Origin of the sequence: Pseudomonas sp. NFPP24, from assembly GCF_900112095.1 — a bacterium.
Classification (GTDB): domain Bacteria; phylum Pseudomonadota; class Gammaproteobacteria; order Pseudomonadales; family Pseudomonadaceae; genus Aquipseudomonas; species Aquipseudomonas extremorientalis.
Window position 1 is genome coordinate 1 of the sequence record NZ_FOKD01000005.1, and the last position, 57,250, is coordinate 57,250.

Below are 57,250 nucleotides of genomic sequence, written 5' to 3' on the forward strand. Positions count from 1 at the left end.
GCCTACGGGGAAATCACCCGCCTCGACATCGGAAAAGTCGACAACCCGCTGCGTTTCCAGGGTCAGTATTTCGATCAGGAAAGCGGACTGCACTACAACCGCCATCGCTACTACAATCCGGATGTTGGTCGGTACCTGACGCCGGATCCGGTGAAGCTGGCGGGTGGGATCAATGCCTACCAGTACGTGCCCAATCCTACGGGATGGGTGGATCCTTTAGGACTGAGTGCCTGTCCAGGTGGAGATAAGTGCAAACCAACCACCGAAGTTAAAGAACCAGAAACTAAAGCAAATACCAATGAGGGCGAACCATTCAGCCCCTCGACCTCAAATACCCCACCTAAAATGGGATACCACAAAGAAACCTATGCAAATAAACCAATTAAACCGGAAGAAACCGTCCGGAAGTGGGATGAGTTTCTAGGGCCAGGTCCTCACACGAACATCAATCCACGCACTGGAAAACCCGATCGCGACAGGATTGTTTCCGGTGATGCAAAAAGAAGTATTCGTTATGGCTCTCACGAAATGAGCAGCAAACCAAGCAAGCATCACTACCATGAGGAGACATGGACACTTGAGCTTAAAACCAGCACCATAAATGTAGACAACACCGTTGTTAGAGTCCCACTACCGAAGAAGTGAAATGAAGATAAAAATTATCGAGGCGATGCCTGACGCGGAAACTTTGCTTGTGAGTTTCCACTCACCTGCGGGTAGCGGCACAGCTTTATGGGTGGGCATCGCGCCAAATTTAGGCGATGAGGTGGATGTCGAGTTCGACCTGGATGAAATTTTCTCTTGGGGGAAAAACATTACCCCCTCCTCCAGTAAAGTTCCGAAAATATCCCATACAAACGGCGTCACTCAAATAACAGCTGAGCTGATTCACGCCTCGGACAAAGATTGTGCAGCACTAAAGCTTGGCGGCTCAGTACTCCTGATTGAGCTAGACGGCCCCGTCACTCAAAAATCAGGCTATGTTGACGTGAGAGCAACCAGAGTCCTGTTGTATCCAACAAACATTTAATACCTTCTACCTCAGAGCCAAGAATGGGCAATATTTACATCGAGATGCCTGCAAACTCATCAACCATAAGAAAAGTAATCGACCTAAACATCTTTGCGGTCAAAAGCCGAACAGGCCTCTTTTTTTTATTCTAGCTGATTAGAACCCATCCATTAATCCCTCACCCCCACGCCACCACCAACAACCCCACCCCCAACACCAGACACAACGGCGAATAAAAATACGTATCCCACCTCGCAAACCTCGACCCACCGACCTTCTTGAAGAACCCCACCAACTCCGAATCTCCAATTGCACGGGCAAACATCAGTACGGCAATCGCGCTGATGCCCCACTGCAACGCCCCATGGGATACCGCCGAGAAGTACAACCCGGCGCGCAGGCACACCAGCAGTGCAATGGCCACCAACCCCATCGCGACCAGGAACGTGCCCAGTGCCGAGGGCTTGAATGCAGGTCTGGGTCCGTTGGCAAATTCGCCGGGCAGTTGGGGAATGGCGGCCTGGAAGCCGAGTTTGCCGCCGGCGGCCCAGTACAGGTGGACCATGCTGATGCAGGTAAAAACGCCGACAATCCATCGTGCGACAACGAAGCTCATGGCTGGCTCTCCCTGAAAAGGTGCGAAACAGGATAGTCGCCCTGAGATTTTTTGCAGGCATTTCGTCGGCGGCTGATGGTAAAGTGCCGCCCCATGAAACTTGCCCGTGCCGACCGCTCGCTCATTGCCTGGATGCTCTACTGCTGCGTCCTGTTCAATGTGTTCGCCTGCAGTATCGGGCATGGGCAGATGGTCGGGATGCAGCTCAATGGCATCGGCGGTCAGTTTTGTACGGTGGACCCACGTACCCAGGCGCCCAAGCCGTCCAATTCCACTGAAGAGAATTTGCCGACGCTGTCCAAGGCGTTTGGCTGCCCGCTGTGTTCCACCGGCGGCATGGGCCCGGCGCTGAGTTCCAGCCTGAACGTGGCGGTGTTGCCACAGCCCCATGCTCCACCGCCGGCCATCGTCCTGGCTGCCGATATCCCTGCCCGCTTCACCTGGCCTGCGGCCAATCCGCGCGCGCCGCCTGCCTTCGCCTGATGCCTTCGCTTTCCGATCTGCACTGAGTACCGTTTCCGCAAGGAAGTACGGGCGGCTGTGCATTGTTTTCAAGCCAAGTTTTTCAGGATTCAACCATGAAACATCTACCCCTGTTGGCAGGCCTGTTCGGCTGCCTGCCTGTCTGCGCCTGGTCCCTTGAGTTGGCCCCGACCACCATCGATGGCGAGCAAACCGCCGAACCCGGCCTGGCCCTGGATCAATCCAGCGGCGTGGCGTCGCGGTTGGGCATGAGCGTGCGGGAAACCCCGGCGTCGGTGGCCATCGCCAATCGCAATGACATCGAGCGCCATGGCGCCAAGACCTTCCGCGATGCCGCCAACACCTTGCCCGGCGTCAACGCCAGCGCCCCGCCGGGGTTTGGCGGGTTTGTTTCCTATCGCGGCTTTACCAGCAGCCAGATCACCCAGATGTTCAACGGCATCAATGTCGCCACCGGCCTGGCCCGCCCCGTGGATGCGTGGATCTATGACCGGGTGGAGCTGGTGGGCGGCCCCTCCTCGCTGATCAACGGCGCAGGCTCGGTAGGCGGCTCGCTCAACTACGTGACCAAGCTGGCCACCCGTGAGGAACAGGCCGCCGCAGGCCAGCTCACCTATGGCAGCTACGACACCGCCGGCATGGCCTTCGGCGTCAATCATGCCCTGACCGAACCTGGCGCCGAGGTACAGCATTACGCACGCCTGGATGTGAGCCGCAACACCAACCACAGCTACATCGACCGTGACCAGCGCGACGCCTGGAGCCTGGCGTTTTCCCTGCTCAGCGACCTCACGCCCAACCTGTCCCACACCCTGGCGCTGGAATACCAGGATGAGCATGAAGACAGCCCCTACTGGGGCACACCGGTGCTCAACCCCAAGGCAGGCGAGTTGAAGATCGACAGACACAACCGCTTCAACAACTACAACGTCGCCGACGGGCGCTACGAACAACGCACGATCTGGGCGCGCTCGATCATCGACTACCGGCTCAACGACAGCACCACGCTGAAAAACACCCTTTACCATTTGGACAGCCAACGCGATTACCGCAACCTGGAAACCTATCAGTACAACGCGAACAACACGGCGGTAAACCGCTCGACGGCCTATCAGGTACGTCATCAGGGCGAACAAAACGGCAACCAGTTCGAACTGCGCCACGACGATAGCCTCTTCGGCCTGTCGACTACCTGGTCCGGCGGCTTCGAGTACAAAGTCAACAGCACCACCAACACTCCGTGGAATGTGCCAGGCAACAGCACGGTAGACCCGAACAACTTCGACCCCGGACACTTCTTTGACCTCCCGCGGACCCGGGAACGCTTCGGCAAGGACAAGACCAACGAAGTCACCACCAAGGCACTGTTCGTGGAAAATCGCCTGGGCCTTACCGACACATTGTCGCTGCTGACTGGCCTGCGTTATGACGCTATCGACCTGGATGTGACCAACCACCGTGCGATAACCGCCACCAACCCCCGCCACTTCAAACGCAACTGGGAACCGGTGACCGGCCGTGTGGGCCTGACCTATCAGTTCATCCCAACGGCTAATGTGTATGTGCAATACAGCACCGCCGCCGAGCAACCGAACACCACCACGCAAGTGTTTGATGTCTCGACGGGCAAGCAGTGGGAAGTGGGCAGCAAATTCGACTACCTGGACGGGCGCGGCTCGGCCACCGTTGCCGCATACAAGATCGAGCGCAAGGACTTTGCCGTCACCGACCCGCAGGACCCCACCAACAGCATTCCGGTCGGTGCGCAGTCATCCAAGGGGATCGAACTGGCCAGCTCGCTGCGCATCACGCCAAGACTGCTGGCGGAAGGCAACTTCGCCTGGGTGGATGCCGAGTACGATGACTTCAACGAGAAAATCGCCAGTGGCGCCGTGGTGTCGCGCAAGGGCAACACGCCAACCAACGTGCCCAAGCGCGTGGGGAATCTGTGGCTGACCTATGATTTTGCCGAGGACTGGCAAGGGGGTGTGGACGCGCGATATGTAGCCCAGGTGTATGCAGACAACGCCAACACCCAGACAGTGCCGGCCTACACCCTGTTCGGAACGTTCCTGCGCTATAAGGTGGATTCGCACACCTCGGTGACGGGCCGGGTGCGCAACTTGACGAATGAGGTGTATGCCGAGTTTGCCCATGTGTCGCCGGCGTATTACTTGGGCTCACCACGAACCTTTGAGTTGGCGGTGCAGACCCGGTTCTGATCCTGGAATGCAACTAAATGTGGGAGGGAGCTTGCTCCCGATAGTGTTGGAGCAGTCAACCATGCGGTGACTGACTCGCTGCAATCGGTAACAACCCCCTCCCACACTTGCTTCACATTGAACTTAAAGATCCGTGGTTATTTCAGGCTCACCTCAACCTTCTGCGCCACATCCTCAGTCAACCAGGCCTTCCACACCTCGGGATGCTCCTTGAGAAACGCCTGGGCCACCTCACGTGGCGCCGTGTGGTTCTCACTCATGCTCGCTAATGCCTTGTTCAACGGCTCAATCGGAAACTCGACCTTCTCGAAAAACTGCGCAATCTGCGGATGCTCTTTCTGGAACGGCGTCGAGACCCCGATACTCAACTTCGACGCCAACGACCGGGTCGGCTTCGGATCAGGGTTATCCGCATCCGTCAGGGTTTTCCACGCCTCGGCATCAAACGGCGGCTCTTCCAGCTGGATCAACTTGTAACGCCCCATCAGCGGCGTCGGCGACCAGTAATAGAACAGCACCGGCTTGCCGCGCCGGATCGATGAAGCGATCTCCGCGTCCAGTGCCGCGCCCGAGCCACTGCGGAAGTTCACGTAGCTGTCGTCCAGGTCGTAGGCCTTGAGCTTCTGTTTGTTGACCACTTCCGAGGTCCAGCCGATGGGGCTGTTGAGAAAGCGCCCCTTGCCGGGGGATTCGGGGTCCTTGAACACATCCTTGTAGCGTGCCAGGTCCTTCACGCTCTTGAGGTCCGGCGCCAGGGGCTTGATACCTTTGGCGGGGTCGCCCTTGACTACGTATTCCGGCACCCACCAGCCTTCGGTCGCACCCTTGACCGTGTCACCCAGGCCCACCACTTTGCCTTCGGCCTCGGCCTTGACCCACACCGGGCTGCGGCCGGCCCACTCTTCGGCGATCACCTGGATGTCGTTCTTTGCCAGGGCGGTTTCCAGTGTGATGGTGGTGCCGGGCAAGGTATCGGTGGGCAGGTCGTAGCCCTTCTCGACAATCACCCGCAGCACTTCGGTGATCAGGCTGCCGCTTTCCCAGTTCAGGTCGGCAAAATGTACCGGCGCCTCGGCGGCGCTTACCGGCAACGTGGCCACTGACAGCCCCAGGGTCGTCAGGGACGCAGCCAACAGCGTTTTCAATCCTTTCATGCCTTCGCACCTCGCGATATCGCAGCCAATGGCGGACGGCTTTGCTGCGTATGCGCGAAGCCTCTGAATAGTTAAGTCAACTCAACTGTAGTAGAGGTTCCGGGAGATAACGGGTGTTCGCGTTTTTTTGCTGATTATTCACTGGCCTTGAAGGTGACCAGTTCGCCTTTGCGCCATTTGGCGGCCTTGCCGGTCACAGCCTTCAGGGTTTTGGTCAGGCCTTCCTGCAATTGCTCGTTGGCGGCGAACACCAGCATCACGCTGTGGCCTTCCTTGAACACGATGCCCTGGCCTTCGGCCGACGACACAAAGGCGTAGTCGCCCAGGCCATACACCGTCAACTTGATGTCGCGGAACTTCAATTCGAACTTGCCGCCCTCACGACTGGGCAATACCGCTGCACGAAAATGGTCGCCGACCTTGAGCTCAAGGCGTGGTTTGTCATCCACCACCATCGCCGCCTCGGTATCGATTTCGGCGATGTAAATGCCCTCCGGCGTCTGCTCGGTGATGTAGACAAAACGGGACTGGAACTGTTTGACCAACTTTGCGCGCAAATCACCCAGCACGAACAACGCGTGCATATCCAGATTACTGACTGCCAAGGAAACGCCCCCACATGGAAAAGAGCGCTGTCCGCCAGAGCGGGCAGCACAAAAAACGGCCATCACGGCACGATCACACAACTCATTCTTTGAAAAACTGAAGAAAATCCTGCTGTCGAGCCGAAAGACTAGTACAGACATGCGCGATGGGCCTTGTGCAAGGTCATCAGGCGCCACAGGAGATCACAGGTTCAACGGCCCGAGAATACGGGTCGACCAACTTCAGAGAATAACCCAATTAAAAATGCAGTTTTCCGACATGCATACACAAATAAACACGTTGTCATGGAACCGGACGCTGACTGCTGACGACAATACTAAAACAGCAGCATGGATCAAGACCACTCAAAACGCTGCAATCCAGTCATCCCGCAAGATCGAAAAGGAGCAGGCCATGCAACGATCACCCTACAGCGCTATGTCTTCGCAAACCCGTTCATCCTGTCAGGACGAGGCCCAATACTACCGCTTGAACAGCTTCGAGGGGTACCCGGATTCGGTTCTTTACCAAGTTGTACCTGCCGGCCGGAACTTCTTCCACGTGCGCGAAGTGCTAAGTGGCCGCATCAAAGGCTTCCGCAGCGACCATGTCAAGGCCTGCGAACTGGCCAAAAAACTCGAAGCCGTGTTGCACGCCCAACATGGAGCTATCGTTTCGTCCGCCCGGTAACTTTACCGCGCCGCCGACCCGCAACAACTGCCATACTGGCCCGTCCACTGAAGTTTGCGCCCCACGGGCCAGGTTTCTCCAGTGCAGTTATCTCCAAGGGAAGGCTCTACGTGACGGAATTTGATATCGGCGAATTTTTCATCCATGGCGACGCAAGGGAAGTAGACGGTGAGTTTCAAGCAGTGATCGTGATGCGGGCCAAGCCACCGCTGACCACTGTCACCACGCACCAAGTGGAAAAAGACCGCTGGTTCAAAACCGTCGACGCAGCCGCCGCCGCTGCAAAAGAGGCCGCCAGGGCGTTAAAGACTGCTGTGGATGCCGGGGCCCTTAATTCCTGAACATTCGATAGAACTCCGCCGCGCTACAACCCTCCCATGCATAACGCCCCCCTGCATGGAGAACGAAATGGACGCGCCAATCCCCACCCTTGAAACCCTGTTTGAACAATTGGGCCTGGATTCAACCCCGGACGCCATCGATGCATTTATCGTCGCCCATCCGTTGCCTGAAGACGTGAAACTGATCGATGCGCCATTCTGGTCTGCACAACAAGCCAGCTTTCTCAAGGAAGAACTGCGTGACGACGCCGAATGGGCTATCGCGGTGGATGAGCTGAACCAGCGCCTGCATCAATCGCAATAAACAGCCCTCAATGCAGGCTGTCTGACTGCTCCAGGCGCATCAGAGCCTGCCAGGCAGCCCTGCACTCCTCTGCCTCATCGCGACTGGCGAACGCCGTGCCGCGCTGCTCACCGTTGAGCAATACCACCCAACAGGCCTTTTGACCCAATGCCCGCAAGGCATGCGGTACACCACTGCCAATCATCACGGCGACATCGACTTTGTTTTGCATGGCGCTTCTCCGCAGCATTAGTTAGCTGGCTAACAATGTTGCCCATGCTACGGTTTTACGTCCGCTTGAAAAAGCTATTCCCGGAATAGCTCCCTTGCATAAACGGCAATAATCCTAACGTCAGCCTTTCGCGGCCTCGGGCTTGTAACCCAGGCGCAAACCGCCCCAGTGCCGGCCCTTGACCATGATCGGCACCGACAGATCGTGCATCAGCTCACCCGTGTCGCGGGTATAGGTTTGCAACAACACCGCCTGCTGATGGCTGCCGCAGCGGATTCCGGTACGGTCTTCAAACTTGCGTTTGGTGCGGTTCTGCACGGCGTCCACCTGCGCATCGCCGGTCAGCGCCTGGGAAAAAGCCTTGTTGTGGGTCGGCACATAGCCCTGGGGCGTGCAGGCAATGGCGAACACTAACCCTTCATGACGCGGCAACAGCGCCTCCTGGATCGCTGGCAATACCTGGTCGGTGTAGCCGTCGAAGCGGGTGTGGTACTTGATTGGGCTGGTATTGGCGATCGGCGTATAGCTGCGGTCGAACAGGTCGTCCAGGCTGATGCGGTTCTGTTGCACATCGGCTTCGAATTGCGCGGCAATCCGACTGGCACCTTCGCGGGCCAGGTCATAGATGCGCTGGTGATAGTCATCCAGCCCGACTTCCGCCAGGCGCTCGCTGATGGTTTCGGCCTGGCCTTCCATTTGTACGGCAGCATCCGCCAGCTGGCGGGTTTGCTGATCGCTGACGGCCAGGTCGCTGCGCATCTGCTCAACGGCATGGAACAGGCTGTCGAGCTGGGTGCGGTTGGTGTCGGTACCCTGGGCGATTTCATTGACCTGGCCTTCCACATCCGCCGCCAGGCTGGCGATATTTTGCAGTTGCTCGCCAGCGTGCTCTACCTGCTCGACACCGGTGTGCAGGTCCGCCGAGAGCTGGCGAATCTGCTCTACCACCTGAGTAGTGCGTTGCTGGATGTCGGCCACCATCACACCGACTTCATCGGTGGCCGTGGCAGTACGCCCGGCCAACCCACGCACTTCATCCGCCACCACGGCAAACCCGCGACCATGCTCACCGGCCCGCGCCGCTTCAATCGCCGCGTTCAGTGCCAGCAGGTTGGTCTGGCTGGCGATGGACTGGATCACCAGGGTCACCCGCTGGATTTCCTCGCTGCGCTGGCTCAAGGCCTCAATCAACTCACGGCTGGCATTGGCCCGCTGGCTGAGCTGGTGCATGCGGTTGATCGACTGGGCCAGCACTTCACGGCCTTCGGTGCTGCGCTGATGGGCCTGGCTCGCAGCCCCCAACGCCTCACGGCTGAGCTGGGAGGTGACTTTTTCGGTGCCGATCATCACCTCGGCACTGCTGACGATCTGCCTGGCCGCGCTCAACTGCGACTGCAGGCGCGCCGCCAGTTGCTTGACCGAATAGGCCACGCCGGCGGCGGAAAGTGCGTTGTGGCTGGTGGTATACGACAGATCACGAGTCAACTCGCCAATGGCATCGGCGGCGTCGAAAGCTGCAATCACTGGTGTGCGATTTTTCAGGCGAGGCAGCCAGATCACCAATAGGACCAGTGGCAGGCAAAGGTAGAGCGGCAAGCTGGCGAACGCTAGGCCCAGCAGTACCAGCACCAGAGCGGTGCTCTGCAACAACGGCGTGAGCCAGCCGGGCAGCCCGCGCGCCACCGGTTGCGGTGACACGGCTGCACCCATCAGAGGTCCGTCTCCAGCCATCTTCGTTACCCCACTGCTTGTCATTATTGTCACTGCATTAAACGCCACTATCGGGCCATTATCCATGGGCCTTTAGTGGGGTAGCTTGCAGCAGATCAATAGACAGGGTGTAACGGATCTTGCCCTGGGGAACCGCGTGGCGGCCCCCCAGCTTCAACGCATCAGGCTTGGCGCTGGTGCTTGTCGATCTGCTCGTGGCGCTCTTGCGCTTCGATGCAGTACTTGGTGGTGGGGCTGATCAGCAGGCGCTTGAGGCCGATAGGCTCGCCGCTGTCGTCACACCAGCCAAAGGAATCTTCCTTGATGCGCTCCAACGCGCGCTCAAGCTGCGGCAGCATGCGCTGGTCGCGGTCGATGGCGTTGACCAGCCAGGTACGCTCTTCTTCAACGGAAGCGGCGTCGGCCGGGTCGGCCGGGGTGTCCAGGCTTTCAATGGCGATACGGTTCTGTTCAATGCGCTCGTGGTGTTCCACTTTCATGTCTTGCAGCAACTTCTCGAAAAAAGCGTGCTGTTCGGCATTCATGTAGTCATCCGCCGGCATGGCCAGCAACTTTTCCTTTGTCATTGATTTCTCTATAAAAAATACGTGCATTAAGGCGAATAAGGGAGCGTTCCGGAAGGCCTCTGCAGGTCTCGGAAAGGCGCCGTCCATTTCAAGCGCCACCCGGCACTCAATTTACGAGGGGCGGCAGTCTAAGGCCGACTTGAGGGCGCAGCAACTGAAATGACAGGCATTTTTTCCCGGATAACCCCAAAAGACACCAGGAAGGGCTTGGCGAATGGTTATCGGAGTGCGTTTATAGCAGGAAAGTTCGTGAAGCAGCTATAAGCCGCAAGCGGCAAGCGACAAGCTGCAAACATCAGCATGCTTGCAGCTTGAGGCTTGCCGCTGCGCCTCAGCGCTTGAGCTTGCGCTTGTTGCGGTATTGGTCGATGACCACAGCCACCACAATGATCAGCCCCTTGATGATGTCCTGGATATACGCATCCACCCCGACAAAGGTAAACCCGCTGGCCATCACCCCGAGGATCAGCGCGCCGATCACCGTGCCGGTAATGCGCCCTACCCCGCCCGCCAGGCTGGTACCGCCAATGACCGCTGCGGCAATCGCATCCAGTTCATAGGACATGCCCATGCCCGCCTGCCCGGTCGCAGCGCGTGCCGAAGCCACCACCCCGGCCAGACCTGCCAGCAGACCGGCGATGCTGTACACGATGATCAGGTGGCGCTTGACGTTGATCCCAGAGGTGCGCGCCGCCTGCATGTTGCCGCCGATGGCGTAGGTGTACTTGCCGTACTTGGTGTAGCGCAGGGCGATGTGGAAGATCACCGCCACCACCAGGAAGATGATCACCGGCATCGCGCCGTGGCCAATGGCCGTGTACGAGTCCGAGAGCATGCTCACCGGCTGGCCTTCGGTGTAGTAACGCGCCAGGCCACGGGCCGAGACCATCATGCCCAGGGTGGCAATGAACGGCGGAATGCCGGTGACAGCAATGATGCTGCCGTTGATCGCCCCCGCCAACAGTCCTACGCCCAGCCCCATGGCCACTGGAATCCATACCGGCAAGTCGGTCAGGCTGGGGAACACCGCCCGGGAAAAATCGGACGTCTGCGCCAAACTGGCAGCAATCATCGCCGAAAGTGCCAGCACCGAGCCCGAAGACAGATCGATCCCCGTCGTGATGATCACCTGTGTCACGCCAATTGCCAGCAGGCCGATGATCGACACTTGCAGGATCATCAGCACCAGGCGCTGGGAGTTCATCAGGAAGCTCTGGTCGCGCACGATCCAGCCGAACAATTCAAACACCAGGCCAATGCCGATCAGCACCAGGAAGATGCTCAGCTCGGTGGGCATGCGTCGACGACTTTTGGTTGGCACCGTCGCAGGTTTGTTATCCGTTATTGCGTTCATAGCCCATCACCTTTTTATTCTGTACGTCAGTGGACTGCGGTCATCCCGGAGGCCAACTGCATGACTTTTTCCTGGGTCGCATCGCTGCGGTCCAGGGTGCCCATCAATTCGCCCTCGTGCATCACCATGACCCGGTCGCTCATGCCCAGCACTTCGGGCAACTCGGAAGAAATCATGATCACCGCCATGCCTTCGCTGGCGAGGAACGAGATCAGCCGGTAGATCTCGGCCTTGGCGCCCACGTCGATGCCCCGGGTCGGTTCATCGAGGATCAGCAGGCGCGGGTTGGTCATCAGCCAGCGCGCGAGCAAGGCCTTCTGCTGGTTGCCACCGGACAAGGTGTCGATGCACTGCTCAAGGGACGGGGTTTTCACCCGCAGCTTCTTGCACATGTCTTCGCACAGCGCCCGCAGGGCTTTCTGCTGGATAAAGCCGTTGCCGGTGTAGTGCGGCAGCACCGCCATTTCCATGTTTTCCAGCACCGACAGGCACGGGAACAGGCCACTGAGCTTGCGGTCCTCGGTCAACAGGGCAAAACCTTTCTCGATGGCCATGTGCGGGTCGGTAATGCGCACCGCCTTGCCATCCAGGGTGATCTGGCCGCCGCTGCTGGGGGTGATGCCGAAAATGGTTTCGGCCACGTTGGTACGGCCCGAGCCCATCAACCCGGCGATGCCGAGGATTTCGCCGGCATGCAGATCGAAGGACACGTCCTTGAACACGCCGTCCAGGCTAAGGTCGCGTACCGACAGCAGCAGATCGCCGATGGGCGTCTCGCGCACCGGGAACAATTGGCTCAGCTCACGGCCGACCATCATCGAGATCAGGCTGTCGCTGTTCATGCTGTCGGCGCGCTGCAGTCCGATGTACTGGCCGTCGCGGAACACCGCCACTTCATCGGCGATGGCGAACACTTCGTTCATTTTGTGCGTGATGTAGACGATGCCTTTGCCCTGGGCCTTGAGGTCGGCAATGATCGAAAACAGATGGGCCACTTCCTTCTCGGTAATGGCCGAGGTCGGCTCATCCATGATCAGGATGTCGGAGTCATAGGACACCGCCTTGGCAATCTCGACCATCTGCCGTTCGGCGATGCTCAGGTTGCCCACGTGTTCCTCGGGGTCCAGGTTGATGCGCAGGCGCGCCAGCAACTCGGCGGTGCAGCGATGCATTTCGCGGTGGTTGACCATGTGCAGGCTGTTGAGCTGCTCGCGGCCGATCCAGATGTTCTCGGCGATGCTCATGTGCGGCATCAGGTTGAGTTCCTGGTGGATCATCGCGATCCCGGCCTTCTGGGCCGCCAGGGGGGTTTCAAACACAATCGGCTTGCCGCGCAGGCGAATCTCGCCGGCATCGGGCTGGTAGATGCCAGCGATGATTTTCATCAGCGTCGACTTGCCCGCACCGTTCTCGCCCATCAGCGCCAGCACCGTGCCAGGGCGAACGCGCAACTGCACGTCGGCCAGGGCCACGACGCCGGGAAAGCCTTTGCTGATGTTGACGATTTCCAGCAGGTAGGGTTCGTCCAGCGGCAGCGGCTGGATACCGGGAGGCTGCGAGACAGCGGCTTGAGCGAGCATAGGGAGGTACTCCATCGGCAAGGCGGGCACGACCGCCCTGCCGGCTTATTGTTGTTATGTAGGGACTACTTGAAGTCTTTGACGTTGTCCGGGGTGATCAGCTGGAACGGGATCACCACGTTCTGCTCGATAGGCTCGTTCCGGGCCATCTTGCGCGCGGTCTCCACCGACTTGTCCGCCTGGCCCTTGGCATCCTGGAAGGCCGACACGGTCATGTCCCCCTTGGTGATCGCGTTCAAGCCGTCCGGCGTGCCATCGACACCAGCGATCAACACGCCCTTCTTGCCCGCCGATTTCAGCGCCATGGACGCGCCAATGGCCATTTCATCGTTGTTGGCCAACACCGCGTTGAATTCACGGCCCTGGGTCAGCCAGTCGTTGACCAGGGTCATGCCCTTGTCACGCAACCAGATCCCGGTCTGTTCCTGTTCGATCTTGATGCCCGGGTATTGGGTCAGGACTTCCTTGACCCCCTTGGTGCGGTTAGTGGTGGAGTTGTTCGCCAGATCGCCCAGCAGGATCACGATATTGCCCTTGCCGCCGAGCTTTTCGGCGATGTACTGCATCTGCAGCTTGCCGGCCTCGACGTCGTCGGAGGTCACCGCCGCTACGCCCGGCGCCAGGGTCGGGCTGTCAGGACGGCGGTTGACGAACACCAGGGGGATTTTCGCCGCCGTGGCGGCCTTGATGATGTTGGCTGTCGACGCGGTGTCCACCGGGTTGACGATGATCGCGTCGACTTTCTGGCTGATAAAGTTCTCGACCTGGCTCAACTGCTTGACCACGTCGGCACGGGCATCTTCGAACTGCAACTGCACGCCGTCACCCTTGGGGTAGGACTTGGCTTGCTTGTCCATGTCTTCGCGCAGGTAGGTGAGGAAGGTGTCATCGAAGGCGGACATGCTCACGCCTATCTTGAGATCGGCAGCCGCGGCAACACCGCTGGCGAGCAGCATGGACAAGGCCAGCGCGGTAAAACGGATCGGGGTCTTCATGAACGGTCTGTCTCCACTTTCTTGTTGGTTTTCTGGACGTTGCGTTTATCAGAGCTCGGCAGGCAGCCGGACGACCGGCGCGCCGGGAATGCAGCACACCAGCGCGCCCTGGTTTTCGACGCACAGCACATTAAGGAAGGAGAAGTAGAACGGCCGAGCGCGGGGCAGTCCGCGTGGCGTGTGGGCAGGGCGTAAAACTCGCAGTACAGCGTTGAAGATTTTCATCTGACGGTACCTGGTTGTTTTTGATCTTGTTTTTGTTGAGTCGCCAGGATCGAGTCCGGACGTACTTTCTGCAACCTGGAAAAGACTTTATTGGAAAATAATTTCCATATCAACACTATTTAGAATTTTGTTCTATTTTTATCGAAATCTCCTACAGCAGAGCTGTCTCGATCACTTGTCGGCGCTCCGCGCTCAGGCGCGCGGCGTCCAACAGGCGAGTGGTTTCCAGCGCCTCATGCGCATCCACCGGCAGCGGTCCCTGCCCTTGCACGGCTATTTGCAACTGGCGATAGAACTGCGTCCAGCAGCCTTTCTCCGACGGCACTCGCTCGCGTTCCGCGCCTTGCTCGAACCAGCCCCAGCGTCGGTGTTCCTCTGCCCCCCAATGCTCGCCTTCGGTTTTCGGTGACTTGCCGGCCATCAACGCTTCTTCCTGACCGTCCAGGCCGTCGACGGTGTAGCAACCGGCGGTGCCACTGACTCTGAAACGCGGGGCCTGGCAGTTCTGCAAGGCATTGCCCCACAAGTGCGAGATGACGCCGTTGGCATGGGTCAGGGAGACAAAAAAACCGTGGTCCACCGTGGGGTGTTCGGCGGTGTAGTGCAACTGGGCGAACACCCGATCCACCGGGCCGAACAGTTGCAGGGCCTGATCGACCAGGTGGCTGCCCAAGTCGCGCAGCCAGCCGCCACCGCTGGCGTTGCCCACGGCTTGCGGGCTGTAGCGTTCCACGCGGGATTCAAAGCGGGTGATTGTGCCCAGGGCGCCGGCATTGATGAGTTTGCGCAGGGTCAGGTAGTCCGAGTCCCAGCGCCGGTTCTGGTAGACGCTGAGCAGCGAGCCCTGGCGTTCGGCGGCTGTGATCAATGCCTGGGCCTGTTCGGCGCTGGCGGCGAAGGGTTTGTCGCTGACCACGGTTACGCCGTGTTCGATGGCCTCGAGTACCAGCGCGGGGCGGCCCTTGAGGGTGGTGGAGATGACCAGGGCGTCGACGCCGGCTTCGACGATCTGGCCGATGGAGTCGAAGGCCTTGAGGCCTGGGTGGTCGGTTGCCAGTTGCTGGCGGCGTTCCGCAGACCTGGTGACCACGCCGACAAATGTGGCACCGGCCAATGTGGCAATCAGCGGCGCATGAAAGAAGCGCCCTCCATGGCCGTAGCCGACTAGTCCGATTCGCATACCTACACTCCTTGCTTGAAGTGAAAACCCGATTCAAATGTGGGAGGGGGCAAGCCCCCTCCCACATTTTTCACAGCATTTCTTCAGTGATTCAGCCGTAGAAACGTGGGCGATCCGGCAAGCTCACCTTCACAATCTGCTCACTGCCCTGCGCTTCGATACACGCATCCGCCGCCACCGCTGCGGCAAAGCCATCCCACGCCGACGGCCCCCCGACCTGCCCGGCGCGCACACTGTCGATGAACGCCTGCAATTCCACGTCATACGCGCCGATAAACCGATCCTTCCAGTCCATCAGGATCGCGTTGGACAACTTCGCGCCACTGCGCAGTTGCACCTGGGAAGGCTCCGGCAGCTTGGCGATGCCAGTCTCCCCCACCACTTCACACTGGATGTCGTAGCCGTACTGGCAATTCACAAACACTTCCACGTCGATGCGCGTGCCCTTGGCGGTTTCCAGCAGCACGATCTGCGGGTCACGCAGGTGGGCCAGGGCCTTGCTGGATTTGCGCGGGAACACCACCTGCACCGACACGTAGTCGTCATTGAGCAGCCAACGCAACACATCCAGCTCGTGGATCAAAGTGTCGGTGATCGCCATGTCGGTCTTGTAGTTTTCGCCCACCGTCGGGTTACGGTGCGCGCAGTGCAGCATCAGCGGCTCACCGATCTGGCCGCTGTCGATCACGGCCTTGAGTGCGCGATAGCCTTCGTCATACGGGCGCATGAAGCCGACCTGCACCAGGCGCTTGCCGTAGGCGACTTCGGCGTCGACGATCCTGCGGCAGCCCTCGGCGGTGACCGCCAGGGGTTTCTCGCAGAACACCGGTTTGCCGGCGGCAATCGCTGCGAGCACAAACTCTTCGTGGCTCGGTCCCCAGGACGTCACCAGCACGGCCTCGACCTGCGGCGAGTTGATCAGCGCATGGCCGTCGGCGTACACCTCGGCGTCCAGCTTCAAATCGGCGACGACCTTGGCGGCCTGCTCCAGGTTGATGTCAGTCACCGCCACCACCTGGCTGTTGAGCAAGGTCTGGCTGCAACGACGGATATGGTCCCGGCCGATAGCGCCTGTACCGATGACACCTAGCTTCAAAGACATACAAACACTCCTCTTGTTATTAGTACTGCCGGGCCTTCGCCAGGTGTTCATTGAGTTTTTTCGCAGCGGCATTCGTGCGTTCGCTGGTGGACACTTGCGCCACACCCACCCGCCACCACGACAGGTAGCCGTGGACCATGGTCTTGGGCAGCACCTTGATATCGATCAGCGTCGACACCGTTTGTATACGCGCATCCGCCAGCGCGGCTTCGAGTTGCTCCACGGTGCTGACCTTGTAGGTCTTGCAGCCATAGGCCGCCGCGCTCATGGCGAAGTCCACCGGCACCAGGCCGCCGTCGAGCTTGCCGCTCTCGGGGTTGCGGTAGCGGAATTCGGTGCCGAAGCTGTCCATGCCGTTGCCGATCTGCAGGTTGTTGATGCAGCCGAACGCCATGTTGTCGAGCAGCACCACGTTGATCTTGCGCCGCTCCTGGATCGAGGTGGCCAGCTCCGAGTGCAGCATCATGTAGGAGCCATCGCCGACCAGCGCGTACACCTCTTTAGTCGGCTCGGCGAGTTTCACGCCGAGCGCCGCGTTGATCTCGTAGCCCATGCACGAGTAGCCGTATTCGACGTGGTAGGTGTTGACGCCCTTGCTGCGCCAGGCGCGTTGCAGGTCGCCGGGCAGGCTGCCGGCGGCGGCGACGATGATCGCGTCGTCGGCCAGGGTCTGGTTGAGCACACCCAGTACACGGCTCTGGGTCAGGCACGAGCCGGTCAGCTCGATGAATTCACGCAGCACGCCACGGTCGAGACGGTCGTCGACCTCGGGCACAAACCCGTCGCCGTCATATTCCACCTGGTGCACACGATCCACTTCGGCGTCCAACTGCGCCTTGGCCGCGACGACCTGCCCACCCCAGCCGGAGCGGTAATCGCCGAGGGCATCGGCCAATGCTTCGAGGGCGACCTGCGCATCGGCCAGCACTTGCACGCCGTCGAGCTTCAAGGCATCGCAGGGGCTGACATTGAGGTTGAGGAACGTCACCTCAGGGTGCTTGAACAGCGATTTGGACGAGGTGGTGAAGTCGGTGTAACGCGTGCCCACACCAATGATCAGGTCGGCCTCGGGCGCCAGCAGGTTGGCCGCCAGGCAGCCGGTTTCGCCAATGCCACCCACGTTCAGCGGATGGCTGGAGACCACGGCGCTCTTGCCCGCCTGGGTCTCGGCGAAGGGAATATCAAAGCGTTCGGCAAAGGCTTGCAGCGCGGCATTCGCGCCGGAGTACTTAACACCGCCACCGCAGATGATCAGCGGCTTGCGCTTGCCCCGGAAGGCGGCCAATGCATCACCGATCATCGCGCCGGTGGCCGGGCGACGCTCGATACGGTGCACACGTTTGTGCAGGAAATAATCCGGATAATCCCAGGCCTCGGCCTGCACATCCTGGGGCAATGCCAGGGTCACCGCGCCGGTTTCAGCCGGATCGGTGAGCACACGCATGGCGTGGATCGCGGCGCTCATCAACTGCTCGGGGCGGTTGATGCGGTCCCAGTATTTGCTGACCGAGCGGAAGGCATCGTTGGTGCTGATGCTCAAGTCGTGGAACTGCTCGATCTGTTGCAGCACCGGGTCAGGCTGGCGGCTGGCGTACACATCGCCGGGCAACAGCAACAACGGGATACGGTTGGCCGTGGCGGTCGCGGCGGCGGTCAGCATATTGGCAGCGCCTGGGCCGACGGACGCCGTACACGCGTAGATCTTGCGGCGCAGGTGCTGCTTGGCGAACCCGATCGCCGCATGGGCCATGCCTTGCTCGTTGCGACCCTGGTGCACCACCAGGTCGCCGCTGTCCTGCTCCAGGGCCTGGCCCAGGCCCAGCACGTTGCCGTGGCCGAAAATGGTGAACACCCCGGCGACGAACTTGCTCTGCACGCCATCGACTTCGATGTATTGGTTGTCCAGGAACTTCACCAGGGCCTGGGCCATGGTCAGTCGGGTTGTGGTCATGTCGCGCCCCTTATCGTTTCTGCAGGTGGGCGATGCTTGCGCCCAAGGCCTGCTGGATATCCGCCAGCCCGTGCACGCTCTCGGCAAACGGCTCGAACGACAGGTAGCCGCTGTAGCCGGTGCTGAGCAAGGTGTCGATCTGCGCCGCATTGCCGAGGATGTCGCCCTCGCCCACCAGCACGCGGTGGCCGTCGCGAATCGAACTCAGCGGCGCTTGGGCATCTTCGACGCCGGAGATATGCACCAGGCCGGTCAACTCCGGGAAGAACTCATGTTCGCTGGCCAGGTGATGATGGAAGGTGTCGTGCACCAGCCGGAACACATCCAGGCCGCCGATGGACATGATCGCGTCCACCGCCACGCGCTTGCGCCGCAGCGCACACTCTTCAAAGCCCAGGGGCTCGATAAACCCGAGGATGCCGTACTCGCGCAGGATCGGCGCCAGCTCGCTCAAGGCCGTGCGCAAGCCGGCTGCACGCTGGGCTTCGTTGCGGGTGTCGCCCGGCTCGTTGAGCGGGCACATCACCAGGCCCTGGGCGCCGCACTCGCGGGCGTAGGTCGCCATCTGGATTGCCTGGGCACGGCGCTCGTCGTTCCACACATCAAAGGGGTACAGCGCGTTGATCGACAGCACCGTGATGCCCTGCACCGCGCACAACTCACGCACGCGGCTGGCCGGGGTGCCGAACTCGATCTGCTTGTCCGCCAGGTCATTGCGCAACTCGATGGCATCGCACTTGAGCGCCGCCGCCAACTGGATGAAATCCGGCAGGGACAGGTTGGGCGCGACCATGCGGTTAAGGGCGAAACGTAGAGGCGACTTCATTGTTGTTATTCTCCGTCCGGAACCGCTGATTAGAGGTCCAGCAGCCAGCTGTGCTGCGGGTCGTTGTGGAAATGCCAGGCGCGCTTGGGGCCGGCCATCACGTTCAGGTAATAGGACTCGTAGCCATAGGGCACGCTGACCGGGTGATAGCCCTTGGGCACGACGACCAGGTCACTGTTTTCCACGGCCATGGCCTGGTCGATGCTGCGGTCGTCGGTATAGACGCGCTGGAACACAAAGCCCTGGGGCGGATTGATCTGGTGGTAGTAGGTCTCTTCGAGGAAGCTCTGGCGCGGCAAGTCATCGGTGTCGTGTTTGTGCGGCGGGTAGCTCGACGAATGCCCGGACGGCGTGCGCACCTCCACCACCAGCAGCGAATGGGCTGGCTCGCTGTCGGGCAGGATGTCGCACACGTAGCGGGTGTTGGCACCTTTGCCGCGCACGCTGCGCTTGCAGGTTTGCGGGCGGATCAGCCGCGGTTCGTAGCCTTCGGCGCCGGGCGCGGCGCAGACCGCAATCTGCACATCGCTCAAGGCGGTGACCTGGGCATCGGTGCCCGGCGGCAGGTAAGCGGCGAACGGCGATTTGTCTTCAAACACCGATTGGCGATCCCCCAGGTTCTGCCAGTTGAAGCCCTCCCCCTCGATGTTTACGCGGCCGCTGAGCAATACCAGGCACAACTCCTGGTCTCCGGCGCTGACCGGCAGGGTTTCGCCCAGGCTCAGGCGGTAGGCGGCGAACCCTACGTACTCCAGGCGCCCGGGCTCCAGGGCGACCATGGTCTGCCCGCGTTTGCTGCTTTTGACCAACAAGCTCATTGTCCGGTCCTCTCATTCAGAAGCGCACGCAAGGTGTCGTAGCCTTTTTTCGCATAGATATAGCTGGGCGCCACGGCCGGGTCCTGTTCGGCTTCCACCACCAGCCAACCTTCATAGTGGGCGGCCAGCAGCACATCGAGCAGTTCGGCGAAGTCGATATCGCCATCGCCGGGCACGGTGAAAGTGCCGTTGACGATGCAGTCGGGAAAACTCCACATCTGGTTGCGCGCCAGTTGCACCACCGGTTTGCGCACGTCCTTGAAATGCACATGGCAGACGCGGTCGATATGTTTGCGCAGCACCGCGAGAGGCTCGCCGCCGCCCATGTAGCAATGGCCCGAATCGAACAGCAGGCCGACTTCGGGGCCGGTGCGTTGCATCAGTTGGTCGATGTCTTCCGGGGACTCGACGTACGCGCCCATATGGTGGTGATACGCCAGGCGCACACCCTGGGACAGGGTGAACTGCGCCAGTTCGGTGAGTTTGTCGGCATAGTCCTGCCAGGCCTGTTCGCTGTGGAAACGCGGACGTTCGATCAGGCGGATGCGCGAGCCCTGGATCGAATCGGCCACTTCGCCGTAGACCAGTACCGAGGCGCCGTTCTGTTTGAGCAACTCGACATGGCAGGCGATGGCCTCGATTTCTTCCGCCACCGAGCGCCGGGCCAGGCGGCTGGAGTACCAGCCGGAGACCAGCGCCAGGTCATACGGGCGCAACACATCGCCGACGCCCTTGGCGTCCTTGGGGAATTTGCCGTTGAGCTCGAAGCCTTCGTAGCCGATTTCCTTGCCTTCGCTGAGGGCGGTGCTCAGGGGCGTTTCACCGCCCAGGGCCGGCAGGTCGTCGTTGCTCCAGGAGATCGGGTTGATGCCAATTCGGATTGCGGGCATGGCTGCACCTTTATTATTTTCAGGTATCACTGAGATCTGCTTTTTGCTGTATGTGGGAGGGGGCTTGCCCCCGATAGCTGAGTGTCAGACACCACTGCTGTCACTGAACAACCGCAATCGGGGGCAAGCCCCCTCCCACATTGGATTGCATTTCAAATCAAGAACCGGGTTTAGCCTCGGGCACTGCGCCAGGCGTTGATCAGTTGTTCGAACGTGGCCTGCACCTGCTGGATCAGGGTTTCATCGTCGATCTCCCCCGCCATCCACGCCCGGCTCGGCGCCTGGAAGATCGTGCGGCCCACGGCAAAGCCTCGGCAAGTGGTGCTCAGGCGGGCCTGCTGGAAGCCATCGGCGAGGCATTCGGCCGAGGCATTCAGGCCCAGCAGCACCACGCCTCGGCAGTACGGGTCGCGCTCCTGGATCAGGGCGTCGAGCTTGCGCCAGTCCTCGGCCGATTGCGCCTCGATCTTCCACCACGCCGGGTAGATCCCCAGGTTGTACAGGCGCTTGAGGCTGCGATAGAGCACGTCGGGATAGGTGGACGGGTGGTCTTTGGGTGGGATGACTTCCAGCAGCAGTTCATGACCGCTGACAATCGACGCCTCGTACACCGCTTTCAGTTGCGCTTCCTGTTCCAGGCGCAGCAAGGGTTCGTCGTCCGGGTGGAATTGCACCAGGCACTTGATGATCTGTTCCTGGGGCCAGGCAATCAGGTTGCTGCCCACCGAACGGCCATGCTCGAACGCCAGCGGCCGCGAGTTCTGCACTTCCACCGGGCGCGCGATCCACCAGCCACGACCGCTGGCGGCGTTGAGTGCGTCCTGGCCGAAGCGCTGGTCGGCGAGCAGGCCGACATCGGCCTCTACGCCTTGTTCGGCGAGCTTTTGCTCGACACGTTCGATGGCCTGGATAAACAGTTGCTTGGCCTCGCTGATGCGCGCAAGGTCCTGGCCGCCCTTTTGTGCCAGGTCCACCAGTTGCCAGCGGTGGTCGAAGGCAAACACGAACAGCTGCTTCCAGCATTTGCGCGGTACCGTCACGCGGTGCAGGCGTTGCAGGGTCACGTCCTGGTCCGGACGGGTGATCGGCACCGGGCTGTTGAACAGGTATTCCAGCTCCGCCGGCGTCGGCATCGCCGGTGCGCAGGCGTGGCGCGAAACCACCAGGCCACCGCAGGCATTGGCCAATTGGCTGCAACGCTCGTCGCTGGCATCGTTGAGCCAGCCGCTGAGGAAGCCCGACATGAACGCATCGCCGGCCCCCAGCACGTTAAGCACTTCCACGCGCACGCCGGGGTAGATGGCGCCGTCTTCCAAGCGAGCGGGGATGGCGCCGTGGATGACCGTGCAGCCTTGCGGGCCAAGCTTGACCACCAGCGTCGCCGGGGTCAGTTCACGCACCTTGCGCAAGGCAGCGAGCAAGTCTTCACTGCCGCCCGCGATGAGGAATTCTTCTTCGGTGCCGACGATCAGGTCGAAGCGCGGCAGGATCTTCTGCACGTGCTGGCTGACATTCTGGTCGGCAACAAAACGGGTTTCGCCATCGGCCTTGCCCGCCAGGCCCCACAGCACCGGGCGGTAGTCGATATCCAGCACACGCTTGACGTTGTGCCTGGCCGCGTAATCCAGCGCCTGGATGCTGGCCTTGTACACGCCGTCGGTGGAGAAATGCGTGCCGGTGATCAGCAGGGCTTTACTGGACGCGATAAAGGCTTCGTTGACGTCTTCGGCACGCAGGGCCATGTCGGCGCAGTTTTCGCGGTAGAACACCAGGGGGAAGGTTTCACGGTCCTTGAGGCCGAGCAACACCAGGGCGGTGAGGCGTTCCGGGTCGACCTTGATGCCGCTGACATCGCAGCCTTCACGGGCCAGGGACTCCACCAGGAAGCGGCCCATGTGGTCGTCGCCGACCCGGCTCAGCATCGCCGACTTGAGCCCGAGCCTGGCGGTGCCGAAGGCGATGTTGGCGGAGGACCCGCCGAGGTACTTGGCGAAGCTGGACACGTCCTCAAGCCGCGCACCGACTTGCTGTGCATAGAGGTCGACGCCCAGGCGCCCGAGGCAAATCAGATCCAATTGACGCCCACTGGCAAAACGAGTCTGGCCCATGCTGGCTCCTGTTATTTTTATCAGCCTGCGTTGTGCCGCCGCGGGGCGGCAAACGCTCTTGGTGGGAGCAGACTAGAACGTCCGGCGGCGCCAATCAATATTTATTCCATATATTTTTTCATTGGAATATTTTTTCCATTAAGCTCCTGCAGGGGCGCTCCCACCACAGTGCATCGTTTCAGCAGGCCACGCCAGCCGTGATGCCGGGGTATTTTTTTGCGCCTACCCTGTAGACTTGCGCCACCCATCAGCGCAACAGACGAATACGCCAGAAGGATTGCCCATGTCCCGCACCGATCCCGAGACCACCCTGGAAGACTCTATCGCCAGCCCTCCGATCAATGCCGAGCGCCTGTTGCAGCTGATCACCGACGAATACGAGAGCCTGCCGCGCCAGCTCAAGCGCATCGCCAGCTACATGAGCCAGCAGAGCGACCGGATCATGGTCGACCGCATCAGCGACATCGCCCGTGAATGCGAAGTGCACCCGTCGGCCATCGTGCGTTTCTCGCAGCGTTTCGGGTTCAGTGGGTTCAGCGAGATGCAGGCGCTGTTCCGCGAGGCCTACACCCACAAGACCACGCCGGTGCAGAACTACCAGCAACGCATCCGCAGCATGATCGCCAACAAGTCGCAGAAAGCCAGCGGCGGCGACCTGGCGCGCGAATGCGTCAACGCGACCTTGTCCGGCATCGAGCGTCTGGGGCTGGAGCTGGACGATGCCGCGTTCGACAAAGCCGTGGACCTGGTGGTGAATGCCGACAATATCTACGTAGTCGGCGTGCGCCGCTCTTTTGCGGTGGCCGATTACCTGGTCTACAACCTGCAGCACACCAACAAGCGCATCCACCTGATCTCGGGCCTGGGCGGCAGCTATCGCGAGCAGATGCGCAGCGTGCGCGCCAATGACCTGGTGATCGCCATCAGTTTCACGCCCTACGGCAAAGAGACCCAGCACTGCCTGCGCATCGCCCAGCACCACCAGGCCAAGACGCTGATCATCACCGACAGCAACCTGTCGCCCCTGGCCAAGCGGGCTAACGCGGTGCTGTTGGTGAATGAAGGCTCGTCGTTCGCCTTCCGCTCGTTGAGTGCCACCTTGTGCCTGTGCCAGGCGTTGTTTATTGCGGTGGCGTACCGGTTGGAGTTGAAGGTGGATGAGATTCATGAGCAGGTCGGGTTTGACGACTGAAGCTGCCGGCATTGGAGTTCCCCTGTGGGAGGGAGCTTGCTCCCGATAGCGGTGTGTCAGTCACTGGATTTGTGCCTGATCCTGCGCTATCGGGGGCAAGCCCCCTCCCACATGTTTATCGGCGGCGCATCAGGTAGTAGGCTGCGGGAATGACGAACAGCGAGAGCAACGGCGCGGTGAGCATCCCGCCAATCATCGGCGCAGCAATCCGGCTCATCACCTCACTGCCGGTGCCGCTGCCCAGCAAAATCGGCAGTAGCCCGGCGATGATCACCGCCACCGTCATCGCCTTGGGCCGAACCCGCATGACTGCGCCTTCGGTGATGGCCGCCAATAGATTGCCATCGTTGCGCTCGGCCCAGGCGTTCTTCAGGTACAGCAGCATGATCACGCCGAACTCCGCCGACACCCCCGCCAGCGCGATAAAGCCCACGCCCGTGGCCACCGACAGGTTGAAGCCCAGCCAGTAAAGCAGCCACACGCCGCCGGTCAACGCGAACGGCAAGGTCGCCAGGATCAGCAACGCCTCCCCCACCCGGCGAAAGGTCAGGTACAGCAGTACAAAGATGATCAGCAAGGTGGCCGGCACCACCAGCTTCAGGCGCTGATTGGCGCGTTCGAGGAACTCGAACTGCCCCGAATAACTGAGGCTCATGCCCGGTTGCAGTTGCACCTGCTGGTTGATCGCCGCACGCAGGTCCCTGACCACCGAGGCCAGGTCACGATCACGCACGTCGATATAGACCCAGCCGGAAGGCCGCGCGTTTTCGCTCTTGAGCATCGGCGGACCATCATTGACCTTGATCCTGGCGACCGTGCCCAAAGTGATCTGGCTGCCCTGCGGCGTGTACACCGGCAGGTTGCGTAGCGCCTCCACCGAGTCGCGCCATTCTTTCGGGTAACGCAGGCTGATAGGGAAACGCGCCAGGCCTTCCACGGTTTCGCCAATGGTTTCACCGCCCACCGCGCCCGACACGATGGACTGCACATCGCTGATGTTCAGCCCGTATTGCGCGGCGGCGGCACGATCGATGTCGACGTCGATATAGCGCCCGCCGGTCAGGCGTTCGGCCAACGCCGAACTCACGCCCGGCACGGTCTTGGCGACTTTCTCCACGGCCTGGGTCACCGCATCGATCTGCATCAGGCGGGTGCCTGCGACCTTTACGCCAATCGGACTCTTGACCCCGGTGGCCAGCATGTCGATGCGGTTGCGGATCGGCGGAATCCAGATATTGGTCAGGCCCGGCACCTGCACCACGCGGTCCAGCTCCTTGACCAGTTTGTCCGGGGTCATGCCGGGGCGCCATTGATCCTTGGGCTTGAACGCGATGGTGGTCTCGAACATCTCCAGCGGCGCCGGGTCGGTGGCGGTTTCGGCACGACCGGCCTTGCCAAATACGTGAGCGACTTCGGGCACGGTCTTGATCAGGCGGTCGGTGCGTTGCAGCAATTCGCCCGCCGTCTGTGTCGACAAGCCCGGCAGCGCCGAAGGCATGTACAGCAAGTCGCCCTCATCCAGCGGCGGCAGGAATTCCCCGCCCAGTTTCGACACCGGCCACAGCGCGCTCGCCACCATCAGCAGCGCCACCAGCAAGGTCATGCGCGGCCAGCGCAGCACCGCCTCCAGCGCCGGCTGGTAGAGCTTGATCAGGCTGCGATTGAGCGGGTTGCGTTGCTCGTCGGGTATGCGCCCGCGAATCCAGTAGCCCATCAGCACCGGGACCAGGGTCACCGACAACCCGGCGGCGGCCGCCATGGCGTAGGTCTTGGTGTAGGCCAGCGGCCCGAACAGACGGCCTTCCTGGGCCTGCAAGGTGAACACCGGAATAAACGACAGCGTAATGATCAGCAGGCAGAAAAACAGCGCCGGGCCCACCTCGACCGCAGCGTCCGTCATCACCTTCCAGTGCTCATCGCCCTTGAGTTCCCGGCCGGGATGGGCGTGGTGCCAGGCTTCGATTTTCTTGTGGGCGTTTTCGATCATCACCACCGCCGCATCGACCATCGCGCCAATGGCGATCGCAATGCCGCCCAGGGACATGATGTTGGCGTTGATGCCCTGGAAACGCATGACGATAAACGCGATCAATACGCCCACCGGCAACGAGATGATCGCCACCAGGGACGAACGCAGGTGCCACAGGAAAATCCCGCACACCAGCGCCACCACCAGGAACTCTTCCAGCAGTTTATGGCTGAGGTTATCCACGGCACGGTCGATCAGCTTGCTGCGGTCGTAGGTGGTGACGATTTCCACACCGGGCGGCAGGCTGCTTTTCAACTGTTCCAGTTTGGTCTTGACCGCCGCGATGGCTTCCCGCGCATTCTTGCCGCTGCGCAGGATTACCACGCCGCCGACCGCTTCGCTCTCACCGTCCAGCTCACTGATGCCCCGGCGCAGGTCCGGGCCCAGCTGGATGTTCGCCACGTCGCCGAGGGTGACCGGCACATTGTTGGTGTTCAGGCGCAGCGGGATGGCACGGAAGTCGGAGAGATTCTTCAGGTAGCCGGAGGCGCGCACCACATACTCGGACTCGCCCAGGTTCAATACCGAGCCGCCGGCTTCCTGGTTGGCCTGGTCAATCGCTGCTTTCACCTGTACCTGGGTGATGCCGCGACTGGCCAGGGCCAGCGGATCGAGCTGCACCTGGTATTGCTTGACCTGGCCGCCGATGGTAGCGACCTCCGCCACGTTTGGCAGGGTCTTGAGTTCGAACTTGAGGAACCAGTCCTGCAACGCGCGCAATTGCGCCAGGTCGTGCTGGCCGGTGCGGTCCACCAAGGCGTACTGGTAGATCCAGCCCACGCCGGTGGCGTCCGGCCCCAATGACGGTTTGGCTGATGCGGGCAGCCGCGCCTGCAACTGGCTGAGGTATTCCAGCACCCGCGAGCGCGCCCAGTACAGGTCGGTGCCTTCGTCGAACAACACGTACACGTAGCTGTCGCCGAAGAACGAAAAACCGCGCACGGTCTTGGCCCCCGGCACCGAGAGCATGGTGGTGGTCATCGGGTACGTGACCTGGTTCTCGACGATCTGCGGCGCCTGGCCCGGGTACGGGGTGCGGATGATCACCTGCACATCCGAGAGATCTGGCAAAGCGTCGACGGGTGTGTTCTGCACCGACCAGACACCCCACGCGGTGATGAACAAGGTGGCGAGCAGCACCAGAAAACGATTGGCCACCGACCAGCGAATCAACAGGGCGATCATGGCTGGGCTCCCGGCTGCATGTTCATCGCTGCTTCGGCCGCGGTGGCCGTAACGCCCTTGAGACTGGCCTCGGAGTCGAGCAGGAACTGCCCGGAGGCGACCACCTGCTGACCTTCCTGCAGGCCGCTGAGGATCACCGTGTGGTCCTGGTTTTCTACCCCGGTTTCAACCTCGACCGGACGATAGTGCCCGCCCTCCTCGGCCAGCATCACCAGCACGCGCTTGCCGGTGCGGATCAACGCTTCGCTGGGCACCTGCAACAGCGCTTGCCCGCCGGTCTGCGCCAGACTGACCTGGGCGGTCATGCCAGGGCGCAGGGCGCCGTCGGGGTTGGGCAGCTCGACCCGCACTTGCACAGTGCGGCTGTCCATGGCGGTGGCAGGCAAGATCGCGCTGACCGTGCCGTCGAGCGTCTTGCCCGGTAAACCGACAAAGTGGCTCTGCACCCGTTGCCCCACGTTCAACATTGCGCTTTGGGCTTCAGGCACGGCGACCTGCAACCACACCTGATCCAGGCCGTTGAACCGCGCCAGGGTCTGCCCCGGCGTCACCGTCATGCCTTCGCGCACCTCAAGGGTTTGCAGTGCGCCGCTGATCGGGCTGGTCACGGTCAGGACCGACTGCACCTGGCCGCTGCGCTCCATCTGCGCAATCAACCCCGCCGGCATCCCGCTCAGACGCAGGCGTTGGCGGGCAGCGTCGATCAAGCCGCGCTCGCCGCTGCGCCGCAGGGCCAGGAACTCTTCCTGGGCGGCCGCCCACTCGGGTATCAGCAGGTCCACCAATGGCGCGCCAGCCTTGAGCACATCCCCCGGTGCCCGTGCGTAGACCCGCTCGACAAACCCCGCCGCCCGCGCCTGCACCACCGCCACATCACGCTCGTTGAAGGCCAGAATGCCCGACAGCTCCAGGCGGGACGTCAGCACGCCGCGGCTCACGCTCGCCAGGCGCACGCCGATGTTCTGCGCCAGGCCTGGGTCAATCTGCACCGCCGGCGTAGCGCGGCACCAACTGCATGTCCATGAACGGCGACTTGCCGGGCTTATCGAACTGTTGTTGCGGGAACATCGGGTCGTACCAGTACAGCGCCCGCCTGTCGGCCTTGGCGGGCATGGATGAGGCGCCGGGCTGCCACTGCGCCAGCCCGTAGCCCGCTCCCAGGCCCAGCAGCAATACAGCGGCCACGATTGAATTATTCATTGGCGGGTTCCCCATAGGCGAAATACAGCTGCGCACCGACCAGGGCGCGTTGCTCGATGGCATCGATCTGTTTGAAACGGGCTTCGATCAGTTCACGGCGCGCGTTGACCAGCGTCATCAAGTCGCCTTTGCCGGCGCGATAGCCGGCCAGGCTCAAGCTGACTTTTTCCTCGGCCAGCGGCACCAGGCTGTCCTGACTGCGCTGCACCGCACGGTCCAGACGCTGGTAGTCGGCCAGGTCGTCATCGAGCATCTGGATATGCTCACGGGTAGCGGCTTCGCTCTCGGCGTCGAGTTGGTCCAACTCGGCCTGCTTGGCGGCGATGCCGGGGTTTTGTCGACGGCCGGGGAAGATCGGCAAGTCAAAGGTGAACTGCACGTTGACCATGTCACCGAACTCACGGCTGCGGTGCCCGTAATCGACCTCCCAACTCCAGTCCGAGGTCTTTTGCGCCTTGGCCTCCTGCAACCGCGCCTGCGCTTCACGGGTGCGCGGCACGTAGGCTTGCAGTGCCGGATGCTGATGCAGGTTGTGGTTCAGGCTATGGGGGTCGAAGGTCCAGTCGGGCAGTTGCCCGCTGGGGGCTTCGTTGGCGGCCGGGCCGATCCAGCGCTTGAGCGCGGCGCGGGCCTGGGTACGTTGCTGGGTCAACTCATCTTCGCGCCCGGCCAGCTCCGCGGCTTCCTGCCGGGGGATGACCGCGTCGGCGGCCTGGCCACGGCCGCCGGCCAACTGCGCACGCACGGTGTCTTGCAACAGGCGGTTCTGTTGGTAGAAGTCCTTGAACAGGGCTTGCTTGCGCGCGACCGCATACGCACGAATCCACGCCTGGGCCGTGGCCTGGCGCACGTTGAGGCGCTCGATGCGCCCTTCGGCGGCCGCCCGCTCGACGGTTGCATCGGCCAGCTCGACCCGGGCCTTGCGTTTGTCGCGGCTAGGCACCTGTTGCTGGATGCCGATCATCTGTTGCGTCATCTCGTCGCCATACAACGTGCCGCGATTGGGCCCGCCAATGGGAAAGTCCTGCAGGCCGACCACCAGCTTCGGGTCAGGCAATTCGCCCGCCGGGATCGCCGCCTGGGTGGCGGCCTGCAACTTGGCCGACTCGGCCAGCAGCGACGGTGCATTGTTTTGCGCCAGGCGCAGGGCGTCGTCCAGGGTCAGCGCGTTCGCCAACGCCGGCCACGCCAGCACGCCCACCACCAGGGCGCGCATGTAGGAGGCATTCATGTTGAAAATTCCTGTTCCGTTGCGCTGTGCACCGCGTCAGGCGGCCCACAGCAAAACCATCCCGGTCAGGGGATGCGTCTTGAGGTGCAACAGGAATCAGGCCCGGGGTGGGCGCCAGACGCCGGACGGCGTGCGGTCGGGGATAAAATCGGAAGCGGTGCCGACGAGCAGCGGATGGGCCGGGCTCAAGGGAGCCTTGAGCAGCGGCAGGGAGAATTGCAGCACGCCACCGGTCTTGCATTCCTGACCGGGTTTACAGGCCTTGCCATGATCCGCGCCGTCCTGGCAGCAGTCAGGCGACATGTCGCTCATCATCGGCATGTCCGACATCTTCATCGGGCACGGCTCGGTGCTTGACGGCACCCCCGCCATCCCGGTCAGGGGAAGCGTGAGGCTCAACAACAGGACGAGGACTAAACGCAGAAGGCGGCTCATGGGGCGAGAGTCTAGCCAAGCGCGGGTTAAGCCACCATTAAACAAATGTGGGAGCGGAATTGCTCACGAACGGGGCGTGTCAGTCAACGCAGCAGTTGTTGACACACCCCGTTCGCGAGCAAGCCCGCTCCCACCAGGGATCGAGCCAGGCTCGGGATCAGTGCATGAAGATCGCAATCAGGATGATCACTGGGATAGGCACGCCGAGGAACCAGAGCAGTAATGAGCGCATGTTGTTCTCCTTGAATTGATTAACGAACGAAGTGTTCGGTTTCGACATACACCACGGCATCGCGGCGGCGACCGCCGAAGGTAGCGGCGAGGCTGGCGAAGAACGCACCGATCAACAGCGCGACAAAGGTCCACAGCGAGGTGTACGCAGCGACTTTGGCGGCGGTTTCGGCGGCTTGCTTGGCTTTGAGCTTGGCGTCTTCCACCGCTTTACGGGCATCGCCGTAGACTTTGTCGATACGCGCTTCGGCATCCGCCTGGCTGAGGTTGGTGCGCTGGCTGATCAGCTGTGCCAGGTAGGCACGGTCTTCTGGCGCAAGCTGACCGTCGTTGCTGAGGGTGCGGGTGAAGATGCGCGCTACCACACCGTGGGCGGCGTCATCGCTGACGGCGACCGGGCGATCATCACGGAACAGGCTGTCGACGTAGTAGTCGAAATCGCCACCGTTGACGCCTTTGGCGGCACTGCCGGCGGCTTGGGTGATACCACTGGCTGCACCGGCTGCAACGCTGGCGCCGGCTTTCACACCACCGCTGACCACACTGCCGACCGAACCGACTACCAGCACCGCCGTGATCAACGTGGCAACAGCCCAGGCCAGGAAGCCATGGGCGGTGTCGCGGAAGTACACCTCATCACCGTGCATATTGGCCCACTTCACACGCAACCGACCGGCGATGTAGCCACCCAGGCCGGATGCGACGATCTGGGTAAAGGCCAGCCAGACAATCGTGGAAATGCCCAGCCCTTTTGCGCTGATACCGCTGTCAGCCCACGGCGACACCGCCGAAAAGCCCAGGCCGAAGCCCAGCAGCACCAGGATCAGCGACAACGCAGCGGCGGCGGCGGCCCCGGCAAAAATCGCCCCCCAGGAAACCCCGGAGAGCGCGCTCGACTCTTGCAGCGTGGATGAGGATGTGATCATTGTTGTTTTGCTCCAAGGCAGAAAAATAGTGTTACAAGTCTCAAAACAGACAGTGCAGGCACCATGCCAGTCGGCGCAAAAAATAAATCCCTTACATTTCAGATAGTTAAGTAAATTGAACTAACCTGATCCATGCAACTTGCAAGAAATGGCGGTTTGAAGCGGGCGTTATGCACTCCCCGGCCCGGCGATGAAATCTGTGTCAGTTTTGCCAACATGAAGTTTTATTTAGGAAGCATTCAGCCATTTCTTGGCAAAATGCCCCCACTTCTGCAGGAGCCGGCTTACCGGCGATTGCGGTCTTCCAGTGTAAAGGTAATCCCATGACCCGAATTTTGACCATCGAGGATGACGCCGTAACGGCCCGCGAGATTGTCGCCGAGCTGAGTAGCCATGGACTGGATGTAGATTGGGTAGACAACGGCCGCGAAGGCCTGGTCCGCGCCGTGAGCGGCGATTACGACCTGATCACCCTCGACCGCATGCTGCCGGAACTCGATGGCCTGGCCATCGTCACCACCCTGCGCACCATCGGCGTCTCCACGCCGATCCTGATGATCAGCGCCCTCTCCGATGTGGACGAACGTGTGCGTGGCCTGCGTGCCGGCGGTGATGACTACCTCACCAAACCGTTCGCCTCGGATGAAATGGCGGCGCGCGTCGAAGTGCTGCTGCGGCGCAAAAGCACGGTCCAGGAATTCGAAACCGCCCTGCGCGTGGCCGATCTGGAACTGAACCTGATCAGCCGCGAAGCCAGCCGCGCCGATCAACCCCTGAGCCTGCTGCCCACCGAATACAAGCTACTGGAATTCCTGATGCGCAACACCGGGCAGATCCTGTCGCGAATGATGATCTTCGAGGAAGTCTGGGGCTATCACTTCGACCCGGGTACCAACCTTATCGACGTGCACATCGGCCGTCTGCGCAAAAAGATCGACCCACCGGGCCTCCCGCCGCTGATCCGCACGGTGCGAGGCTCCGGTTATGTCATTGCTGAACCCCTCTAAGGGCTGGCGCTCTTCCAGCAGCCGTTTGCTGGCGCTGTACAGCTCGCTGTTCGTGGCCTGGAGCTGCATCCTCATGGGGGTGCTGTATTACGAGGTGTCCGGTTACCTGGGCGACCTGTCGCGCCACTCCCTGATGCAACGCCAGCACCTGTTCCAGCGCTTCGACGGCGAAGAACTGGTGGAAGCCCTGACCACCAGCATGACCTTCGACATGAAGGGTGTGGATGCCTACGGCCTGTTCGATGAGCAATTCCGCCCCTTGAGCGGGCCGATCCGCGCGGTGCCGCCGGACCTGCCCCTGGACGGCAAGATCCACGCCCTGGTCAATTGTGTCGAGTCCGACGACCCCAAGTTGCCCAAGGACAGCTGCGATGCCGTGGCCACCCACACCGAAGACGGCCGCTGGCTGGTGCTGGTGCGGGCCAACGGCTCACTGTTCGGTGTGACCCGCATCATCTGGCACGCCCTGCTCTGGGCACTGTCCCTGACAATTATTCCGGGCGCCGCCGGCTGGCACCTGTTGCGCCGCCGCCCGTTGCGGCGAATCCGTGGGATCCAGGCCAGTGCCGAAGCCATCGTCGCCGGCGACCTGACTCACCGCCTGCCACTGTCCAACCGACGTGACGAACTGGACATGCTCGCGGCCATCGTCAACGCCATGCTCGACCGTATCGAGAAGCTGATGAACGAGGTCAAGGGCGTGTGCGACAACATCGCCCATGACCTGCGCACCCCGCTGACGCGCCTGCGTGCGCAGCTGTATCGCATCAAACAGGAGGCCGAAGCAGAGTCTGGCTACGCGGTGAAACTGGACGACGCGATTGCCGAGACCGACACCCTGATGGCGCGTTTTCGCGGGCTGTTGCGTATCTCCGAGCTGGAAGACCATCAGCGTCGCTCAGGTTTCCTGGTCATGGACCCGTTGCCGCTACTGCGCGAATTGCACGACTTCTACCTGCCCCTGGCCGAGGAAGGCGAGCTGCAACTGAAGCTCGAAACCCCGGAGTCCCTGCCGTGGATCACCGGCGACCGCGCCCTGTTGTTCGAAGCCCTGGCCAACCTGCTGAGCAACTCGATCAAGTTCTCCCCACCGGGCGGCACGGTGATCCTGCGCGGGGTCAATGATGCGGGCAGCACGCGCATCGAAGTGCACGACTCCGGGCCGGGCATACCGGCGGCGGAGCGGGATGCGGTATTCCAGCGTTTCTATCGGGTGGATGAAAGCGACCAGCAAGGCGGGTTCGGCTTGGGCCTGTCGATTGTGGCGGCGATCATCAACTTGCATGGGTTCAAGTTGGACGTGGGTACGAGCGAACAAGGCGGCGCCCGGTTAGTCCTGGAGTGCCGCCAGCAACTGATGCCCGAGGCCTGAGACCACTGGTGTCCCAATATGGGAGGGGACTTGCCCTTCCCACATTGGACTGGATCAGGCCAGGAAGTTGGCGCGCAGGGCCTCAAGGCCACCGCTGTAGACACCGGCAAACAATTCCTCCACCGCCGCATCCGTAGTCCCCGCCACCGGCGTGAACACACCTGACCAGGTCACTTTCGCTGACGCCTCGCCCAGCGCCTCGACCTGCAACGTCGCCAGGTACGCACTCACCGGAAACGGCGACTGCTCGATGGTATAGCTGTAGGTACGCCCGACGTTATCAAAGCGCTGCAAACGCTCGACGACCACTGCGCCATCCGCCGTTTGCAGGTGACGCACACGGCCGCCATCGCCCGCCTCGCTTTTGACAATAAACGGCAACCAGTCCGGCAGGCCGTCGAAGCCGCCGACCAATTGCCAGACCTGATCGGCCGACACCGGGATTTCAATCACAGAAGACGCTGTTGCCACGATAAATACTCCAGAAAATGAAAAACAACTCAGATCGCCATGCTGTCGACCACACCACCGTCGACGCGCAATGCAGCCCCTGTGGTCGCAGAAGAAAGCGGTGAAGCAATGTACGCCACCAGGTTGGCGACTTCATCCACATTCGCCGCCCGCTGGATGATCGACGTCGGCCGCGCATTGCGCACAAACACATCCGCCTCATCCCGCGCACTGCGCCCGGATTTTTGTGTGGCTTCCTTGAGCATCTGCTCCAGGCCGTCGGTAAAGGTCGGGCCGGGCAGCACGGCGTTCACCGTCACTCCCGTGCCCGCCAGGCGCTTGGCCAGGCCATGGGACACCGCCAGGTTGGCGCTTTTGGTCACGCCGTAATTGATCATGTCCGCCGGTGTCGCCACGCCAGACTCCGACGACACGAAGATCACCCGACCCCAGCCCTGCCCGACCATGCCCGGCACATAATGCCGCGCCAAGCGCACGCCGGAGATCACATTGACCTCATAGAAACGTGTCCATTCGCTGTCCGGGGCCTCGAAAAAATCCACATCGTTGAAGATGCCCAGGTTGTTGACCAGGATGTCGGCACACGGTTCGGCGGCAAACAGTTTCTCTGCGCCCTCTGCGGTGCCAAGGTCAGCCACCAGCCCACGCAGGTCTGCGCCCGGGACAGCCTGACGGATGCTCGCCAGTGCATCGTCGACCTTGCCGGCTTCACGTCCGATCACCACCACCGTGGCGCCAGAGGCTGCAAGCGCCTGGCTGATTCCCAGGCCTATGCCGGCGGTACTGCCGCTGACAATCGCTACTTTACCGCTCACATCAATTTTCATCGGTTGAACTCCTGAATTTAAAGCGGCAGGGGCGCACGGTCCGAAACCAGTCGGGCCTCGCGCAGGGCCTGCCAGAAGGCTGCCGGGATCTGTTCAGACAACGCCGCGACGTCTTCGGCAATCCGCCCCGGACGACTGGCACCTGGAATCACTGCGGCCACCGCCGGATGGGCCAGGGAGAATTGCAGCGCGGCGGCTTTCACGCTCACGCCGAACCCCTGGGCAATCGCCTTGATCTGCTCGACGTTGTGGATAATCGCCGGGCTCGCTGGCTGATACTCGAAGTGCGCGCCACCGGCGAGGACGCCGGAGCTGTAGGGGCCACCGACGACGATCTCGACGCTCTGTGCCAGGGCCGCATCCATCAGGCGTTGCAGGGCGCGGTCGTGGTCCAGCAGCGTGTAGCGGCCGGCCAGCAAAAAGCCGTCGGGCTGGGCTTCGGTAAGGTCCAGGGTCAGTTCGCACGGCTCGACGCGGTTCACGCCCAGGCCCCAGGCCTTGATCACACCCTCTTCGCGCAGACGGGTCAGCACTTTGAAGGCACCGGTGCGGGCCTGGTTGAAATACTCCAGCCACTGGTCGCCGTAGAAGTCCTGGGCGATGTCATGGATCCACACGATGTCCAGCCGATCGGTTTTCAAGCGAGTCAGGCTGTCTTCAATCGAACGCAGTGTGGCATCGGCGCTGTAGTCGTTGAGCATCTTGTTCGGGCGACCGTGTTCGAACACACCGCTTTTTTCGCCGAGGTCGCGAACACGTCGGCCGCGCCGCCGAACGCCTGCACATCTCCCAATCGCCGCTGAGCCGGCAGATCGCCCAGCTCGAAGAACGCCTGGGCCTGACCCTGTTCGAACGCAGCCAGCAACGCATCCGCCTGACCCGTGACGGCCAGACGTTCCTGGCAGAAACCAAGGCGCTGCTGACCCACGCCAACCGCCTGGAATCACTGGGCAAGCGCCTGGGCCGCGGTGAAGAAGGTGGCCTGTGCATCGGCTATATCGAAAACGCCATGCATGCCGGTGTGCTGCCCAACGCGCTGCGGGTACTGCGCGACGACCGGCCGAACGTGCACATCAAGCTGTATAACCTGCCGTCCCTCGAACAACTCGAAGGCCTGCGCCAACGCAGCCTGGATATCGCCCTGGTTGGCGAACCGCCGGCTGCGGATGATCCGGACCTGATCGCACTGCAAGTGTTGGACGAGCCGATGCTGCTGGCGTTGCCCGAGCACCATCCCCTCGCACACCTGAGTGAACTGTTGCCCGAACACCTGGCCGACCAGGAGTGGATCGGCGTGCAGCGCAAACCCGGCGCCAACCCCGCCGACGACTTCGTCGCCGCCTGCATCCGCGCCGGCTTCACCCCGCAGATCCCAATGGAAGCCGGTGAACCCTTTACCGCGTTGGGTTTGGTGGCTTCAGGGCTGGGCGTGGCGATGGTACAAAAAGGCCTGAGTCGCAATGCACCACCCGGTGTGGTGTTGCGGGAGTTGCCGTGGCTGAGCTACACCACGCCGCTGTGGGCGGCGTGGCATCGGGTCAATTTGCGGCCGTTGGTGGAGACGTTCAGGAAGGTGTTGACCGAGGCTTAAGCAACTCGTCCTGTACCTGTCAGAAGTGACAGTTGTGCGTCCATCGAACCGGGCGTTTACTGGTGATCAGGGACTGTGGGGTTCACCCCCAGAGGGTCATTCTGTCAGCCAGGGAGGGCCGGATTATGCAACGTTTGTTGAGACAACTGATTGCACCGATGGTGTTGAGTGTGGGTGTGTTGCTTTGCGGGTATGGATTGAGTGCCAGTGCGGCGACCTACGTGCCTTCAGCTTTTCCGGCCGGGCCGCAATGTGAGACGGTTTGGGTAAACGACAGTGAACAAACTGTCGGAAAATGCAATTCGGCCACCCCCAGTGCCAATGCCATCCCATGGTACTCGTCGACACTGGCAGGTCCCCAGCAAGCCCTGGCGCCGTTGTCCTCACGGAAACCTTGTGAGGTAAGCGCTATTTCCAACAATGGTGGTTGGGTGGTAGGCAATTGTGCCAATGCCAATAATCTGTTTTTCGCCGTGTTGTGGAATGCAGCGACACCAGGTATCACGCCGATCACCCTGGCTCCGCTACCGGCCAGGTGGTTGTTGCTGATTCAAGTGCGCCCTGCCGATACGCAAACAGCACCCACTGCACAGAACCGCAATGGAGCCGTCCTAGCGGTGAGCCTGAGTGCGGATATTGACGCAACTGTGGTGGTTTATAGCGCAGGCAGCACTACTCCCCAACGCGTATCAGACTGGGGCGACAACTGTTATGGCGTCGACTTGACGGAAACCTTGACCAATGGTTGGCCGCGCATTCTCTTGAATTGCCCAGGACCAAGTGGCAAGCCTGTTCTCACCCTGGCCACTTGGAGTACAGGCAGCAATCAGTACGTGTTAACACCGGCGTCGCTACCAGCGGGTGCACTTGACTGCGAGGGGGTCGACATGAATGACCAGGGTCAATTCGTTGGCACCTGCACGTTTCCAGGAACCGCCGCCGACACCCAACAAACCGCATTCTGGAGTACCGCAAGCAGCACGCCTTTACTGTTGACGATGCCCTTGAACGCGCAAAACCACGCGGTGGCAATCAACAACCTTGGGCATGTATTGGCCTATGGCAATGACCCTACGGGATTTCAGAGACCTCTTTACTGGAACGACCCCACAAATTCCTTCAGCGTGCAGTCCATTCCCCCGCTACCTGGTAGCGATGTGGTTCAAGTGGCTGCCTTTGCCGATAACGACACCGTCGCCCTGAATTGCGTGAACAGCAGCGAATACCCAACCGGCTGCTATTGGACTCCATTGCTGGGAACAGTCCCCATATCGCCCATTTCAGGCGGGCTGGCGAGCTACTTGAACGCTATTTCACCCGCAGGCACCTATGTAGTCGGGTCGGCGACCGGCGCCACCTTCAACTTCACTGCGGTGGGGGCCAAGTTGCCATGAAGCCAAGAAAAAGCGTTATTCAGGTCCTATGGACAACATTCAGGCTCAATACCCGTGAGCTGTGCCTTGCGGCATCGATCTGCTTTGGAGTCAGCGTGGTTACGGGTGTGACTGCAGCACCACTCTATAGCCCGGAAAAAAATAGATTTTTTTTGAATAATAGGTACGTCCATAAGGGCGCTATCAGAGACAGTGATGTAATAGCTGAAAATCTGACGGCACTGCCGCGATTTCTGGGTTCTTTTACTAAATTGCCAGGGAACTCGCTATACACTAACAAACAACATCCATAAGTCCGGCGAATCCAATGAAAAATGCCCCCTCAATTCCAGGAGAACTGCTCCCGCAACCGAAACCACATCATCCCCAACGCCAACAACGGTGACCGCAATGCCTTCCCCCCCGGAAAGGTCATATGCGGCACTTGGCTGAAAATATCCAGGCCCGTGCTGTGTCCGCCATGAATACCTTCGGCCAGCAGCCTCGCACACCAGTGCGTCACGTTCAACCCATGCCCGGAATAGCCCTGGGCATAAAACACATTAGGGTACTGCTTCAACCGCCCCACCTGCGGAAAGCGGTTGGCGGTAATACCGATCTTGCCGCCCCACTGAAACTCAATGGTGGTCTGGGCCAGTTGCGGGAACACCTTGAGCATTTTCGGCTGCATATAAGCGGCGATGTCCACCGGATCGCGGCCGGAGTAATGACAGGCGCCGCCGAATAACAGGCGGCGGTCAGCGGACAATCGGTAGTAATCCAGGCCGACTTTCTGGTCGCACAGCGCCAGGTTCTGCGGGATCAACTGGTTGGCCACATCTTCCGACAACGGCTCGGTGGCGATGATGTAGCTGCCCGCCGGGAGCACCTTGCCGCTCAGGCGCGGTTCCAGTTCCTCCAGATGGGCATTGCAGGCCAGCACCAGGTGGTCGGCGCGTACCGTGCCGCCTGAGCAGCGCACTTGCACCGTGTCGCCGTGGATCAGTTCAAGCACCTCAGTGTGCTCGAAGATCCGCACTCCAAGAGACTCGGCCAACTGCGCTTCACCCAGCACCAGATTCAACGGGTGAAGGTGCCCGGAGCCCATGTCCACCAGGCCGCCGGCATACACCGACGAGCCCACCACTTGCTGCATATCCTGCGGACCCACCAGGCGGGTTTCGTGGGCATACCCGAGCGCTGCCAGGTGCGCCTGCTCGCCCTTGAACGCGGCGAACTGCGCGGGCGTGTTCGCCAATTCACAAAAGCCCCAGCGCAGGTCGCAGTCAATGCCGTGTTCGCGAATGCGCTCACCCACCAGCGCCACCGACTCGATACCGGCACGCTCCAGGTAACGCACGCCCTCCTCGCCCACGTACTTGGCAAACCCCGACACGTCATGGCCGATGCCGCGAATCAGTTGCCCGCCGTTGCGCCCGCTGGCGCCCCAGCCGATGCGCCGGGCTTCCAGCAGGATCACCGAGAGCCCGCGTTGCGCCAGCTCGATGGCGGTGTTGACGCCGGTGAAGCCGCCGCCGATCACGCACACATCGGCGGTCAGGTCGCCGCCCAGTGCGGGGCGCTCGGGCATGGCGTTGGCCGTAGCCCGGTAGTAAGACCGGGCGTGGTCGGTTGACTGCATCATTTGTTGGTCTTCACTTTGCTCCAGGCGCGGGTCATCAGGCGCATGGTCGCCGGGGTCGGCGTGGTCGAAATGTAGAGTTTGTCGAGCACCGCCTGCGGCGGGTACACCTCGGGGTTGTTCACCAGTTCCGGGGCCATGAACGCCTTGGCCGCCGGGTTGGCGTTGGCATAGCCCACCGAGGCGCTGACCTTGGCGATCACCTCAGGATCGAGCAGGTAATTGATAAACGCATGAGCTTCCTTGGGGTTGCTCGCATCGGCGGGAATCGCCAGCAGGTCGAACCACAGGTTGGAACCTTCCTTGGGAATCGAATAGGCGATGTTCACGCCGTTCTTGGCCTCCCTGGCGCGGTTGGCGGCCTGGAACACGTCGCCGGAATACCCGAACGCCACGCAGATATCACCGTTGGCCAGGTCCGAGATGTACTTGGAGGAATGGAAGTAGGTGATGTACGGCCGCAGCGTCAGCAGCTTGGCCTCGGCCTGCTTGTAGTCCTGCGGGTTCTCGCTGCGCGGGTCCTTGCCCATGTAGTTGAGGATCGCCGGGAACAGCTCATCTGCCGAATCGAGGAAGGCCACGCCGCACTGGTTGAGCTTCTTGATGTTCTCCGGTTCGAACAGCACCGCCCATGAATCGATGTGGTCGATGCCCAGCACCTGCTTGACCTTGTCGACGTTGTAGCCGATGCCATTGGTGCCCCACAGGTACGGCACCGAATGCGCGTTACCCGGATCGTTTTTCTCCAGCAGCGCGAGCAGCTTGGGGTCGAGGTTCCTGAAGTTGGGCAATTGCGCACGATCCAACGTGAGGAACGCGCCGGCCTTGACCTGGCGCGCCAGGAAGTGATTCGACGGCACCACCACGTCATAACCGGTGCGGCCGGCGAGCAACTTGCCTTCCAGGGTTTCGTTGGAGTCGAACACATCGTAGATCGGCTTGATCCCGGTCTTGGCCTGGAAGTCGGCCAGGGTGGTCTCGCCGATATAGTCGGTCCAGTTATAAATACTGACTGTCGGCGCCGCCTGGCCGCCAGCGCTGAACGCGGCCATCAGGGCCAGCGGGAGAAGCTGTTTCACTAGACGCATATCGACACCCCTTTATTGGTTTTTTAGACGCTCAACAGCAGGAACTCACGCTCCCAGGAACTGATCACCCGCTTGAAATTCTCGTGCTCGGCGCGTTTGACCGCGACGTAGCCGCGCACGAATTTATCGCCCAGGTACTGCTTGACCGTGTCGCAGTCCTCCATGCGTGCCAGCGCATCCTCGAGGGTGAACGGCAGGCGCAGGTTACGACGCTCGTAGGCGCGGCCTTCCACCGCTGCGCTCGGTTCGATCTGCTCGACCATGCCCAGGTAGCCACACAGCAGACTAGCCGCAATCGCCAGATACGGATTGGCATCGGCGCCGGGCAGGCGGTTTTCCACGCGCATGGCGTCCGCGCTGGAAGTAGGCACGCGCAGGCCGACGGTGCGGTTTTCTTCGCCCCACTCGACATTGACCGGCGCCGAAGTGTCCGGCAGGAAGCGGCGGAACGAGTTCACGTTGGGCGCGAACATCGGCAGCAGCTTGGGGATGTACTTCTGCAGGCCCCCGATGTGATGCAGGAACAACGGGCTCTTGTTGCCTTCGGCGTCGACGAACACCGGTTTGCCGGTGGCTATGTCGACCACACTCTGGTGCAGGTGCATGGCGCTGCCCGGCTCGTCGGCCACCGGTTTGGCCATGAAGGTCGCAGCCACGTTGTGCTTGAGCGCGGCCTCGCGCAGGGTGCGCTTGAACACGGTGATCTGGTCGGCCAGGTCGAGGGCGTCGCCATGGCGGAAGTTGATTTCCATCTGCGCCGGGCCGTCCTCGTGGATCAACGTATCGAGGTCCAGGCCCTGGGCTTCGCACCAGTCGTAGACGTCTTCGAACAACGGGTCGAATTCGTTGGCGGCGTCGATGGAAAACGACTGGCGGCCTGTCTCCGCGCGGCCGGAGCGGCCAATGGGGGTTTTCAGCGGCAGGTCCGGGTCTTCGCAGCGCTGGGTCAGGTAGAACTCCATTTCCGGCGCGACAATCGGCTGCCAGCCTTTGTCGGTGTAGAGCTGCAGGACTTTCTTCAGCACATTGCGTGGCGACAGCTCGATGGGGTTGCCCTGTTTGTCGAAGGTGTCGTGGATCACGATCGCGGTGGGCTCGATGGCCCATGGCACCACATAAGTGGCGTGGGCCACCGGGCGACAGACCATGTCGATGTCGGCGGGGTCGAGCAGGTCGTAGTAGATCTCGTCGTCGACAAAGTCCCCGGTTACCGTTTGCAGCAGCACACTTTCCGGCAGGCGCATGCCTCGCTCATGCAGGAACTTATTGGTGGGCGCAATCTTGCCGCGGGCGATGCCAGTCAAATCACTGATCACGCATTCGACTTCGGTAATCTTGTGTTCTTTCAGCCAGGCGGACAGCTGATCGAAGGGGGCGTTCATAAGGACCTCGTCATGGGTTGGGTGCATGCACCGGCTTGTACTCCTGGCGCATTGAGGTCTATCTTGAGGCCGCCGCACCCCGGCATCTATCCACTTTGCACGCACCACAACGCACCAATAGAGTGCGCCCAGGCTTCCCATGACACAGGCAACCGCTTTGCGCGTACAGGCCTTCACCACCGGTGATGTGGCCGCTCAATGCAGTGCGACACCCGGCTGGGTGCAGCAGTACCAACAGATGTCCCCGGGGCATTTTGCCGGGCGCATCCGCTACCTCGACCTGCAAGGCGTGGAGGTGTACGAAGAGAGCATGAACACCCGCGTCGAACAGCATTTCAATGCGCCCGCCGGCTCCCTGGCGTTCTGTTTCGACGGCAGCGACAACGCGCTGTACCTGCTCAATGGCGAAAGCCGCAACACCTGGATCACCCCGGAAAACTATCGTGAAGTAGCGGTGGTGTTCGGCCCGCAGTTCGTGCAGCGCCATGGGTTGGAGGTGGCGACGCTGGAAGGTTTGTTCATGGCGCCGCTGACCGGCCAGCAGAACGCGTTGTTCGCCCGTTGGCTCAGTGGCACGCTGACACGCTTGTCCACGGTCAGCGACCCCGCCGCGCTTATCCAGCAATTGCTCGACGATTGCCTGTTCATCCTCGACAACGCCTGCGTGTGCCTGGACCGCAGCTCCTTGCAGCGCCGCAACGAAGAACGCCGGCTGATGGCGCGCATCGGCGAATGGGCAGCAGACGCGCCGGACGAAACGGTCAACCTGCTGGAACTGGCGCAGATTGCCGGGGTGCCGTTGCGCCAATTGCAACAGGGGTTCAAGACCTACACCGGAATGAGCCCGGCGCAGTGGTTGCGCTTGCGCAGGTTGAATGGGGCGCGGCGGGAGTTGCTCAATTCAACCGGGACCACCGTGGCCGAGGTGGCGATGAATTGGTCGTTCTGGCATTTGGGGCGGTTTTCCAATAGCTACCGGGCGTTGTTCAAAGAACTGCCGAGCGAGACCCTGAAGCGTTCCGTTTGAAATCCAATCCAAATGGTGGGAGGGGGCTTGCCCCCGATTGCAGTGTTTCAGTCGCCACAAAGATTGACTGAACCACCGCTATCGGGGGCAAGCCCCCTCCCACAGTTGATTGCATTTCAAGGTTGGGATTTGAGGAAGGCGGCCATCAGTTGGTTGACCCGTTCCGCCGCCTCCAACTGCACCATATGCCCCTGCCTCGGCAGAATCTCCACCTGGGCATCCAACCCCTCGGCATGCCGGGCCGGGATGATCGCATCGTCACTGCCCCAGATCACCAGGCTCGGCTGCCGGCCCACGCGATGACGTAAGTCCAGCTTCTGTCGTCCGCCCTCGAACAACGCGGTATTGAGCTGCTGCAGCGCCTTGTCCACCCCTTCCAGGCGCTTGAACTTGAGCATGTCCTCCAGCATCTGCCGCGTCACCAGCGTGGGGTCGCTGAACAGTTGGGTCAGTGGCGGCTTGAGCGCATTGCGGTTGCTGGCGTCGGCAAACCCTTGCAAGTAATCGCCGTTGATCTCCTGGCCGAGGCCGGCGCTGGCGATCAGAGTCAATGAGGCAACACGCGCGGGCGCCTGGTCGGCAACGGTCAGTGCGACCAGCCCGCCCATGGAATGCCCGGCCAGGTGTACGCGGTCGAGCCTGAGGTGATCGAGCAAGGCCAGCACCGCAAGGCTCAGCTCCTCGGCATCGCCGCTGCGCAGTTGCTTGCCCGACTCGCCATGCCCTGGCAGGTCCAGGGCAATTACCCGGCGTTCGACGGCCAATACCGGTTGGTTGAACAGCCAGTTGTTCAGATCCCCCCCGAATCCGTGAATCAGTACCAACGGCGTGCCACCCTCGCCCAGCTCGAGATAGCGCAACAGACGCCCGCCTATCTCGACTTTCTGCGCACTCGGTCCCGAAGCTTCGGTTTCGGCACTGCTGGAGACAAACCCGGCATTGAAGCTGTCGATCACCGCATCGACTTCCTCTTCGGTGGCTTCGCCCTCCACCACAATCCCCAGCAACGCACCCACCGGCAGGGTTTCGTCGCTCAGTGCCAACACACGGCGCAGGACGCCACTGAACGGCGCCTCGACACTGCTGGAGAGCTTATCGGTCTCCACGTCCAGCACTTCTTCGCCCTTCTCCACCCGGTCGCCGGGTTGCTTGAGCCAGACATCGATGCGCCCCTCGGTCATCGACAGCCCCCACTTGGGCATGGTCAAGGTATGGATCATGCGGCGTTCCTCTTGTCGGCGATCTTCAGCACCGCGGCTTCGATCTTCGCGGCGTTGGGGATGTACAGGTCTTCCAGCGCATCGGAGAACGGCACCGGCGTGTGCGGCGCAGTGACCATTTCGATTGGCGCGCGCAGGAAAGAAAAACCCTGCTGGGCGACCAATGCACTGATATCGGTGGCAATCGAGCAGCGCGGGTTGGACTCGTCGATCACCACCAGGCGCCCGGTTTTTTCCACGCTTTCGAGGATGCTGTCTGCATCCAACGGACTGGTGGTGCGCAGGTCCAGCACCTCGCAATCGATGCCTTGTCGCGCCAGGCTGGTCGCGGCTTCCAGGGCGATGTGCACCATTCGCCCGTAGGTCACCAGGGTCACATCCCTGCCCTCGCGGACAAAATTGGCTTCACCGAAAGGCACGGTGTACAGCTCTTCGGGCACTTCGCCCTGCAGGCTGTAGAGCATCTTGTGCTCGAGGAAGATCACCGGGTCATTGTCGCGGATCGCCTGGATCAACATGCCCTTGGCGTCATAGGGCGTGGCCGGGCACACCACCTTGAGGCCGGGAATGTGGGTCCACATCGAGGTGAGCATCTGCGAATGCTGGGCGGCCGCCCGCAGCCCGGCGCCGTACATGGCGCGCACTACCAGCGGCGTGGTGGTCTTGCCGCCGAACATGTAGCGGAACTTGGCGGCCTGGTTGAGCAACTGGTCGAGGCAGCAGCCGATAAAGTCGACGAACATCAGTTCGCACACCGGGCGCATGCCACGGGTGGCGGCGCCGACGGCCATGCCCACGTAGCCGACTTCGGACAGCGGCGCATCAAGCACGCGGTCGGGAAACTCCGGGTACAGGCCCTTGGTCACGCCAAGCACACCGCCCCAGGCGTCCTGCTCGCCAGGGGAACCGGTGCCGCCGGACACGTCCTGGCCGATGATGAACACGCTCTGGTCGCGGCGCATTTCCTGGGCCAGGGCTTCGTTGATTGCCTGCTGGTAGCTGATTTTGCGAGCCATGAAATTCTCTCCACGAATTGTTGTTATGAGTGGTAGGCGACGTAGACATCGCTGAGCAAGTCGGCGGCCTGGGGCTTGGGATCCGACTTGGCCAGGCGCACGGCGTCGTCGATGAGCTGGGCGACCTCGCCATCGATGCGCTCGAATTGCGCCGCGTCCAGCCAGCCTTCAGTGCTGCAACGCTGGCGGAACAGCGCCAGGCAGTCGGCGTTTTCCCGCAGGTTTTTCACTTCATCGGGGCCACGATAGGTTTGTGCATCGCCTTCGAAATGGCCGTAGAAGCGGCTCAATTTCACTTCGACCAAGGTTGGCCCGTCGCCCTTGCGCGCACGTTCCACGGCAACACCAAGCGCTGCGTGCACGGCGAAGAAATCATTGCCATCGACGATCACCCCCGGCATGCCAAACCCCACGGCACGCTCGGCGATGTCCTTGCACGCCACCGACCAACCGGATCCGGTGGCCTCGGCATAGCCGTTGTTTTCCGCAACGAACAGGCACGGCAGTTTCATGATCGAGGCCAGGTTCATCGCTTCGAACACCGCACCTTCGTTGGAGCCACCGTCGCCAAAGAACGCCACGGCCACGCCCTGGCTGCCCTTGAGCCTGGAGGCCAGCGCCGCACCGGCCGCCAACGGCGCACCCGCGCCGACAATGCCGTTGGCGCCGAGCATGCCCTTCTCCTGGTCGGCAATGTGCATGGAGCCGCCTTTACCGCCACACACACCGGTTTTCTTGCCGTAGATCTCGGCCATCATGCCGAACACATCCACGCCCTTGGCGATGCAATGGCCGTGGCCACGGTGGTTGGAGGCGATGCAATCTTCATCGTTGAGGTGAGCCATGACTCCGGCGGCACTGGCTTCCTGGCCGGCGTAGAGGTGCACGAAACCGGGGATCTCGCCGGTGGCGAATTCCACGTGCAGGCGTTCTTCGAAATCACGGATGGTGCGCATCACGGTGTAGGCATGCAGCAGTTGATCGGTGGACAGGTGAGTGGACATCTTGTTGTTCTCCAGGTTGTCTCGACACACAAAAGGCTGATCGTGGTCAGCTACAGGGCCTTCAGCACAGCCTGTGCCAAGGCCGTAAAAAACCTGGCATAACCTTGATCCAGAGCGGTTGTCGCAACCGGGCCGGGATCGCAGAATGAGACGCGGCATTGCGACTCGAAGGCGGCGTCTCAGCCGGTTTGAGACGCTGCGTCTCAGCCCGGGCTGTTGGTCAGGCCGCGCTTGTCGCGCCCGACGCATGCGCGCTTAATGGCGGGCATAACAACAAAGACCGAGAACCGGAGGCCTTATGCTCGCCGCGAACTCCAGGGAGCACGTCGACTGCGTCAGTCGCGTGGTCCGCAATGCCGACCGCCTGCCCCAGGCGCCGGTGCCGTCGCTGATCTTCGATTCGTGGCGGCGCTCCATGGAGCAACACCACCTGGACCCCGGCTCCCTGCAGGGGCCACGCATCCTCAGCGAACCCTTGCTCAAGGAATGCCGCGAACGCGCCGAACTGTTCATGCGCATTGCCGGCGAAGCCGTCGGGCAACTGCATCACCGTGTGCGCCAGGCCGACTACTGCGTGATGCTCACCGATGCCCAGGGCCAGACCATCGACCACCGCGTGGACGCCTCGATCCGCAGCGATTGCCGCAAGGCCGGCCTGTACCTCGGCACCTGCTGGTCGGAAGCCGAAGAAGGCACCTGCGGCGTGGCCACCGTGCTCACCAGTCAATCGGCGGTGACAGTGCACAAACGCGACCACTTCCGCGCCGCCTTCATCGGCCTGACCTGCTCCGCCGCGCCGATCTTCGATCCCCAGGGCAACCTGCTGGGAGTGATGGACGCCTCGGCGCTCAAATCGCCGGATGACCGCCGCAGCCAGCACCTGATACGCCAGTTGGTGGCGCACAGTGCCGAGGCCATCGAGAACGCCTTCTTCATGCACAGCGCCCAGCAGCACTGGGTGCTGCAAGCCCACAGCACACCGGGTTATGTGGACAGCCAGCCCGACCTGCTGCTGGCCTGGGACCAGGACGGCCGCCTGCAGGCCTTGAACAGCAAGGCGCGCCAGGCCTTGCGCCGGCGCTTTGGCCAGGTGCCGGCGCACATCGGCGAGGTGTTCGACCTGAGCGCCTTGCGCGCCGTCACCGACCAGTCCACCCAGCAACTGCATTGGCTGGGAGAACCGGGTACGCTACACGTGCGGGTCAACGCGCCCCGACGCAAACAGGCGCGTGCGCCGCTGGTGCCTTTGGTGGATGCCCGTGTCGAAGAACACCTGCGCCTGGCCGTGCGGGTCAAGGACCGCAACCTGCCGGTACTGGTGCAAGGCGAAACCGGCGCCGGCAAGGAAGTCTTCGCCCGCCAACTGCACGAGCGCAGCGCCCGGCGCGGTGAGCCGTTCGTGGCGGTGAACTGCGCGGCGATTCCGGAAAACCTGATTGAGAGCGAGCTGTTCGGCTATGTGGCCGGCGCCTTTACCGGCGCCGCCAGCAAAGGCATGCCCGGGCTGCTGGTGCAGGCCGATGGCGGCACCTTGTTCCTCGATGAAATCGGCGACATGCCTCTGGCCCTGCAGACGCGCCTGCTGAGGGTGATGGCCGAAGGTGAAGTGGCACCGTTGGGCGCGGCGAAAACCCGCACCGTCGATATCCAGGTGATTTGCGCCAGTCACCGCGATTTGTCGGTGTTGGTCAATGAGGGCCGCTTTCGCGAGGACCTGTACTTTCGCCTCGGCTGCGCGCGCTTCTGCCTGCCGCCGCTGCGCGAGCGCACCGACAAACTGGCGCTGATCAACCGTTTGCTGGAACAGGAAGCGCGCAACAGCGGTATCACGGTGGGTATCGGCCAGGCGGCATTGGAGTTGCTGTTGGGGTACGCGTGGCCGGGCAATGTGCGGCAACTGCGACATGTGCTGGCGTATGCCTGTGCGGTGTGTGAGGGCGGGACGGTGCAGGTGGCGGATTTGCCGGTGGAAGTGCGTGGGGAGCGGGTGCGGGAGATGGTTGAAGCGAGCGTGAGCCCCGAGCGCCAGGTGGTGCTGGATGCGCTGATTCGCCATCGCTGGAAGCCGTTACCGACCGCGCAGGCGCTGGGAATCTCAAGGGCGACCCTGTACCGCCGCGTCAACCAACTGGGCATCGACATGCCGAACAAAACCCGCTGATACAACGGGGTCAACACTGTGGGAGGGGGCTTGCCCCCTCCCACATTGGACTGGGTACATCTGAGATGTCAGCGGTAGACAAGGCCACCGTCGATCAGCGGCGATTGCCCGGTCATGTAGTCCGCATCCGGCCCGGCCAGGTACGCGACCAGCCCTGCCACATCCTCCGGCGTCTGCGCCCGGCCCAAGGCGATGCCATCCACATACTTCTTGTAGGTCGCACCGACTTCGGCGCCGGTGATCTCGGCCATGCGCTTGTCGATCTCGACCCACATATCGGTGCCCACCACGCCCGGACAGTAGGCGTTTACGGTAATCCCGGCGCTCGCCAACTCCTTGGCCGCCGCCTGGGTCAAGGCACGTACGGCAAACTTGGTGGCCGAGTACACCCCCAGCAGCGCAAAACCTTCATGGCCGGCGATGGAGCAGGCGTTGATGATCTTGCCCTTCTGCTTGAGCGCCTTGAATTTCTTGCCGGCGGCCTGGATGCCCCACAACACGCCCTGCACGTTGATGCCCAGGGTGCGCTCGACCTGTTCCGGGCTGACGTCCAACAGCGAATCGATCTGCGCCACGCCGGCATTGTTGACGATGATGTGGAAGCCACCCAGGGTCAGGTGCGCATGCTCCACCGCCGCCACCACCTGTTCGCGCTTGGACACGTCAGCGACGAACACAGAGGCCTTGCGGCCCAGCGCGACGACTTCGGCGGCCACGGCTTCGAGCTTGGCGCCATTGATGTCCACCAGGGCGATATCGGCACCGTCCTGTGCCAGGCGCAAGGCGATGGCCCGGCCAATGCCCTGCCCGGCGCCGGTCACCAGCGCGACTTTTCCAGCAATACTCATGGCGTTCTCCTGCAATTGATGAGGGAAGCCTTGTCTATCGCAGGTGCGCTGCGGGCTGTCGAGGTGCACATGGATTGGCATGCGGCCTGAGACGGGATGTCTCAAGGTGCGAATCATTCTTGTAAAAGTGCGCACTTATGCCTAGCTTATGCGCCCCCCGCCCGCGCTTTAAGGCCCTGCCCCCATGGTTTTGCGTTTTCGTCCCGTCGTCACCTCACGTTTCGCCCTCGGTCTGCTGCTCAGCGGCGGCATCGGTCACAGCCTGGCGGCAGACCTTGAACTGCCGGCGGTAAAGGTCCAGGGCCAGGATGCGTCCGGCTACCGCAGCGACACCGCCTCGGTGAGCGGCGTCGACGAAGCGCCACTGCTCGACACCCCGGCCTCGATCACGGTGATCAACGCCGCACTGATCAAGGACCAGCAAGCACGCCTGCTCAGTGAAGTACTGCGCAACGACGCCTCGGTGGGCGACAGCTATGCGCCCATCGGCTACTACGAGAACTTCGTGGTGCGCGGCTTTTCGCTGAATGCGGCGAGCAGCTACAAGATCAATGGACGCACCATCACCGGCGAGCAGAACGTCGCGCTGGAGAACAAGCAGCAGGTCGAAGTGCTCAAGGGCCTGGCCGGCCTGCAGAGCGGGATTTCCGAGCCCAGCGGCGTGATCAACTACGTGACCAAGCGCCCGGAAGACGTGCGCTCGGTGACCGTCTCCACCGATGATCGCGGCAGCGGCTATGTCGCCACCGACGTCGGTGGCTGGTTCGGCAGCGAGCAACAATTCGGCCTGCGCGCCAACGTCGCCCACGAAGACCTCAACTCCTACGTGGAACACGCCAATGGCCAGCGCGATTTTGTGTCCCTGGCCTTTGACTGGAACATCAGCCCCGATGCCGTATTGCAACTGGACGCCGAGTACCAGGACAAGCAACAACGCTCGGTGCCGGGCTACCAATTGCTGGGCGGCACCGAGGTGCCACACGGGGCCTCACCGAAGAAACTGCTGGGGCACCAGAGCGGGTCCAGGCAGGTGGGCATTGATTCGCTGAATCTCAACGGCAAGTTTGAATACCGCTTCAATGATCAGTGGAAAGGCAGCGTGAGCGCGGCGCGCAGCAAGGTGGTGATCGATGACTACAGTTCGTTTGCGTGGGGCTGCTATGGCTCGACCCGTTGCACGTCGAGCGTGCCGAACTACTTCAGCCCCGAAGGCAACTATGATGTCTACGACTACCGCAGCCCTGACGACACCCGCCGTGACGATGAAATCCAGGCGGCCATGACAGGGCTGTTCGACACCGCCGGCCTGGGCCATGAACTGACCTTCGGCACCAGTGCGTTCCGCCGGGTGATCGACAAGCGCAAATCCGTCAATGAATACATCGGCACCACCAGCATCGACGTGGACGCCCCGACGTTTACCCCGACCGAAAAGCCACTGAACGACAGCCACCGCAACCTCGACAGTCGCCAGTACGGCCTGTTCGTCACCGACCGCATCCGCTTCAACGAGCAATGGCAAACCATTCTGGGCGGTCGCGAAGTACGCCTGGATGAGAAGGCCTTCGACAGCGTCACCGGCAACCAGGCCAGGCACACCCAGCAATACGTGTTCTTGCCGCAGGCCTCGTTGATCTACAAACCTGTCGAGAACATCTCGCTCTATACCAGCTACAGCAAAGGCCTGTCCCTGGGCGGCACCGCGCCGTGGTTCGCCAACAACGCCGACGAAACCCTCGCCCCCACCACCTCACGCCAAATCGAAGCCGGGGTGAAATACGACTGGCGCCGAATCAGCTTTGCCGCCGCCGTGTTCCAGACCCGCCAGGCCTATCAGTACGCCAAGCCAGATGGCACGGGCAAATTCGACTACGTGCAGCAAGGCGAGCAAAAGAACACCGGGCTGGAATTGTCAGCCAACGGCTGGGCCACCGAACGCCTGCAGATCGCAACCAGCGTGGCGGCGATTCGTGCGCGAGTGACCGGCAGCGGCACAGCGGACTACGAAGGCCACCAGGCGATCAACGTGCCCAAGCTGCGCGCCAGTGTGTATGCCGATTATGCGTTGCCCTGGGTGAACGGCCTGGCGGTGCTGGGCGGTGTGCAATACAGCGCCAAGAAGTACGCCAACCGCAGCGGCAATGTGCAAGTGGGGGATTACGCGGTGGTGAATGTGGGCAGCCGCTACACCACCCAGGTGAGCGGCTATGACACGGTGTTCCGCCTGAGCGTCGACAACCTGTTCGACAAGCGCTACTGGCGCGACGCGGGCGAGTACATGGGCGATGACTACCTGTTCCAGGGCGCGCCATTGACGGCGCGCCTGAGTGCTTCGGTCAACTTCTGAAGACCCGCGCCGCCGCTAGCCACAATGCCGTCAGGCCGCAGGTCAACAGGCTCCAGCCAAGGTCCTGTGCCCAGGCGACCAGGGTAAGCCCGGCGCCAATCACCAGGTAATAGAGCAAGCCAAATATCGCGGCGGCGGTGCCCAGGCGGTCTTGATAAGCCACCAGCGCCGCCCCCAGCACGTTGGGAATCGCCATGCCGAATGCCAGCACCACCAGCAGCATCGACCATACGAATAGCCAACTGTGTTGCAGCATCAGGACTGACAGGCCGCCCAGCAGTGCCAGCACGGCGGCGGCCAACACCAACTGATCGCTATTGAGCCCACGCTTGAGTAAGCCGTTGTTCAGCCACGCCCCGAGTCCTGATCCAAGCGCCAGCAACACACCGCTGTAGCCGAATTCGGCAGCGGACAATCCCAGCCGCGCGAAGATAAACGGCCCCACGCTGTAGTAGCTGAACAGCGCAATATTGAACGCCGCCACCAGGCCGACGGAACGCCACACTCCGGCGTCCCTGAGCATCAGGCCCACGGTCTCGCCCAACGGCGAGTTCGCCAAGGAGGCGGGACGCGTCTCGGGTAATGCCCACAGGCAGGTGGTCCACACTAGCCCTGCCATCAGCAACAGGCCTGTGAGCACGCCGCGATAGCCGAAGTACTGCACCAACGTCGCACCAGTGAACAGGCCAATTGCCGGGCTGGCAGCCAAGGCAATGCCCATTATGGAAAACACCTGGGCCAACTGTGCGCCCTGGAATCGGTCGCGCAACAGCGTCTGCGTCGCCACCGAACCGACTGCCGCGCCAAAGGCGGCGATGGCCTGGGCCAACAACAAGCCGTTGAACGTACTCACAGTCAAGGCCAGCAGCATGGCGGCGACATACAACCCCAGCCCGGCCAATATCACCGGGCGCCGGCCCCAGCGATCACACAAGCGGCCCCATATCACCACGCCGAATGCAAACGCCAGGAAGTACACCGACAGGGCCTGCCCGGCCCGTTCAGGCCCGACCGCGAAGGCTTGGCCAATATCACCCAGGGCCGGGCTATAGAGGGTTTGAGCCAACTGCGGGAACATCAGCAGTGCCACGGCCAGTACCAGCAAGTATTTAGATGACATGAACAGATCCTTCACGAGAAAAGAGCGTGAGGATTCTAAGCAGACTGGCTTGGGGTATTATCCAGACTTCGACAAATTACCCATCAAATCGGACAACCCATGGCCTGGCTCGCTGCCGACGCATCATTCGACCCGGACCAGTACCCGGCGCCCGTCATTGGCATCGCCGCCCTGCTCGGCGACCACGACTCCGGCCTGCACCAGCACCAGCGCGGTCAACTGCTGTTTACCCAGCAGGGCTGCACCCGCATTACCCTGGACAATCAACTGTGCCTGCTGCCGCCGACCCGTGCGGCGTGGATCCCTTGCGGCGTGCATCACCGTGCGGTGATGAGCAAGACCGTCGATTACCGTTCGCTGTATGTAAGCCCGGCCATTGCGGCCCGGTTGCCGGCACAGGTGCGAGTGATCGAAGTGAGCGGGTTGTTGCGGGCGGTGTTGGAACCGATGGCCATGGCCCCTTTCGAGACCCATTGGCAGACAGGCCGCTACGCGCATTTGCTGGCGTTGTGCCTGGAAGAAATTCAGGAGGCGGCCGAGCAACCGCTGCTCCTGCCCTTGCCAAGGGACAAACGTCTGGCGCCTTTGCTGGCCAATCTGGAGCGATTGCCGCCGACGCTGCAAGACCTGGAAAAGCAGATCGGCGCCAGCACCAAGACCATCGGCCGGATCTTCCTGCGAGAAACCGGCCTGGGGTATCAGCAATGGCGCCAGCAGTGGCGCTTGATGCGTGTCATCGAGTTGCTCGCCACTGGGCGCAGCCTCGGCTACTGCGCCTTTGAGCTGGGGTTTGCCAGCGACAGCGTGTTGATCGCCTTCTTCAAGGGCATGACCGGCACCACGCCGCGCGGTTATTTCAAATCAGGTTGAGACCTCATTTGGGCATCTTGCGAAAGCCAACGGCCAGGCGGTTCCAGCTGTTGATGGTGGTGATTGCCACGCTCAGGTCGACCTGCTCCTGGGCGCTGAATTCGGCGGCCAGTGCGTTGAAGTCTTCGTCGGGCGCGTGGGTGTGGCTGATCAGGGTAAGGCTTTCAGCCCAAGCCAATGCAGCGCGTTCACGCGGGGTGAAGAACGGCGTTTCGCGCCAGGCTGACACGGTGTACAGGCGACGTTCGGTCTCGCCGCCTTTGCGGGCGTCGGCGGTGTGCATGTCGAGGCAGAAGGCGCAGCCGTTGATCTGCGAGACGCGCAGGCGTATCAGTTCCAGCAGTGGCAGCTCGATGGAGAGTTTGCCCACGGCGGCTTCCAGGGCGAGCATGGCTTTCATGGCGTCTGGGGAAGCGGTGTAGAAATCGGTACGGGGTTGCATGGTGATGCTCCAGGGCAGTGGGGATTGATGGCTAGGTTAGTCATCGGGCCTTGGGGGAGGAATAGCCAATTCTGGGTAAGAATGGGTGACCAATTTTTGTGAGTACATATCCGTTATTTAGGTAACGGCCGCTTATGGTTCCGCCCTTAGAGCGGCTCACTTTGGAAAAGCCGGAATGCCGGCCCAGCCCAAAGTAAGCAAAAGGCTCTTGCCCCAACACTCGGCACCTCGCCTAGGCTCGGTGTGCCCGTAATCCGACAGTGATTTGGGGGGCCTAACATCAAAATCAAAAGCAGATCAAAAGCCAGAGCCAGAGCAAACCACCCTTCAACTGATACATGAAGATCAAACTGTGGGAGGGGGCTTGCCCCCTCCCACACTTTGACCGAGTACCGGCCATACAATCCGGTCGGCTCTAAGGCCGCCGCGCTCTTGCTTTTGATCTGGGATCGCCCCGTCAAACACGCTGGCCGAACGCAGGCTTGAATCCGTGGCCCACGGATTCAAGCCGGAGAGAGGGCACACCGAGCCTAGGCGAGGTGCCGAGTGTTGGGGCAAGAGCGTTTTGCTTACTTTTGCGCTCTTCAAAAGTGAGCCGCTGTAAGAGCGGAACCATAAGTAGCCATTACCGAAGCATCGGATATGTACTCAGTCAAACCACCCGAGCCATATGCTCCCCAATCCTGCCCCTCAACCACCGCTCCGCCGGATCATTGTCATGCACCCCACTCCACACCATCGACAACTCCGCCGCATCGATCGCAAACGGCGGGTCCTGCGCCCGTAGCGACGTGCCCTCCGTCAACGCACACGCTGCATAATCCGGCACCGTCGCAATAATCTGCGTACCGGCAAGCAACGCCCGCAACCCGCTGAACTGCGGCACCGCCAGCACCACGCGGCGCGTACGACCAATGCGCGCCAGGTCCAGGTCGATGTTGCCGCTCAAATCCCCCGAAAACGACACCATCGCATGGGGCCGTTCGCAGTAGTCGTCGAGGGTCAACGGTTCAACACCGTCATCCCCACGCAAGACCTTGCACGGAATATCCCGCAGTTTCTTGCGCTTGGCATTCGCCGGCAATTCCGTGGTGTAGCTCACCCCCACCGAAATCTCGCCGCTGGCCAGCAGCGACGACATCAACAGGTAATTGGCCCGACGCACCACCACGATGATCCCCGGTGCCTCTTCGCGCAGTTGGCTGAGCAACGGTGGGAACAGGCCAAATTCAGCGTCGTCCGAGAGGCCAATGCGAAACACTGCACAACTGGTGGAAGGGTCGAAATCCTTGGCACGGCTGACCGCGCCGGAAATGGTGTCCATGGCCGGTTGCAACTCCTTGAGTATCGCCACGGCGCGTGGCGTGGGTTCCATGCCCCGCCCGTTGCGCAGCAGCAACGGGTCGTCGAACAGATCGCGCAAGCGTCCCAGTGCCGCACTCACCGCCGGTTGGCCCATGAAGAGTTTTTCGGCGACCCGGGTCAGGTTCTTCTCGAACATCAACGCCTCGAAAATCACCAGCAGGTTCATGTCGACGCGGCGCAGGTCGTTGCGATTCATGGTGATATCCACACGGTTGGCAAGCTCACAGATAACCACGCCAGGCGCCGGCCACATTGCACGCCTGTGCTGTCTTTTCCTGGTGTGCACCTGGCGAAATTAACAACGATTAACTCGTCAGCCGGACGGTCCGGCAACAAGATTGGCCACGTCTACACTGCATCCATCCACCGGGAACGCTCCCATCGACTGCGGATATCTGTCATGGCCCGACTCGATCAATACCCCCCTCGCTTGTCCGCCACCGGGGGCCTGTGCCCCCGACGCGAGCGCATCGCCAAGCAACTGATCCTGGCCAACCTCGGCGAAAGCCTGGCCATTGCCGACATCGCCCAGGCCTGCGCCCTGTCGCGCAGCCATTTTTCCCGTGCCTTCAAGTGCACCACCGGGCTGTCGCCGCAGGAATGGATCCGCCAACAGCGCATCCAGCGGGCCAAGGAACTGATCGCCCAGTCATCCTTGAGCCTGACGCAAATCAGCCTGGAATGCGGCTTCTGCGACCAGGCGCACTTTTGTCATATGTTCACCCGTAGCGAAGGCGTCAACCCGATGACCTGGCGAAATCACCACTCTCGCCCTAAACCGCAAGTGATCGCGGCCTAGTGGTCCTGGCCTGCCTGGCCTATGCTGGCCGCTCATCCCGTTCCGAGCATGGCCACCCATGAACGACCTCAGCGACCAGGCCGTGCATTTCGGCCCCTACCGCATCCACCCGCGCCAGCGCCTGGTGCTGGAGGCCGGTCGACCGTTGCGGCTGGGCCGGCGTGCGGTGGATATCCTGCTGATCCTGCTGGAACAGGCCGGCAATGTGGTGAGCAAGCAGGAACTGATCGCCCGCGTCTGGCCCAGGAGCGTGGTGGAAGACGGCAACCTGCGGGTGCACATGGCGGCGTTGCGCAAGGCATTGGGCGATGGCCAGGCCGGGCAGCGCTATATCGTGACCGTAGCCCAGCGGGGCTACAGTTTTGTTGCGCCACTGAGCATCGAGCCGATGACCCTGCCAACCGAAGGTGCCCCCCAACGCCCGTGCCACAATTTGCCGCTGCGCCGTACGCGCATGCTCGGTCGCCAGGCCCTGATCGACAGCCTGGTGCAGCAACTGCCCGAGCAACGCTTTATCACCCTGACCGGCGCCGGCGGCATCGGCAAGACCACGGTGGCCCTGCGGGTGGCGGAATTGCTGATCGGGCACTACCGCGACGGCATCCGCTTGCTGGACCTGGCGCCACTGAGCGCGCCATCGATGATCCTGCCCAACCTCGCCGCCCTGCTCGACCTTACCCACGCTGAGCACGAAGCCCTGCCCACGTTTGCGCGGCGCTTGCAGGAGCACCAGTTGTTGCTGGTGATCGATAATTGCGAACACGTGCTCGACGACATCGCCCTGATCAGTGAAACCCTGCTGCGCCACGCGCCCCGGTTGCACATCCTGGCCACCAGCCGCGAGGCATTGCGCGCCGAGGGCGAACACGTGCAACGCCTGGAGCCCCTGGCCTGCCCGCCCGCCA

General features: G+C 61.7%; 50 protein-coding genes and 3 pseudogenes (1 of these 53 cut by a window edge). 18 read left to right on the forward strand and 35 right to left on the reverse strand.

All coding sequences use genetic code 11. The features are described 5' to 3' along the window. Both BM026_RS11880 and BM026_RS11885 read left to right on the forward strand, forming a co-directional pair. Window positions 1-645 (forward strand): RHS repeat-associated core domain-containing protein (locus BM026_RS11880; RefSeq protein WP_139217551.1); only part of this gene is annotated, 645 nt, incomplete at its 5' end. A gap of 1 nt (window position 646) precedes the next feature. Next, window positions 647-1,030 (forward strand): hypothetical protein, encoded by a 384-nt coding sequence (locus BM026_RS11885; RefSeq protein WP_093127005.1) that lies wholly within the window; start codon window positions 647-649, stop codon window positions 1,028-1,030. 160 nt (window positions 1,031-1,190) lie between these two features. Here the strand turns inward: BM026_RS11885 and BM026_RS11890 are convergent, their stop codons facing one another. Beyond that, the gene (locus BM026_RS11890) at window positions 1,191-1,628 is read right to left on the reverse strand and encodes a DUF3995 domain-containing protein (RefSeq protein WP_058425721.1); all 438 of its coding nucleotides are present in this window, start codon (window positions 1,626-1,628) and stop codon (window positions 1,191-1,193) included. A gap of 93 nt (window positions 1,629-1,721) precedes the next feature. Here BM026_RS11890 and BM026_RS11895 point away from each other — a divergent pair, with 93 nt between their 5' ends. Both BM026_RS11895 and BM026_RS11900 read left to right on the forward strand, forming a co-directional pair. Then, window positions 1,722-2,111: a DUF2946 domain-containing protein gene (locus tag BM026_RS11895; RefSeq protein WP_058425722.1), complete on the forward strand. Its 390-nt coding sequence runs from the start codon at window positions 1,722-1,724 to the stop codon at window positions 2,109-2,111. A 95-nt stretch (window positions 2,112-2,206) separates the two neighbouring features. Further along, window positions 2,207-4,333, forward strand: coding sequence for a TonB-dependent receptor (locus tag BM026_RS11900; RefSeq protein WP_093528645.1), 2,127 nt, complete (start codon window positions 2,207-2,209; stop codon window positions 4,331-4,333). 137 nt (window positions 4,334-4,470) lie between these two features. Here BM026_RS11900 and BM026_RS11905 read toward each other — a convergent pair whose 3' ends face one another. After that, the gene (locus tag BM026_RS11905) at window positions 4,471-5,487 is read right to left on the reverse strand and encodes an ABC transporter substrate-binding protein (RefSeq protein WP_093126996.1); all 1,017 of its coding nucleotides are present in this window, start codon (window positions 5,485-5,487) and stop codon (window positions 4,471-4,473) included. A 134-nt stretch (window positions 5,488-5,621) separates the two neighbouring features. Next, complete coding sequence (locus BM026_RS11910) at window positions 5,622-6,071, reverse strand: hypothetical protein (protein WP_050554011.1); 450 nt, start codon at window positions 6,069-6,071, stop codon at window positions 5,622-5,624. 265 nt (window positions 6,072-6,336) lie between these two features. On the opposite strand from BM026_RS11910, the gene BM026_RS29360 reads away from it, so the two are divergent. The 3 genes from BM026_RS29360 to BM026_RS11925 all read left to right on the forward strand — a co-directional run bounded on the left by BM026_RS29360 (window position 6,337) and on the right by BM026_RS11925 (window position 7,407). After that, complete coding sequence (locus BM026_RS29360) at window positions 6,337-6,762, forward strand: hypothetical protein (RefSeq protein WP_256572997.1); 426 nt, start codon at window positions 6,337-6,339, stop codon at window positions 6,760-6,762. Between the two features lie 110 nt (window positions 6,763-6,872). Next, window positions 6,873-7,103 (forward strand): hypothetical protein, encoded by a 231-nt coding sequence (locus BM026_RS11920; RefSeq protein WP_093513620.1) that lies wholly within the window; start codon window positions 6,873-6,875, stop codon window positions 7,101-7,103. Window positions 7,104-7,170: 67 nt separating this feature from the next. Next, window positions 7,171-7,407, forward strand: a complete 237-nt coding sequence (locus tag BM026_RS11925; protein WP_092245554.1) for a DUF2789 domain-containing protein — start codon at window positions 7,171-7,173, stop codon at window positions 7,405-7,407. A 7-nt stretch (window positions 7,408-7,414) separates the two neighbouring features. On the opposite strand, the gene BM026_RS11930 is transcribed toward BM026_RS11925, so the two are convergent. From BM026_RS11930 to iolC, 14 genes are all read right to left on the reverse strand, one after another. Further along, window positions 7,415-7,618 carry a hypothetical protein gene (locus tag BM026_RS11930; protein ID WP_071490052.1) on the reverse strand — a complete coding sequence of 68 codons (204 nt, stop codon included), beginning with the start codon at window positions 7,616-7,618 and terminating at the stop codon, window positions 7,415-7,417. Between the two features lie 120 nt (window positions 7,619-7,738). Continuing rightward, complete coding sequence (locus BM026_RS11935; RefSeq protein ID WP_371914411.1) at window positions 7,739-9,415, reverse strand: methyl-accepting chemotaxis protein; 1,677 nt, start codon at window positions 9,413-9,415, stop codon at window positions 7,739-7,741. Between the two features lie 95 nt (window positions 9,416-9,510). Further along, window positions 9,511-9,915 carry a TraR/DksA family transcriptional regulator gene (locus tag BM026_RS11940; protein WP_003191666.1) on the reverse strand — a complete coding sequence of 135 codons (405 nt, stop codon included), beginning with the start codon at window positions 9,913-9,915 and terminating at the stop codon, window positions 9,511-9,513. Window positions 9,916-10,246: 331 nt separating this feature from the next. Further along, on the reverse strand, window positions 10,247-11,269 hold the full coding sequence (locus BM026_RS11945) for an ABC transporter permease (RefSeq protein ID WP_016975559.1): 1,023 nt from the start codon (window positions 11,267-11,269) through the stop codon (window positions 10,247-10,249). Between the two features lie 26 nt (window positions 11,270-11,295). Then, window positions 11,296-12,849 (reverse strand): sugar ABC transporter ATP-binding protein, encoded by a 1,554-nt coding sequence (locus tag BM026_RS11950; protein WP_071490054.1) that lies wholly within the window; start codon window positions 12,847-12,849, stop codon window positions 11,296-11,298. 65 nt (window positions 12,850-12,914) lie between these two features. Beyond that, window positions 12,915-13,844 (reverse strand): sugar ABC transporter substrate-binding protein, encoded by a 930-nt coding sequence (locus tag BM026_RS11955; RefSeq protein ID WP_071490055.1) that lies wholly within the window; start codon window positions 13,842-13,844, stop codon window positions 12,915-12,917. 48 nt (window positions 13,845-13,892) lie between these two features. Then, entirely contained in the window at window positions 13,893-14,069 is a 177-nt protein-coding gene (locus BM026_RS29195; RefSeq protein WP_163033238.1) for a hypothetical protein, read from the reverse strand. Between the two features lie 151 nt (window positions 14,070-14,220). Further along, a complete protein-coding gene (locus BM026_RS11960) occupies window positions 14,221-15,249 on the reverse strand; it encodes a Gfo/Idh/MocA family protein (RefSeq protein ID WP_093528648.1) in 1,029 nt (342 codons plus the stop codon). A gap of 91 nt (window positions 15,250-15,340) precedes the next feature. Further along, on the reverse strand, window positions 15,341-16,351 hold the full coding sequence (locus BM026_RS11965) for a bifunctional inositol 2-dehydrogenase/D-chiro-inositol 1-dehydrogenase (RefSeq protein ID WP_092245565.1): 1,011 nt from the start codon (window positions 16,349-16,351) through the stop codon (window positions 15,341-15,343). 19 nt (window positions 16,352-16,370) lie between these two features. Continuing rightward, window positions 16,371-18,302 carry a 3D-(3,5/4)-trihydroxycyclohexane-1,2-dione acylhydrolase (decyclizing) gene (iolD, locus tag BM026_RS11970; protein WP_092245568.1) on the reverse strand — a complete coding sequence of 644 codons (1,932 nt, stop codon included), beginning with the start codon at window positions 18,300-18,302 and terminating at the stop codon, window positions 16,371-16,373. Window positions 18,303-18,312: 10 nt separating this feature from the next. After that, entirely contained in the window at window positions 18,313-19,128 is an 816-nt protein-coding gene (locus BM026_RS11975; protein ID WP_093513623.1) for a TIM barrel protein, read from the reverse strand. 29 nt (window positions 19,129-19,157) lie between these two features. Beyond that, window positions 19,158-19,946 (reverse strand): 5-deoxy-glucuronate isomerase, encoded by a 789-nt coding sequence (gene iolB, locus BM026_RS11980; RefSeq protein WP_092245574.1) that lies wholly within the window; start codon window positions 19,944-19,946, stop codon window positions 19,158-19,160. After that, window positions 19,943-20,836 (reverse strand): myo-inosose-2 dehydratase, encoded by an 894-nt coding sequence (iolE, locus tag BM026_RS11985; RefSeq protein WP_092245577.1) that lies wholly within the window; start codon window positions 20,834-20,836, stop codon window positions 19,943-19,945. Before iolE ends, iolB begins: the two co-directional genes overlap by 4 nt. A gap of 170 nt (window positions 20,837-21,006) precedes the next feature. Beyond that, on the reverse strand, window positions 21,007-22,944 hold the full coding sequence (gene iolC, locus BM026_RS11990; protein ID WP_093513624.1) for a bifunctional 5-dehydro-2-deoxygluconokinase/5-dehydro-2-deoxyphosphogluconate aldolase: 1,938 nt from the start codon (window positions 22,942-22,944) through the stop codon (window positions 21,007-21,009). A gap of 283 nt (window positions 22,945-23,227) precedes the next feature. On the opposite strand from iolC, the gene BM026_RS11995 reads away from it, so the two are divergent. After that, entirely contained in the window at window positions 23,228-24,136 is a 909-nt protein-coding gene (locus BM026_RS11995; RefSeq protein ID WP_058425739.1) for a MurR/RpiR family transcriptional regulator, read from the forward strand. A gap of 115 nt (window positions 24,137-24,251) precedes the next feature. Here BM026_RS11995 and BM026_RS12000 read toward each other — a convergent pair whose 3' ends face one another. The 5 genes and pseudogenes from BM026_RS12000 to BM026_RS12020 form a co-directional block, all read right to left on the reverse strand. Further along, window positions 24,252-27,350 carry an efflux RND transporter permease subunit gene (locus tag BM026_RS12000; protein ID WP_093528651.1) on the reverse strand — a complete coding sequence of 1,033 codons (3,099 nt, stop codon included), beginning with the start codon at window positions 27,348-27,350 and terminating at the stop codon, window positions 24,252-24,254. Continuing rightward, window positions 27,347-28,550: pseudogene (locus BM026_RS12005) on the reverse strand (efflux RND transporter periplasmic adaptor subunit). Before BM026_RS12005 ends, BM026_RS12000 begins: the two are co-directional and overlap by 4 nt. Continuing rightward, on the reverse strand, window positions 28,543-29,781 hold the full coding sequence (locus BM026_RS12010) for a TolC family protein (RefSeq protein ID WP_093528654.1): 1,239 nt from the start codon (window positions 29,779-29,781) through the stop codon (window positions 28,543-28,545). The pseudogene BM026_RS12005 and the gene BM026_RS12010 overlap by 8 nt, the downstream one beginning before the upstream one ends. Before the next feature lie 96 nt (window positions 29,782-29,877). After that, window positions 29,878-30,216 (reverse strand): hypothetical protein, encoded by a 339-nt coding sequence (locus tag BM026_RS12015; RefSeq protein ID WP_093126946.1) that lies wholly within the window; start codon window positions 30,214-30,216, stop codon window positions 29,878-29,880. A gap of 251 nt (window positions 30,217-30,467) precedes the next feature. Continuing rightward, entirely contained in the window at window positions 30,468-31,373 is a 906-nt protein-coding gene (locus BM026_RS12020) for a hypothetical protein (RefSeq protein WP_071490068.1), read from the reverse strand. Window positions 31,374-31,696: 323 nt separating this feature from the next. On the opposite strand from BM026_RS12020, the gene BM026_RS12025 reads away from it, so the two are divergent. Together BM026_RS12025 and BM026_RS12030 are read left to right on the forward strand one after the other, a co-directional pair. Beyond that, the gene (locus BM026_RS12025; RefSeq protein ID WP_071490069.1) at window positions 31,697-32,380 is read left to right on the forward strand and encodes a response regulator transcription factor; all 684 of its coding nucleotides are present in this window, start codon (window positions 31,697-31,699) and stop codon (window positions 32,378-32,380) included. After that, complete coding sequence (locus tag BM026_RS12030; protein ID WP_071490070.1) at window positions 32,358-33,752, forward strand: sensor histidine kinase; 1,395 nt, start codon at window positions 32,358-32,360, stop codon at window positions 33,750-33,752. The genes BM026_RS12025 and BM026_RS12030 overlap by 23 nt, the downstream gene beginning before the upstream one ends. 54 nt (window positions 33,753-33,806) lie before the next feature. Here the strand turns inward: BM026_RS12030 and BM026_RS12035 are convergent, their stop codons facing one another. The 3 genes and pseudogenes from BM026_RS12035 to BM026_RS12045 form a co-directional block, all read right to left on the reverse strand. Then, complete coding sequence (locus BM026_RS12035) at window positions 33,807-34,223, reverse strand: SRPBCC family protein (RefSeq protein ID WP_093528657.1); 417 nt, start codon at window positions 34,221-34,223, stop codon at window positions 33,807-33,809. A gap of 29 nt (window positions 34,224-34,252) precedes the next feature. Next, entirely contained in the window at window positions 34,253-35,050 is a 798-nt protein-coding gene (locus BM026_RS12040) for an SDR family NAD(P)-dependent oxidoreductase (RefSeq protein WP_093126935.1), read from the reverse strand. A 17-nt stretch (window positions 35,051-35,067) separates the two neighbouring features. Beyond that, window positions 35,068-35,805 (reverse strand): annotated as a pseudogene (locus BM026_RS12045) (aldo/keto reductase); the annotation flags it as partial. On the opposite strand from BM026_RS12045, the pseudogene BM026_RS12050 reads away from it, so the two are divergent. Beyond that, a pseudogene (locus tag BM026_RS12050) lies at window positions 35,802-36,641 on the forward strand (LysR family transcriptional regulator); the annotation flags it as partial. The pseudogenes BM026_RS12045 and BM026_RS12050 overlap by 4 nt on opposite strands. 125 nt (window positions 36,642-36,766) lie before the next feature. Continuing rightward, the gene (locus BM026_RS12055) at window positions 36,767-38,035 is read left to right on the forward strand and encodes a hypothetical protein (protein WP_092245599.1); all 1,269 of its coding nucleotides are present in this window, start codon (window positions 36,767-36,769) and stop codon (window positions 38,033-38,035) included. Between the two features lie 322 nt (window positions 38,036-38,357). Here the strand turns inward: BM026_RS12055 and BM026_RS12060 are convergent, their stop codons facing one another. Genes BM026_RS12060 through BM026_RS12070 form a run of 3 tightly spaced genes read right to left on the reverse strand, consistent with a single transcriptional unit; the run spans window position 38,358 to window position 42,126 of the window. Further along, window positions 38,358-39,659, reverse strand: a complete 1,302-nt coding sequence (locus BM026_RS12060) for an NAD(P)/FAD-dependent oxidoreductase (RefSeq protein ID WP_093513628.1) — start codon at window positions 39,657-39,659, stop codon at window positions 38,358-38,360. After that, entirely contained in the window at window positions 39,656-40,744 is a 1,089-nt protein-coding gene (locus tag BM026_RS12065; protein WP_092245605.1) for a polyamine ABC transporter substrate-binding protein, read from the reverse strand. The genes BM026_RS12060 and BM026_RS12065 overlap by 4 nt, the downstream gene beginning before the upstream one ends. Before the next feature lie 23 nt (window positions 40,745-40,767). Then, window positions 40,768-42,126, reverse strand: coding sequence for a glutamine synthetase family protein (locus BM026_RS12070; RefSeq protein WP_092245609.1), 1,359 nt, complete (start codon window positions 42,124-42,126; stop codon window positions 40,768-40,770). A gap of 139 nt (window positions 42,127-42,265) precedes the next feature. On the opposite strand from BM026_RS12070, the gene BM026_RS12075 reads away from it, so the two are divergent. Continuing rightward, window positions 42,266-43,153, forward strand: coding sequence for a helix-turn-helix domain-containing protein (locus BM026_RS12075; RefSeq protein WP_093126920.1), 888 nt, complete (start codon window positions 42,266-42,268; stop codon window positions 43,151-43,153). A gap of 116 nt (window positions 43,154-43,269) precedes the next feature. Here BM026_RS12075 and BM026_RS12080 read toward each other — a convergent pair whose 3' ends face one another. Genes BM026_RS12080 through BM026_RS12090 form a run of 3 tightly spaced genes read right to left on the reverse strand, consistent with a single transcriptional unit; the run spans window position 43,270 to window position 46,393 of the window. Beyond that, a complete protein-coding gene (locus BM026_RS12080) occupies window positions 43,270-44,373 on the reverse strand; it encodes an acetoin dehydrogenase dihydrolipoyllysine-residue acetyltransferase subunit (protein ID WP_093528660.1) in 1,104 nt (367 codons plus the stop codon). After that, the gene (locus BM026_RS12085; RefSeq protein WP_071490080.1) at window positions 44,370-45,389 is read right to left on the reverse strand and encodes an alpha-ketoacid dehydrogenase subunit beta; all 1,020 of its coding nucleotides are present in this window, start codon (window positions 45,387-45,389) and stop codon (window positions 44,370-44,372) included. The genes BM026_RS12080 and BM026_RS12085 overlap by 4 nt, the downstream gene beginning before the upstream one ends. Window positions 45,390-45,412: 23 nt before the next feature. Beyond that, window positions 45,413-46,393 (reverse strand): thiamine pyrophosphate-dependent dehydrogenase E1 component subunit alpha, encoded by a 981-nt coding sequence (locus BM026_RS12090; RefSeq protein WP_092245618.1) that lies wholly within the window; start codon window positions 46,391-46,393, stop codon window positions 45,413-45,415. Window positions 46,394-46,691: 298 nt separating this feature from the next. Between BM026_RS12090 and BM026_RS12095 the strand changes: the two genes are divergently transcribed. After that, on the forward strand, window positions 46,692-48,554 hold the full coding sequence (locus BM026_RS12095) for a sigma-54-dependent Fis family transcriptional regulator (protein WP_093528663.1): 1,863 nt from the start codon (window positions 46,692-46,694) through the stop codon (window positions 48,552-48,554). 68 nt (window positions 48,555-48,622) lie between these two features. Here the strand turns inward: BM026_RS12095 and BM026_RS12100 are convergent, their stop codons facing one another. Then, entirely contained in the window at window positions 48,623-49,402 is a 780-nt protein-coding gene (locus tag BM026_RS12100; protein ID WP_058425756.1) for an acetoin reductase, read from the reverse strand. Between the two features lie 184 nt (window positions 49,403-49,586). Here BM026_RS12100 and BM026_RS12105 point away from each other — a divergent pair, with 184 nt between their 5' ends. After that, window positions 49,587-51,749 (forward strand): TonB-dependent siderophore receptor, encoded by a 2,163-nt coding sequence (locus tag BM026_RS12105; protein WP_093528666.1) that lies wholly within the window; start codon window positions 49,587-49,589, stop codon window positions 51,747-51,749. On the opposite strand, the gene BM026_RS12110 is transcribed toward BM026_RS12105, so the two are convergent. After that, window positions 51,739-52,869, reverse strand: a complete 1,131-nt coding sequence (locus tag BM026_RS12110) for an MFS transporter (RefSeq protein ID WP_092245627.1) — start codon at window positions 52,867-52,869, stop codon at window positions 51,739-51,741. The genes BM026_RS12105 and BM026_RS12110 overlap by 11 nt on opposite strands. 99 nt (window positions 52,870-52,968) lie before the next feature. Here BM026_RS12110 and BM026_RS12115 point away from each other — a divergent pair, with 99 nt between their 5' ends. Continuing rightward, complete coding sequence (locus BM026_RS12115) at window positions 52,969-53,739, forward strand: AraC family transcriptional regulator (protein WP_092245630.1); 771 nt, start codon at window positions 52,969-52,971, stop codon at window positions 53,737-53,739. Between the two features lie 4 nt (window positions 53,740-53,743). Here the strand turns inward: BM026_RS12115 and BM026_RS12120 are convergent, their stop codons facing one another. After that, the gene (locus BM026_RS12120; protein ID WP_092245633.1) at window positions 53,744-54,181 is read right to left on the reverse strand and encodes a carboxymuconolactone decarboxylase family protein; all 438 of its coding nucleotides are present in this window, start codon (window positions 54,179-54,181) and stop codon (window positions 53,744-53,746) included. A 652-nt stretch (window positions 54,182-54,833) separates the two neighbouring features. Next, complete coding sequence (locus BM026_RS12125; RefSeq protein ID WP_071490112.1) at window positions 54,834-55,742, reverse strand: LysR family transcriptional regulator; 909 nt, start codon at window positions 55,740-55,742, stop codon at window positions 54,834-54,836. 204 nt (window positions 55,743-55,946) lie between these two features. Here BM026_RS12125 and BM026_RS12130 point away from each other — a divergent pair, with 204 nt between their 5' ends. Together BM026_RS12130 and BM026_RS12135 are read left to right on the forward strand one after the other, a co-directional pair. Beyond that, window positions 55,947-56,345: a helix-turn-helix domain-containing protein gene (locus BM026_RS12130; protein WP_093126882.1), complete on the forward strand. Its 399-nt coding sequence runs from the start codon at window positions 55,947-55,949 to the stop codon at window positions 56,343-56,345. A gap of 58 nt (window positions 56,346-56,403) precedes the next feature. Then, window positions 56,404-57,250 carry the beginning of an ATP-binding protein gene (locus BM026_RS12135; protein WP_092245641.1) on the forward strand. 1,916 nt of this gene lie beyond the right edge of the window, so the window shows 847 of its 2,763 coding nt (coding positions 1-847); its start codon is at window positions 56,404-56,406; its stop codon lies beyond the right edge, outside the window.

Coding starts and splice junctions, on each gene's coding strand:
- BM026_RS11885 (WP_093127005.1), top strand. CDS start 647: ATGAAGATAAAAATTATCGAGGCGATGCCTGACGCGGAAACTTTGCTT.
- BM026_RS11890 (WP_058425721.1), bottom strand. CDS start 1,628: ATGAGCTTCGTTGTCGCACGATGGATTGTCGGCGTTTTTACCTGCATC.
- BM026_RS11895 (WP_058425722.1), top strand. CDS start 1,722: ATGAAACTTGCCCGTGCCGACCGCTCGCTCATTGCCTGGATGCTCTAC.
- BM026_RS11900 (WP_093528645.1), top strand. CDS start 2,207: ATGAAACATCTACCCCTGTTGGCAGGCCTGTTCGGCTGCCTGCCTGTC.
- BM026_RS11905 (WP_093126996.1), bottom strand. CDS start 5,487: ATGAAAGGATTGAAAACGCTGTTGGCTGCGTCCCTGACGACCCTGGGG.
- BM026_RS11910 (WP_050554011.1), bottom strand. CDS start 6,071: ATGCACGCGTTGTTCGTGCTGGGTGATTTGCGCGCAAAGTTGGTCAAA.
- BM026_RS29360 (WP_256572997.1), top strand. CDS start 6,337: ATGCAGTTTTCCGACATGCATACACAAATAAACACGTTGTCATGGAAC.
- BM026_RS11925 (WP_092245554.1), top strand. CDS start 7,171: ATGGACGCGCCAATCCCCACCCTTGAAACCCTGTTTGAACAATTGGGC.
- BM026_RS11930 (WP_071490052.1), bottom strand. CDS start 7,618: ATGCAAAACAAAGTCGATGTCGCCGTGATGATTGGCAGTGGTGTACCG.
- BM026_RS11935 (WP_371914411.1), bottom strand. CDS start 9,415: ATGGATAATGGCCCGATAGTGGCGTTTAATGCAGTGACAATAATGACA.
- BM026_RS11940 (WP_003191666.1), bottom strand. CDS start 9,915: ATGACAAAGGAAAAGTTGCTGGCCATGCCGGCGGATGACTACATGAAT.
- BM026_RS11945 (WP_016975559.1), bottom strand. CDS start 11,269: ATGAACGCAATAACGGATAACAAACCTGCGACGGTGCCAACCAAAAGT.
- BM026_RS11950 (WP_071490054.1), bottom strand. CDS start 12,849: ATGCTCGCTCAAGCCGCTGTCTCGCAGCCTCCCGGTATCCAGCCGCTG.
- BM026_RS11955 (WP_071490055.1), bottom strand. CDS start 13,844: ATGAAGACCCCGATCCGTTTTACCGCGCTGGCCTTGTCCATGCTGCTC.
- BM026_RS29195 (WP_163033238.1), bottom strand. CDS start 14,069: ATGAAAATCTTCAACGCTGTACTGCGAGTTTTACGCCCTGCCCACACG.
- BM026_RS11960 (WP_093528648.1), bottom strand. CDS start 15,249: ATGCGAATCGGACTAGTCGGCTACGGCCATGGAGGGCGCTTCTTTCAT.
- BM026_RS11965 (WP_092245565.1), bottom strand. CDS start 16,351: ATGTCTTTGAAGCTAGGTGTCATCGGTACAGGCGCTATCGGCCGGGAC.
- iolD (WP_092245568.1), bottom strand. CDS start 18,302: ATGACCACAACCCGACTGACCATGGCCCAGGCCCTGGTGAAGTTCCTG.
- BM026_RS11975 (WP_093513623.1), bottom strand. CDS start 19,128: ATGAAGTCGCCTCTACGTTTCGCCCTTAACCGCATGGTCGCGCCCAAC.
- iolB (WP_092245574.1), bottom strand. CDS start 19,946: ATGAGCTTGTTGGTCAAAAGCAGCAAACGCGGGCAGACCATGGTCGCC.
- iolE (WP_092245577.1), bottom strand. CDS start 20,836: ATGCCCGCAATCCGAATTGGCATCAACCCGATCTCCTGGAGCAACGAC.
- iolC (WP_093513624.1), bottom strand. CDS start 22,944: ATGGGCCAGACTCGTTTTGCCAGTGGGCGTCAATTGGATCTGATTTGC.
- BM026_RS11995 (WP_058425739.1), top strand. CDS start 23,228: ATGTCCCGCACCGATCCCGAGACCACCCTGGAAGACTCTATCGCCAGC.
- BM026_RS12000 (WP_093528651.1), bottom strand. CDS start 27,350: ATGATCGCCCTGTTGATTCGCTGGTCGGTGGCCAATCGTTTTCTGGTG.
- BM026_RS12010 (WP_093528654.1), bottom strand. CDS start 29,781: ATGAATGCCTCCTACATGCGCGCCCTGGTGGTGGGCGTGCTGGCGTGG.
- BM026_RS12015 (WP_093126946.1), bottom strand. CDS start 30,216: ATGAGCCGCCTTCTGCGTTTAGTCCTCGTCCTGTTGTTGAGCCTCACG.
- BM026_RS12020 (WP_071490068.1), bottom strand. CDS start 31,373: ATGATCACATCCTCATCCACGCTGCAAGAGTCGAGCGCGCTCTCCGGG.
- BM026_RS12025 (WP_071490069.1), top strand. CDS start 31,697: ATGACCCGAATTTTGACCATCGAGGATGACGCCGTAACGGCCCGCGAG.
- BM026_RS12030 (WP_071490070.1), top strand. CDS start 32,358: ATGTCATTGCTGAACCCCTCTAAGGGCTGGCGCTCTTCCAGCAGCCGT.
- BM026_RS12040 (WP_093126935.1), bottom strand. CDS start 35,050: ATGAAAATTGATGTGAGCGGTAAAGTAGCGATTGTCAGCGGCAGTACC.
- BM026_RS12055 (WP_092245599.1), top strand. CDS start 36,767: ATGCAACGTTTGTTGAGACAACTGATTGCACCGATGGTGTTGAGTGTG.
- BM026_RS12060 (WP_093513628.1), bottom strand. CDS start 39,659: ATGATGCAGTCAACCGACCACGCCCGGTCTTACTACCGGGCTACGGCC.
- BM026_RS12065 (WP_092245605.1), bottom strand. CDS start 40,744: ATGCGTCTAGTGAAACAGCTTCTCCCGCTGGCCCTGATGGCCGCGTTC.
- BM026_RS12070 (WP_092245609.1), bottom strand. CDS start 42,126: ATGAACGCCCCCTTCGATCAGCTGTCCGCCTGGCTGAAAGAACACAAG.
- BM026_RS12075 (WP_093126920.1), top strand. CDS start 42,266: ATGACACAGGCAACCGCTTTGCGCGTACAGGCCTTCACCACCGGTGAT.
- BM026_RS12080 (WP_093528660.1), bottom strand. CDS start 44,373: ATGATCCATACCTTGACCATGCCCAAGTGGGGGCTGTCGATGACCGAG.
- BM026_RS12085 (WP_071490080.1), bottom strand. CDS start 45,389: ATGGCTCGCAAAATCAGCTACCAGCAGGCAATCAACGAAGCCCTGGCC.
- BM026_RS12090 (WP_092245618.1), bottom strand. CDS start 46,393: ATGTCCACTCACCTGTCCACCGATCAACTGCTGCATGCCTACACCGTG.
- BM026_RS12095 (WP_093528663.1), top strand. CDS start 46,692: ATGCTCGCCGCGAACTCCAGGGAGCACGTCGACTGCGTCAGTCGCGTG.
- BM026_RS12100 (WP_058425756.1), bottom strand. CDS start 49,402: ATGAGTATTGCTGGAAAAGTCGCGCTGGTGACCGGCGCCGGGCAGGGC.
- BM026_RS12105 (WP_093528666.1), top strand. CDS start 49,587: ATGGTTTTGCGTTTTCGTCCCGTCGTCACCTCACGTTTCGCCCTCGGT.
- BM026_RS12110 (WP_092245627.1), bottom strand. CDS start 52,869: ATGTCATCTAAATACTTGCTGGTACTGGCCGTGGCACTGCTGATGTTC.
- BM026_RS12115 (WP_092245630.1), top strand. CDS start 52,969: ATGGCCTGGCTCGCTGCCGACGCATCATTCGACCCGGACCAGTACCCG.
- BM026_RS12120 (WP_092245633.1), bottom strand. CDS start 54,181: ATGCAACCCCGTACCGATTTCTACACCGCTTCCCCAGACGCCATGAAA.
- BM026_RS12125 (WP_071490112.1), bottom strand. CDS start 55,742: ATGAATCGCAACGACCTGCGCCGCGTCGACATGAACCTGCTGGTGATT.
- BM026_RS12130 (WP_093126882.1), top strand. CDS start 55,947: ATGGCCCGACTCGATCAATACCCCCCTCGCTTGTCCGCCACCGGGGGC.